The organism is Pseudomonas sp. Sample_14 (assembly GCF_004307515.1).
Lineage (GTDB): Bacteria > Pseudomonadota > Gammaproteobacteria > Pseudomonadales > Pseudomonadaceae > Aquipseudomonas > Aquipseudomonas atacamensis.
In genome coordinates, this window is the sequence record NZ_RCOC01000095.1 from 16,067 (window position 1) to 72,454 (window position 56,388).

General features: G+C 60.5%; 52 protein-coding genes and 1 tRNA gene (1 of these 53 running past the window's edge). 21 read left to right on the plus strand and 32 right to left on the minus strand.

The features are described from left to right. The 5 genes from D8U61_RS27950 to D8U61_RS23645 all read left to right on the plus strand — a co-directional run. Positions 1–249: hypothetical protein (locus D8U61_RS27950; protein ID WP_206663097.1), on the plus strand; the 249-nt coding region annotated here is incomplete at its 5' end. 205 nt (positions 250–454) lie between these two features. After that, on the plus strand, positions 455–1,861 hold the full coding sequence (gene gspE / locus D8U61_RS23630) for a type II secretion system ATPase GspE (RefSeq protein ID WP_130927751.1): 1,407 nt from the start codon (positions 455–457) through the stop codon (positions 1,859–1,861). After that, positions 1,861–3,072, plus strand: a complete 1,212-nt coding sequence (gene gspF, locus D8U61_RS23635) for a type II secretion system inner membrane protein GspF (protein ID WP_041480124.1) — start codon at positions 1,861–1,863, stop codon at positions 3,070–3,072. Before gspE ends, gspF begins: the two co-directional genes overlap by 1 nt. A 437-nt stretch (positions 3,073–3,509) precedes the next feature. Beyond that, a complete protein-coding gene (locus tag D8U61_RS23640) occupies positions 3,510–4,613 on the plus strand; it encodes a substrate-binding domain-containing protein (RefSeq protein WP_125927549.1) in 1,104 nt (367 codons plus the stop codon). A gap of 174 nt (positions 4,614–4,787) precedes the next feature. Beyond that, positions 4,788–17,273 (plus strand): filamentous haemagglutinin family protein, encoded by a 12,486-nt coding sequence (locus D8U61_RS23645; RefSeq protein WP_130927752.1) that lies wholly within the window; start codon positions 4,788–4,790, stop codon positions 17,271–17,273. Positions 17,274–17,319: 46 nt separating this feature from the next. On the opposite strand, the gene D8U61_RS23650 is transcribed toward D8U61_RS23645, so the two are convergent. The 9 genes from D8U61_RS23650 to D8U61_RS23690 all read right to left on the minus strand — a co-directional run bounded on the left by D8U61_RS23650 (position 17,320) and on the right by D8U61_RS23690 (position 24,001). Beyond that, positions 17,320–17,631, minus strand: a complete 312-nt coding sequence (locus D8U61_RS23650) for a type II toxin-antitoxin system RelE/ParE family toxin (RefSeq protein ID WP_130886950.1) — start codon at positions 17,629–17,631, stop codon at positions 17,320–17,322. Next, positions 17,594–17,788 (minus strand): hypothetical protein, encoded by a 195-nt coding sequence (locus D8U61_RS23655; protein ID WP_016774959.1) that lies wholly within the window; start codon positions 17,786–17,788, stop codon positions 17,594–17,596. The genes D8U61_RS23650 and D8U61_RS23655 overlap by 38 nt, the downstream gene beginning before the upstream one ends. Before the next feature lie 230 nt (positions 17,789–18,018). Beyond that, positions 18,019–18,237 (minus strand): hypothetical protein, encoded by a 219-nt coding sequence (locus D8U61_RS23660; protein ID WP_056789562.1) that lies wholly within the window; start codon positions 18,235–18,237, stop codon positions 18,019–18,021. 107 nt (positions 18,238–18,344) lie between these two features. Continuing rightward, a complete protein-coding gene (locus D8U61_RS23665; protein ID WP_130886949.1) occupies positions 18,345–20,024 on the minus strand; it encodes an MFS transporter in 1,680 nt (559 codons plus the stop codon). A 178-nt stretch (positions 20,025–20,202) separates the two neighbouring features. Then, entirely contained in the window at positions 20,203–20,970 is a 768-nt protein-coding gene (phnE, locus tag D8U61_RS23670; RefSeq protein ID WP_130927753.1) for a phosphonate ABC transporter, permease protein PhnE, read from the minus strand. After that, the gene (locus D8U61_RS23675) at positions 20,967–21,794 is read right to left on the minus strand and encodes an ABC transporter permease subunit (protein WP_130927754.1); all 828 of its coding nucleotides are present in this window, start codon (positions 21,792–21,794) and stop codon (positions 20,967–20,969) included. Before D8U61_RS23675 ends, phnE begins: the two co-directional genes overlap by 4 nt. After that, positions 21,788–22,585, minus strand: a complete 798-nt coding sequence (locus D8U61_RS23680) for an ATP-binding cassette domain-containing protein (protein WP_130927755.1) — start codon at positions 22,583–22,585, stop codon at positions 21,788–21,790. The genes D8U61_RS23675 and D8U61_RS23680 overlap by 7 nt, the downstream gene beginning before the upstream one ends. Then, on the minus strand, positions 22,582–23,445 hold the full coding sequence (locus D8U61_RS23685; RefSeq protein ID WP_130927756.1) for a putative selenate ABC transporter substrate-binding protein: 864 nt from the start codon (positions 23,443–23,445) through the stop codon (positions 22,582–22,584). The genes D8U61_RS23680 and D8U61_RS23685 overlap by 4 nt, the downstream gene beginning before the upstream one ends. Positions 23,446–23,602: 157 nt before the next feature. Then, positions 23,603–24,001, minus strand: coding sequence for a RidA family protein (locus D8U61_RS23690; protein ID WP_130927757.1), 399 nt, complete (start codon positions 23,999–24,001; stop codon positions 23,603–23,605). Positions 24,002–24,116: 115 nt separating this feature from the next. On the opposite strand from D8U61_RS23690, the gene D8U61_RS23695 reads away from it, so the two are divergent. From D8U61_RS23695 to D8U61_RS23705, 3 genes are all read left to right on the plus strand, one after another. Next, positions 24,117–25,010 carry a LysR family transcriptional regulator gene (locus D8U61_RS23695; RefSeq protein WP_130927758.1) on the plus strand — a complete coding sequence of 298 codons (894 nt, stop codon included), beginning with the start codon at positions 24,117–24,119 and terminating at the stop codon, positions 25,008–25,010. 118 nt (positions 25,011–25,128) lie between these two features. Further along, a complete protein-coding gene (locus D8U61_RS23700; RefSeq protein WP_130927759.1) occupies positions 25,129–26,289 on the plus strand; it encodes a radical SAM protein in 1,161 nt (386 codons plus the stop codon). Between the two features lie 115 nt (positions 26,290–26,404). Next, the gene (locus D8U61_RS23705; protein ID WP_177421646.1) at positions 26,405–27,415 is read left to right on the plus strand and encodes a GlxA family transcriptional regulator; all 1,011 of its coding nucleotides are present in this window, start codon (positions 26,405–26,407) and stop codon (positions 27,413–27,415) included. A 219-nt stretch (positions 27,416–27,634) separates the two neighbouring features. On the opposite strand, the gene D8U61_RS23710 is transcribed toward D8U61_RS23705, so the two are convergent. Then, a complete protein-coding gene (locus tag D8U61_RS23710; protein ID WP_130927760.1) occupies positions 27,635–28,669 on the minus strand; it encodes an alpha/beta hydrolase in 1,035 nt (344 codons plus the stop codon). A 307-nt stretch (positions 28,670–28,976) separates the two neighbouring features. On the opposite strand from D8U61_RS23710, the gene D8U61_RS23715 reads away from it, so the two are divergent. Next, positions 28,977–29,051 (plus strand) — tRNA-Gln (locus tag D8U61_RS23715). A gap of 113 nt (positions 29,052–29,164) precedes the next feature. Here the strand turns inward: D8U61_RS23715 and D8U61_RS23720 are convergent. Further along, positions 29,165–31,153 carry a U32 family peptidase gene (locus D8U61_RS23720; RefSeq protein ID WP_024013138.1) on the minus strand — a complete coding sequence of 663 codons (1,989 nt, stop codon included), beginning with the start codon at positions 31,151–31,153 and terminating at the stop codon, positions 29,165–29,167. 224 nt (positions 31,154–31,377) lie between these two features. Here D8U61_RS23720 and D8U61_RS23725 point away from each other — a divergent pair, with 224 nt between their 5' ends. Continuing rightward, the gene (locus D8U61_RS23725) at positions 31,378–31,854 is read left to right on the plus strand and encodes a hypothetical protein (RefSeq protein WP_130901575.1); all 477 of its coding nucleotides are present in this window, start codon (positions 31,378–31,380) and stop codon (positions 31,852–31,854) included. A 165-nt stretch (positions 31,855–32,019) separates the two neighbouring features. Here the strand turns inward: D8U61_RS23725 and D8U61_RS23730 are convergent, their stop codons facing one another. Next, on the minus strand, positions 32,020–32,400 hold the full coding sequence (locus D8U61_RS23730) for a RidA family protein (protein ID WP_130927761.1): 381 nt from the start codon (positions 32,398–32,400) through the stop codon (positions 32,020–32,022). Positions 32,401–32,472: 72 nt separating this feature from the next. Further along, positions 32,473–33,084: a glutathione transferase GstA gene (gstA, locus tag D8U61_RS23735; protein ID WP_130927762.1), complete on the minus strand. Its 612-nt coding sequence runs from the start codon at positions 33,082–33,084 to the stop codon at positions 32,473–32,475. A 108-nt stretch (positions 33,085–33,192) separates the two neighbouring features. Here gstA and D8U61_RS23740 point away from each other — a divergent pair, with 108 nt between their 5' ends. Together D8U61_RS23740 and D8U61_RS23745 are read left to right on the plus strand one after the other, a co-directional pair. Continuing rightward, positions 33,193–34,086 (plus strand): transcriptional regulator GcvA, encoded by an 894-nt coding sequence (locus D8U61_RS23740; protein WP_130927763.1) that lies wholly within the window; start codon positions 33,193–33,195, stop codon positions 34,084–34,086. 123 nt (positions 34,087–34,209) lie between these two features. Then, positions 34,210–34,623 (plus strand): cupin domain-containing protein, encoded by a 414-nt coding sequence (locus D8U61_RS23745; RefSeq protein ID WP_130927764.1) that lies wholly within the window; start codon positions 34,210–34,212, stop codon positions 34,621–34,623. Positions 34,624–34,635: 12 nt separating this feature from the next. Here the strand turns inward: D8U61_RS23745 and D8U61_RS23750 are convergent, their stop codons facing one another. The 5 genes from D8U61_RS23750 to D8U61_RS23770 form a co-directional block, all read right to left on the minus strand. Then, positions 34,636–34,887, minus strand: coding sequence for a hypothetical protein (locus D8U61_RS23750; RefSeq protein ID WP_024013135.1), 252 nt, complete (start codon positions 34,885–34,887; stop codon positions 34,636–34,638). Then, the gene (locus tag D8U61_RS23755; protein ID WP_016774941.1) at positions 34,884–35,141 is read right to left on the minus strand and encodes a DUF6555 family protein; all 258 of its coding nucleotides are present in this window, start codon (positions 35,139–35,141) and stop codon (positions 34,884–34,886) included. Before D8U61_RS23755 ends, D8U61_RS23750 begins: the two co-directional genes overlap by 4 nt. Before the next feature lie 208 nt (positions 35,142–35,349). Next, on the minus strand, positions 35,350–35,901 hold the full coding sequence (locus D8U61_RS23760) for an ATP-dependent Clp protease proteolytic subunit (RefSeq protein WP_016774940.1): 552 nt from the start codon (positions 35,899–35,901) through the stop codon (positions 35,350–35,352). Between the two features lie 97 nt (positions 35,902–35,998). Continuing rightward, positions 35,999–36,349, minus strand: coding sequence for a general stress protein (locus D8U61_RS23765; protein ID WP_123442331.1), 351 nt, complete (start codon positions 36,347–36,349; stop codon positions 35,999–36,001). 469 nt (positions 36,350–36,818) lie between these two features. Further along, the gene (locus tag D8U61_RS23770) at positions 36,819–36,995 is read right to left on the minus strand and encodes a general stress protein (RefSeq protein WP_016774938.1); all 177 of its coding nucleotides are present in this window, start codon (positions 36,993–36,995) and stop codon (positions 36,819–36,821) included. Positions 36,996–37,321: 326 nt separating this feature from the next. Here D8U61_RS23770 and D8U61_RS23775 point away from each other — a divergent pair, with 326 nt between their 5' ends. Then, positions 37,322–37,489: a general stress protein gene (locus tag D8U61_RS23775; RefSeq protein ID WP_110645428.1), complete on the plus strand. Its 168-nt coding sequence runs from the start codon at positions 37,322–37,324 to the stop codon at positions 37,487–37,489. Positions 37,490–37,556: 67 nt separating this feature from the next. On the opposite strand, the gene D8U61_RS23780 is transcribed toward D8U61_RS23775, so the two are convergent. The 7 genes from D8U61_RS23780 to D8U61_RS23810 all read right to left on the minus strand — a co-directional run bounded on the left by D8U61_RS23780 (position 37,557) and on the right by D8U61_RS23810 (position 45,331). Further along, positions 37,557–37,787 carry a hypothetical protein gene (locus D8U61_RS23780; RefSeq protein ID WP_016774936.1) on the minus strand — a complete coding sequence of 77 codons (231 nt, stop codon included), beginning with the start codon at positions 37,785–37,787 and terminating at the stop codon, positions 37,557–37,559. Positions 37,788–37,942: 155 nt separating this feature from the next. After that, on the minus strand, positions 37,943–38,980 hold the full coding sequence (locus D8U61_RS23785; RefSeq protein WP_073476691.1) for a DNA topoisomerase IB: 1,038 nt from the start codon (positions 38,978–38,980) through the stop codon (positions 37,943–37,945). A 71-nt stretch (positions 38,981–39,051) separates the two neighbouring features. Beyond that, a complete protein-coding gene (modC, locus tag D8U61_RS23790; protein ID WP_130927765.1) occupies positions 39,052–40,131 on the minus strand; it encodes a molybdenum ABC transporter ATP-binding protein in 1,080 nt (359 codons plus the stop codon). A gap of 3 nt (positions 40,132–40,134) precedes the next feature. Then, positions 40,135–40,815, minus strand: coding sequence for a molybdate ABC transporter permease subunit (gene modB, locus D8U61_RS23795; protein ID WP_130927766.1), 681 nt, complete (start codon positions 40,813–40,815; stop codon positions 40,135–40,137). Further along, positions 40,816–41,529, minus strand: a complete 714-nt coding sequence (gene modA / locus D8U61_RS23800; protein ID WP_241663653.1) for a molybdate ABC transporter substrate-binding protein — start codon at positions 41,527–41,529, stop codon at positions 40,816–40,818. Between the two features lie 187 nt (positions 41,530–41,716). Then, positions 41,717–42,781 (minus strand): nitronate monooxygenase family protein, encoded by a 1,065-nt coding sequence (locus tag D8U61_RS23805; protein ID WP_130901582.1) that lies wholly within the window; start codon positions 42,779–42,781, stop codon positions 41,717–41,719. Positions 42,782–42,886: 105 nt separating this feature from the next. Beyond that, positions 42,887–45,331, minus strand: a complete 2,445-nt coding sequence (locus D8U61_RS23810; protein ID WP_130927768.1) for an autotransporter — start codon at positions 45,329–45,331, stop codon at positions 42,887–42,889. 186 nt (positions 45,332–45,517) lie between these two features. Here D8U61_RS23810 and D8U61_RS23815 point away from each other — a divergent pair, with 186 nt between their 5' ends. Continuing rightward, positions 45,518–46,501: an MDR family oxidoreductase gene (locus D8U61_RS23815; RefSeq protein ID WP_122746107.1), complete on the plus strand. Its 984-nt coding sequence runs from the start codon at positions 45,518–45,520 to the stop codon at positions 46,499–46,501. Here D8U61_RS23815 and ada read toward each other — a convergent pair. The 4 genes from ada to D8U61_RS23830 all read right to left on the minus strand — a co-directional run bounded on the left by ada (position 46,491) and on the right by D8U61_RS23830 (position 48,813). Continuing rightward, positions 46,491–47,552 (minus strand): bifunctional DNA-binding transcriptional regulator/O6-methylguanine-DNA methyltransferase Ada, encoded by a 1,062-nt coding sequence (gene ada, locus D8U61_RS23820; protein WP_130886936.1) that lies wholly within the window; start codon positions 47,550–47,552, stop codon positions 46,491–46,493. The genes D8U61_RS23815 and ada overlap by 11 nt on opposite strands. Before the next feature lie 80 nt (positions 47,553–47,632). Next, on the minus strand, positions 47,633–48,304 hold the full coding sequence (gene alkB, locus D8U61_RS23825) for a DNA oxidative demethylase AlkB (RefSeq protein ID WP_122704144.1): 672 nt from the start codon (positions 48,302–48,304) through the stop codon (positions 47,633–47,635). Between the two features lie 7 nt (positions 48,305–48,311). After that, a complete protein-coding gene (locus D8U61_RS27855; protein WP_016774926.1) occupies positions 48,312–48,482 on the minus strand; it encodes a hypothetical protein in 171 nt (56 codons plus the stop codon). A gap of 28 nt (positions 48,483–48,510) precedes the next feature. Further along, positions 48,511–48,813, minus strand: a complete 303-nt coding sequence (locus D8U61_RS23830; RefSeq protein WP_007912251.1) for a DUF1883 domain-containing protein — start codon at positions 48,811–48,813, stop codon at positions 48,511–48,513. 210 nt (positions 48,814–49,023) lie between these two features. On the opposite strand from D8U61_RS23830, the gene D8U61_RS23835 reads away from it, so the two are divergent. Together D8U61_RS23835 and D8U61_RS23840 are read left to right on the plus strand one after the other, a co-directional pair. Then, positions 49,024–49,380, plus strand: coding sequence for a hypothetical protein (locus tag D8U61_RS23835; RefSeq protein WP_016774925.1), 357 nt, complete (start codon positions 49,024–49,026; stop codon positions 49,378–49,380). Between the two features lie 72 nt (positions 49,381–49,452). Continuing rightward, positions 49,453–49,683, plus strand: a complete 231-nt coding sequence (locus D8U61_RS23840; protein WP_016774924.1) for a hypothetical protein — start codon at positions 49,453–49,455, stop codon at positions 49,681–49,683. A gap of 3 nt (positions 49,684–49,686) precedes the next feature. On the opposite strand, the gene D8U61_RS23845 is transcribed toward D8U61_RS23840, so the two are convergent. Together D8U61_RS23845 and D8U61_RS23850 are read right to left on the minus strand one after the other, a co-directional pair. Next, the gene (locus tag D8U61_RS23845) at positions 49,687–49,974 is read right to left on the minus strand and encodes a hypothetical protein (protein ID WP_016774923.1); all 288 of its coding nucleotides are present in this window, start codon (positions 49,972–49,974) and stop codon (positions 49,687–49,689) included. 141 nt (positions 49,975–50,115) lie between these two features. Then, the gene (locus D8U61_RS23850; protein ID WP_016774922.1) at positions 50,116–50,301 is read right to left on the minus strand and encodes a hypothetical protein; all 186 of its coding nucleotides are present in this window, start codon (positions 50,299–50,301) and stop codon (positions 50,116–50,118) included. 258 nt (positions 50,302–50,559) lie between these two features. Between D8U61_RS23850 and galU the strand changes: the two genes are divergently transcribed. Continuing rightward, a complete protein-coding gene (galU, locus tag D8U61_RS23855) occupies positions 50,560–51,399 on the plus strand; it encodes a UTP--glucose-1-phosphate uridylyltransferase GalU (RefSeq protein WP_024013124.1) in 840 nt (279 codons plus the stop codon). A gap of 129 nt (positions 51,400–51,528) precedes the next feature. Next, entirely contained in the window at positions 51,529–52,887 is a 1,359-nt protein-coding gene (gorA, locus tag D8U61_RS23860) for a glutathione-disulfide reductase (protein WP_130927769.1), read from the plus strand. Here gorA and D8U61_RS23865 read toward each other — a convergent pair. After that, positions 52,884–53,900: a DNA-binding protein gene (locus D8U61_RS23865; RefSeq protein ID WP_130901587.1), complete on the minus strand. Its 1,017-nt coding sequence runs from the start codon at positions 53,898–53,900 to the stop codon at positions 52,884–52,886. The genes gorA and D8U61_RS23865 overlap by 4 nt on opposite strands. A 177-nt stretch (positions 53,901–54,077) precedes the next feature. On the opposite strand from D8U61_RS23865, the gene D8U61_RS23870 reads away from it, so the two are divergent. From D8U61_RS23870 to ahpF, 3 genes are all read left to right on the plus strand, one after another. After that, positions 54,078–55,016 (plus strand): site-specific integrase, encoded by a 939-nt coding sequence (locus tag D8U61_RS23870; protein WP_130927770.1) that lies wholly within the window; start codon positions 54,078–54,080, stop codon positions 55,014–55,016. Between the two features lie 137 nt (positions 55,017–55,153). Next, positions 55,154–55,717, plus strand: a complete 564-nt coding sequence (ahpC, locus tag D8U61_RS23875) for an alkyl hydroperoxide reductase subunit C (RefSeq protein WP_016774916.1) — start codon at positions 55,154–55,156, stop codon at positions 55,715–55,717. 124 nt (positions 55,718–55,841) lie between these two features. Next, a protein-coding gene (gene ahpF / locus D8U61_RS23880; protein ID WP_130927771.1) for an alkyl hydroperoxide reductase subunit F crosses the window boundary here: on the plus strand, positions 55,842–56,388 show its start. 1,016 nt of this gene lie beyond the right edge of the window; 547 of the gene's 1,563 nt are visible here — the first part of the coding sequence; its start codon is at positions 55,842–55,844; its stop codon lies off the right edge, out of view.

The following is a 56,388-nucleotide window of genomic DNA, read 5'->3' on the forward strand; positions in this document are numbered from 1 at the left end:
TGCCACGGCATCGATCGAAGGGAGCACCCGGTTTTGACTGAGATGATGACTGTGGTGAGGGGATTTATCCCCGCTCGGCTGCACAGCAGTCGTAAAACCGGTACACGCGATTTGCCTGTAGAAACCGGTTCTCAAGGTTTGGGTCTGCTTCGCAGCCCAACGGGGATAAATCCCCTCGCCACTGAGGATCGCATTGCCACAGGGCATCCCATTGCCACGGCATCGATCGAAGGGAGCACCCGGTTTTGACTGAGATGATGACTGTGGCGAGGGGATTCATCCCCGCTCGGCTGCGTAGCAGTCGTAAACCGGGCACACGCGACTTGCCTGGAGAAACCGGTTCTAAGGTTTTGGGTCTGCTTCGCAGCCCAACGGGGATAAATCCCCTCGCCACAGGGGATCGCATTGCCACAGAGGATCTCATTGCCACGGTCGATTGCGGGGAGGATGGGCGATGAGTGCATTGCCTTACGCCTGGGCCAAGGCGCAGCGCATTCTTTTGCGCGATGGCGTGCTGACGGTGTGCCCGTCAACGCCCGGCTGGTCGATCAGCGAAGTGCGTCGGCAGTTCGGCGCGACGCAGGTCGAGCGGGTGCGCGATGACGAGCTCGACGGTTTGCTCGCCAGCGCTTACGCCGACACCGGCAGTGCGGCGGCGGTGGTGGGGGCTGCGGAAAACGAGGTCGATCTCGATCGGCTGATGCAGGACATGCCGGAAATCACCGACCTGCTCGACACGCAGGACGGCGCGCCGGTGATTCGCATGATCAACGCTTTGCTCACCCAGGCCGCGCGCGATGAGGCCAGCGACATTCACATCGAGCCGTTCGAAACCCATTCGGTGGTGCGCTACCGCGTCGACGGCACCCTGCGGGATGTGGTCTCGCCGCGCAAGGCGTTGCACGGTGCGCTGGTGTCGCGGATCAAGATCATGGCCCAGCTCGACATCGCTGAAAAACGCTTGCCGCAGGACGGTCGTATCGCCTTGCGCGTAGCGGGGCGGCCGATCGATATTCGGGTGTCGACGGTGCCCACCGGCCATGGCGAACGCGTGGTGATGCGCCTGCTCGACAAACAGGCCGGGCGCCTGCATCTGGAAACCTTGGGCATGGATGCACAGGTGCTGGCCAAACTCGACCATTTGATCCGCCAGCCCCACGGCATCGTCCTGGTCACCGGGCCGACCGGCAGCGGCAAGACCACCAGCCTCTACGCGGCGCTGGCGCGGCTGGATGCGAGCACCAGCAACATCCTCACCGTGGAAGATCCGGTGGAATACGATTTGCCGGGGATCAGCCAGATTCAGGTCAACGCCAAGATCGACATGACCTTTGCCCTCGCGCTGCGGGCGATTCTGCGCCAGGACCCGGACATCATCATGATCGGCGAAATCCGCGATCTCGAGACCGCGCAAATCGCCGTGCAGGCCTCGCTCACCGGGCACTTGGTGCTGGCGACGCTGCACACCAACGACGCGGTGTCGGCGGTCAATCGCCTGATCGACATGGGCGTTGAGCCGTTCTTGCTCGCGTCATCCATGCTCGGCGTCCTCGCACAACGTCTGGTGCGGCGCCTGTGCAATCAGTGCAAACAGGAAGATCCGGCCACGCCCGGCACCTGGCGCCCGGTGGGCTGCGCAGCGTGCAATCACACCGGTTACAGCGGCCGCACCGGCATCCACGAATTGTTCTGCATCGACGACAACATCCGCACGCTGATCCACCAAGGGGCAGGGGAGCAGGCCTTGCGCGCGGCGGCGTCGAAAGCGGGGATGTTCAGCCTGCGCGAGGACGGTGAGCGCTGGATTCGCAGCGGTGCCACCGCGCCGGAAGAAATCCTTCGTGTGACACGGGACGCCTGATGAATCGCTATCGCTTTGAAGCGGCGGATGCCACCGGGAAAATCGAGTCCGGGCACCTTGAGGCGGACAGCCAGAGCGCGGCGTTCAGTGCCTTGCGCGGGCGTGGTCTGACGGCGCTGTCGGTGCACGAGGAAAGCAACGTCGCCCGACACGGTGGCGGCGGTTTGTTCAGCGCCAGACTCTCCGACAACGACCTCGCCTGGGCCACGCGGCAACTGGCGAGCCTGCTCGGCGCCAGCCTGCCATTGGAAGCAGCACTGAGCGCGACGGTCGAGCAGGCCGAGAAAAAGCACATCGCCCAGACCCTCAGCGCCGTGCGCGCCGATGTGCGCAGCGGCATGCGTCTGGCGGAATCGCTGGCGTCGCGGCCACGGGATTTTCCCGAGATTTACCGCGCGCTGATTGCCGCTGGCGAAGAGTCCGGCGATCTCGCCCAAGTGATGGAACGGCTGGCCGATTACATCGAGGAACGCAACAACCTGCGCGGCAAGATTCTCACCGCGTTCATCTATCCCGGCGTGGTCGGGCTGGTGTCGATCGGCATTGTGATTTTCCTGCTCAGCTACGTGGTGCCGCAGGTGGTCAGCGCGTTCTCTCAAGCGCGGCAGGATTTGCCGGGGTTGACCCTGGCGATGCTCACGGCCAGTGATTTCATTCGCGCGTGGGGCTGGTTGTGCGCGGCGCTCATGGCCGGGGCGTTCTGGAGTTGGCGTCTGTATTTGCGCAATCCGGCGGCGCGATTGAGCTGGCATCACCGGGTCCTGAAGTTGCCGCTGTTCGGGCGTTTCATTCTCGGCCTGAACACCGCGCGCTTCGCCTCCACGCTGGCAATTCTCGGCGGCGCCGGCGTGCCGTTGTTGCGTGCACTGGAAGCAGCGCGGCAGACCTTGTCCAACGACCGCTTGAGCCTGAGCGTCAGCGAGGCCACGGCAAAGGTGCGAGAAGGCGTCAACCTCGCCGCCGCGCTGCGCGTGGAGAATGTGTTCCCGCCGGTGCTGATTCACCTGATCGCCAGCGGCGAGAAAACCGGCTCGCTGCCGCCGATGCTTGAGCGTGCGGCGCAGACGCTATCGCGGGATATCGAACGGCGGGCGATGGGCATGACCGCCTTGCTCGAGCCGCTGATGATTGTGGTGATGGGCGGGGTGGTGCTGGTGATTGTGATGGCGGTGTTGTTGCCGATTATTGAGATCAACCAGTTGGTGCAGTAGCCCGGTTTGATGTTGGCCGGGCCGGCCTCTTCGCGAGCAGGCTCGCTCCCACAGAAGAACGCATTTCAACTGTGGGAGCGAGCCTGCTCGCGAAAGCGCCAGTCCCGACAACACAAAACTCAAATATTTTGCATCGGCCTGACCCTCACCCGAGTCCCGATCCCATCATCCTCGGGTTCTCCATTCTGTCATCTGCAACCACCCGCCAACGGCTCCAGCCCGATTCAGCCAAACCCCCGATCCAGACGCGCCGCAACCCACCGCAAACACCCGAGAAATCCGCACCAAAATCCCCGCGCAGCTCCCGAGGTTTTTTCCTTTATCTGTCACCGGAAGCTGCGAATTTCTCCCTGCGGCTCCACTGCGGTGGACCCTCCCGGTGTCATGCAAGCCTTCCGAAACCTGTGTTCCCAACCAAGTTGAAAAGGAGATTCTTCATGTTCAAGCGCACTCTGATCGCCGCCTCACTGACCGTCGCCGCTCTGGCTTCCGCCCAGGCCATGGCCGTAACCGGTGGTGGCGCCTCGCTGCCTGCCGCGCTGTACAAAGGTTCTGCCAACAGCATCCTGCCAGCCAACTTCAGCTACGCCGTGACCGGTAGCGGCGTCGGCAAAAGCGCTTTCCTGACCAACAATGCCGCCCAGTTCAGCACCACCGGCACCGTGCATTTCGCCGCCAGCGACTCGATCCTCAGCGCTTCGGAACTCAGCACCTACACCACCAACTTCGGTGCTTCGTACGGCCCGCTGATCCAGCTGCCATCGGTGGCCACTTCGGTTGCCATTCCGTACAAAAAATCCGGTCAGACCGCGCTTAACCTGACCAGCGCTCAACTGTGCGATGCGCTGTCGGGCACCGCCACCACTTGGGGCGCTCTGCTGGGTAACGCCGACAGCACGCCGATCCGTGTGGTTTACCGCAGCGTGTCCAGTGGCACCACCGAAATCCTCAGCCGTCACCTGAACTCGATCTGCCCGACCAAATTCGCCGTCAACTCCACCTTCACCAACGCTCGTCTGCCGGCCGGTTCCGCGCTGCCATCGACTTGGGTCGGCGTAGCCAACACCGCTGATGTGGCCACTGCGGTGAACGCCGTGGACGGTTCGATCGGCTATGTGGGTCCGGACGGCGTGAACGCCACCAGCAACGCTGTGGTTGCCCGCGTCAATGGCGTCCAGCCAACCAACGCTAACGTGACGCTGGCGCTGAGCACTGCACCGGTGCCAAGCGCACCTGCCAACCCGGCTGGCTGGGCCCCGGTCGTGCCTAACCCGGCAAGCGGTTACCCGATTGTGGCTTACACCAATTTCATCTTCGGCCAGTGCTACAAAGATGCAGCCGTGGCCACCGCCGTGCGCAACTTCCTGACCACCCACTACAGCAACCCGGGCAACAACGTCGCCACCGTCGCCCACAGCTTCACGCCGGTTCCCAACAACTGGAAAACCGCTGTGACCGCCAACTTCATCACCAACACCTCGGGCAATAACCTGGACATCAACAACGCCAACGCCTGCAACGGCATTGGTCGTCCTTTGTAAGCCTTGTCTCAACTGCAATGAAACGGCAGCAGCCTTCGGGCTGCTGTTTTTTTTTGCCGATTTACTCCTCGAACATGAAGTTTGTGTGACATCCGTTCGGTCGTGAGGCTCGCCAACTGCCTATGTCGTAACAGCAGGGCTGATCCGACCTGCCACCCAAAAGGACCTGTAGTGATGCTTGCTCGCACCTCCCGTCACAGTAACCGTATCCGGCCGATCAAACGTGGCGCGGGCGATCCCGCACAGTGGCTGCTCAAGCCATTGGCGCAAGCCGTCGCCTTGTGTCTGGTGGCGGGCAGTGCCGAGGCGGCAACAGCGTTCAGTTCCACCTGGTTTGCCGCGAAGGGCGCAGCGCAGCAGGCTTCGGCGTCGCGTCCGGGTGGGAGCGGTCTGCCGGGGATGACCCCACCGCTGGCACAGCAGCAACGGGCCAGCCAGCAGTTGCAGCGCTCTTTGCAGACGCTCAATAACACCGTGGCAGCGATTGCCGCTCAGCAGGCCGCACAAGCCGCTGGACGTGCCGCCGCATTGGGCAGTGTGCAAGTGGTTCCGGACGGATTGGGCGAGGGCGGCCTGAAGGTCGATAACAGCCTGAGCCAGGGCTGGATGAACGCCAAAGGCCCGCAACAGACCCAGGCCGACGGCAAGACCACGGTGAAGATCGAGCAGACCGCCGACAAGGCGATTCTCAATTGGGAAACGTTCAACGTCGGCCGCAATACCACAGTGGAATTTGCCCAGCAGGCCAACTGGGCGGTGCTCAATCGCGTCAACGATCCGAGCGCACGGGCCAGCCAGATTCAGGGGCAGATCAAAGCGGACGGCACGGTGATGCTGATCAACCGCAACGGCATCGTCTTCAGCGGTGGCAGCCAGGTCAATGTGCGAAATCTGGTAGCGGCAGCCGCGAACATGACCGATGCACAATTTCGCGATCGGGGTCTGTATTTCGACAGCACCGGCAGTCAGCCAACCTTCACCGACGCTGCTGGCAAAGTCCTAGTGGAGCGTGGCGCAGCCATACAAACGCATCAACCTGCGCTCTCCACCGACGCCGGCGGCTATACCTTGCTGCTTGGCCAGGACGTGCAGAACGACGGCTCGATCAGTACGGCCAAAGGTCAGACGGTGCTGGGTGCGGGGGACCGTTTCCATATCCGCAAGGGCTCGGGCACCGACGGTAATGGTTATTCAACCACCTTCGGCAGTGAGGTCATTCCCGGTTTCAAGGCTGACAGCTCGGGCAAGGTCAGCAACACCGGCCTGATCCAGGCATCCACCGGCGACATCACCTTGACCGGCCGCGACGTCGTGCAAAACGGTGTGCTGCTGGCGAGCACTTCGGTGGCGACGCGCGGCACCGTGCATCTGCTCAATCCGGCCAGCGATGCCCAAGGCCGTGTGACCCTGGGCGAAAATGGCGTCAGTGCGATTCTGCTCGACAGCAGTGATCTCACGGCCCTGGACAGCCAGCGCGAGGCGGCGCTGACCGGCGTCAATGCCAACAACCGGATCCGCAGCGATCAGTCACGCATCGACATCGGCAGCGGCGGCACCGTCGAATTCAAAAGCGGCTCGATCACTCTTGCCACCGGTGGGCAGGTGGCAGTTGTCGCCGGACAGCGCAGTCTGTTGCGCGAGGGGGCGGTGATCGACGTGTCCGGCGCCCTCGGCGTCAAAGTGGCGATGGCAAACAACAACATCAAGATCAACGTCCAGGGCAACGAGCAGCGTGATGCGCCGGTCAATCGCGAGAACGGCGCGCTCAACAGTAACGACATCTGGGTCGATGTCCGTGAGCTGGTATTCGTGCCGGCGGGCACCAACGGTTACGCCACCGACCGCTGGTACACCGCCGGTGGGTTGTTGGAGGTCGGCGGATACCTCGGCACTCAGGGCCATGGCGTTGGTGAATGGATGGCGCAGGGCGGTGAGGTGCGGTTTTCCGGAAAGGACGTGATCAGCGAAAAAGGTTCGCTGATCAATGTGTCCGGCGGCACGCTTGATGTGCAGGGCGGCGAGATTCGCCAGAGCTGGCTGCGCGGTGCGGACGGGCGGTTATACGAAGTGTCGCGTGCGCCGGGCGATATTCTCTACAACGGTCTTTACAAAGGTTACGAAAGTCACAGCGAGCGCTGGGGCCAGACGGATTATTTCTATAGCCCGTTGATCGCGCCGACGCGTCGTCAGGAAGCGGGTTACACCGTTGGCCGGGATGCCGGCCAGTTGGTGATCGCAACGGGCAACGCCGTGCTGGAAGGCCAGCTGTTGGGTGAGGTGTTTCAGGGCGAACGGCAAATCCAGGCACCGCGGGCAGGTCTGGACGGCTATGCCCAGACCCAGACCGCCCGGGCGCGGCGAGGGCAGTTGGTGGTTGGCAGTTACGATGCTGCTTATGTCGCTGCCAGTGCCGGCCTGCTCTATCAACTCGACCCGTTGCTCGATCAGGTGCAAGTGGGGGGCGCGCATGCCAGCGTAGCGAACGCAGGGCTGACCGACGCGGTCGCGGCAGAACGCGCAGGCAAACTGTTCCTCGATGCCGGGCTGCTCAATGGTTTCGCGCTGGGCGCGCTGAAGATCTCGGCGAAAAACACGATTGAAGTCAATGAAGGCGTGACCGTGGATCACGGTGGCAACATCACCCTGTTCAGCCCTGACGTGCAGGTCAATGCCGATCTGATTGCGCAAGGCGGCAGCCTGCAATTGGGCAACGTTTTGAACCAGCTCGCCACCGATCGGCGTGATGACACCAGTCTCCAGGTTTCAGCAGGCAAGCAAGCGCGAGTGACGGTTGCGCAGGGTGTGCAGCTGCAGACGCGCGGTCTGTGGCGCAACCTGTCGAGTAACCCGGACGACGCGGGCGGCCTGGCGTACCTCAATGGCGGGACAGTGTCGATCCGCAGTACCGGCGACATTCTGCTGGCCAGTGGCAGTCTGGTCGATGTTTCGTCGGGCGGTGCGGTATTGGCCAACGGCAAGACGCGTGGCGGCAAGGGTGGCGACGTGACGCTTGAATCCAGCGCCAACAGTGCGCCAGGCCTGTCGCGCATGGTGCTCGATGGCGAGGTGCAGGGCTATGGCGTGAACGGCGGCGGCACCTTGACCGTGCAGGCCAGCAAGGTGCGGATCGGCGCTTCCGGCGAAGTGGCCGAAGAACAGACCTTGCGCCTGACGCCGGAGCTGTTCCGCACGGGGTTCAGCGCCTACAACATCATCGGTCTGAAGGGGCTGGAGGTCGCCGCGCAAAGCGCGATCGATGTGCAGATGCCGGTCTATCGATTTGGCGAATCCGCCTCGACCATTGTGTCCGGTATGTCGCCGCGCGCTGCGCTGGAGCTATGGACGCCCGCGTTATTTCAGGAAGACCCGCTCAAGGGCGTCTTGACGCAAAGGGCCGGCGCTTCTGTCGCATTGCAGGCCGGCGCGACGCTTGCTGGCTTGATTGATCCCGCCAGCAGTCCGTTGTCGATTGGCGAAGGCTCACGGATCAGTGTCGATCCCGGCCAGCGCATCGGTTTGCGCGGGGCAGGCCAGATCACGCTTGATGGTGAACTCAACGCCTGGGGCGGTATTGTCGATATCCGTCAACAGCAGTTCGGCGCGATTGATGTGGCGACGTCCTTGCAAGAGGCCGATCCGACCCCGCACAACCGTTCGATCTGGATCGGTGAACATGCCTTGATCGATGTCGCCGGTCGGGCAGCGACCGCTGTCGATGCGCTGGGCCGCGTCTACGGCCAGGTCGGCAAGGGCGGCTCGATCATTGTCGGTGGCGAGATTGATGTGAAGAAAGTCACGGCGACCGCTGCCGATGCTTTCGTCATCATCCGCAACGGTGCGCGACTGGAAGCGTCCGGTGCGCAAGCCGTGCTCGATAGCGGTGGGCAAGGCCCCGCTCGTGTGGCCACCGATGGCGGACGGATCACCCTGAGTTCCTACAATGGTCTGTTCATCGAGGGCAGTCTGCAGGCCAATGCTGGCGGTGCAGGTGCGGCGGGCGGGCGTCTGGAGATCGCTCTGGATACACCGGCGTACGGTTCCGCGAACTTGAGCAATGCGGTGCGCGTGCCACGTGAACTGATCATTGCCCAAGGGCCTGCGCCGGCACTGCCGCAGCCGCTGCGAGCGGGAGAGGCTTCGCCACTTTTACGCTACGGGCGTACACGCTTGAGTGCCGATCAGCTTATGAGCGGTGGCTTCGACAGCGTGAGCCTGCTGAGCAACGGTCTGATGACGTTCGACGGCGATGTCGACCTGCACATGGGACAGGGCCTGAGCCTGTTCGCCGGTTCCCTTTCATTGGCCGAGTCGGCGAGTGACAGCGCCCGGGTCAACCTCAGCGCACCTTACCTGCGCCTGTCAGGGCTGGGCACCTATTTCAGCTCGGAAGTCAAAGTGCGTCCGCGGGTGATGAGCAATCCGACAGCGCAGTTGTCCGGCGCGCAATTCACCGCCAGCGCGAACCTGCTGGACGTGGGCAACTCGCTTTCATTCGGCACCGAAGGGACTCTCGTGCAATCGGCCGCACCGGCGCTGGCGGTCAGCCGCCGTGGCTTTGGTCTGGTCACGCTCGACAGCCAGGGCGACTTGCGCTTCCTCGCGCCAACCGATGAACAGCAGCGCAGCCGTCTGTGGACTGCGGGTGACATGCACATGCGGGCTGCGCAGATCTACCCGGCCAGTGGCGTCTCGGCTGAGGTGCGAGTGGGCTATCAAAGTATGGCCGGATCGGTGCCGGAGCATACGTTGCGTATCGGCAATCACGGGGCGGCGCCGACCGCTTTGCCTTACTCGGTGTTCGGCAGCCTGACACTCAGTGCGGGACAGATCGAGCAGGGCGGCGTCATTCGTGCGCCTTTGGGGCTGATATCCCTGGGTGATGACATCATCGTCAAAACCCGTGAACTTCACCTTCTGCCGGGCAGCGTGACTTCAGTCAGCGCCGCCGGACTGGTCATGCCCTATGGAGGAACCACCGACGGTATCGACTATCGTTACAACGGTAAGTCGGTGATGTTGAATGGCATTGCCGGAGCGACCTCCGGGGTCATCCTTGATGCGCAATACACCAATGTGCAGGCCGGGGCGGTCATCGACCTTTCGGGCGGCGGCGATTTGCGCGGTGCCGGTTTTGTCTCCGGACGAGGTGGCTCCACCGACGCGCGTTTCAATCCGCTGGTACGCAATGCCACCGATGGCACCTTCAGTTTGCCGGGGCTGGCCAGCAACCCCGTGTATGCAATCGTGGCCGGTGACAAGAGCCGCTATGCGCCGATGCTGGCCGAGGCCGGCGCGGTCGACCCGCGTATCGGCCAGCAGATCACCCTCGGGACCGGCGTTGCCGGACTGGCACCCGGCACCTACACCTTGTTGCCATCGACCTTTGCCTTGTTACCGGGCGCCTTCCGGGTCGAAATCAATGGTCAAGCGTTTGCGGGGCCGATGGACAGTGCGTTGAAGTTGCGCAATGGCTCGTGGACCACGGCCGGACAGCTGTCGATTGCCAACACCGGGATTCGCGACAGTTTGCCCAGCCAGGTCATCGTGACGTCTGCCGATGTGCTGCGGCGCTATTCACAGTACAACGAAACCGGGTTCAGCCAATTTGTGCTCAACGATGCTGCCCGCCGCGGTCTGCCGCGCGCCCGCACACCGCTGGACGGCAACACGCTGCACCTGCGCATGGTCAGTGGCGGCGAGCACGACTCAGCCCTGGATTTCAACGGGCAGGTGCTGTTCAAACCTGCCAGCGGCGGGGTCATTGGTACGGCGGTCGTTCAGGGCGGTTATACCGGCGCAGAGTTTGAAATTCTCGGTGCCGGGCATACGCGAACGCCAGGGTTCGACGGTGTATCGCTGTACGCCGACACCCTCAACCGCTTGAATGCCGGACGTTTGACCATCGGTGGCACCCCAACCGTGTATTACGGTTCGGAGGGCGGCTCGATCAAGGTGATCGGCAATACCTCGGCGATTCGTCTGCGCGAGGGCGCGATCCTCTCGGCGCCAGAGGTTGTGCTGAGCAGTAACAGCGCCAATGGCGGCATCACCATCGATGCGGGAGCGGGCGTCAATACCTTGGGGCGAGGTAACGTTCCGTATGATGCCGCAGCCGGTTTCGTCTACGAACCGGGGCGCTCCAGCCTGCTGGTGGTGTCCAACGGCTGGACGCCGGTGCTTGCGCCCACCGATGGCGGGGGCGGAAGCATTCGTATCGGCAACTGTCCGACGGCCGATTGCACCGCTGCGGCGTTGCTGTACTCCAACGGCAGCATCATCGCCGCCACTGACAAAGACTTCGAACTGGGCGAAAGCGTGCGCTTTGGCACTCGCCAACTCGGGCTTTCGGTCGGTGTGGTCAATGCCGGCAGTTCGCAAGCACTGGCCGCAGCCAGCGGCCGCACACCCGCGGGCCTGACGCTTAACCAGAACGTGCTGGATCGCCTGTTGCAGGGCGACACGCAATCTGGCGCCCCCGCCCTGGAAACCCTGAGTCTGGTGGCCCGCGATGCGTTCAACTTTTTCGGCAGCGTGACCCTCGACACCATTGATCCGCAGACCGGCCAGAGCCGTTTGCAGAATCTGGTGTTGGGTAGCCCGGCCATCTACGGCTCGGGCGCTGCCACCGATGTCGCGACGATCCGCACCCGCAATCTGATCTGGAACGGGGCGACTCAGGCCCCGGGTACGGTGGTCAAGGACGGCGCCGGCAACGGGCACGGCACGCTGGATATTCAGGCACAGCGGATCGAATTGGGTTATGGCCCGAACCCGCAGCCCAATGGCCTGGATCGCAATAACCGACTGGCCCTGGGGTTTGCCAACGTCAACTTCAACGCCAGCGAGCGCATCACCGCCAACCACAAGGGCAGTCTGGCGGTGTACGAATCCCAAGGAGCTTATGACGCGGTCAAGGGGTTCAGCTACAGCGGCGGCAATCTCAATCTGCGCACGCCATTGCTGACCGGCGAGGCCGCCTCGGTCAGTGAACTCAAGGCGGGCAACAACCTGACGCTGAGTGGTAGCGCCACAACGGCTGCCGCGGATGCCCTCGGTGCGCAACTGAGCCTGACGGCACGCAGTGTTGTGCTCGACAGTCGCATCGTCCTCGCCAGCGGCAAGCTGCTGGTCAATGCCGAGGATGATCTGCTGCTTGGCAGCGGCGCGCAGGTGGACATGGCGGGCCGGGTTCTGCCGTTCAATGATGTGCAGAAATACAGCTGGGGTGGCGACGTGTCGTTGCAGAGCAACAACGGCAATATTCGTCAGTTGGCGGGCTCGCGAATCGATCTGTCCGCCGTCAACAATCAGGCCGGCCAATTGAACGTTGTGGCCCTGGCCACTGACGCTGGACAGGTTGATCTGCAAGGGCAGATTGTCGGCAGCAGCAGTGGCTATTACGACGCGGGCGGTACGTGGGTGCCGTACAAGGCCGGTGGCGTGGACATTCGCGCCCAGCGCCTGGCGGGTGATTTGAGCCAGGCGTTTGCCAGCCTTAACCTGCGCTTGAATGCCGGCGGGGTAGTGGGCAGTCGAAGCTTCCAGTTCAAGCAGGGCGATCTGCGTATCGGTAACGAACTCAAGGCGGGCGAAGTCAATGTCTCGGTGGACAACGGCAACCTGACCGTGGACGGGGTGATCGATGCCAGTGGTGAACGGGTCGGCAGCATTCGCCTTGCCGGCAAAAACGGTTTGAACCTGACGGGCAACGCGCTGCTCGATGCCCATGGCCGCGTACTGCGCGTCGACAGCTACGGCAAAATCATCGACGCACCGAACCGCGCCATGGTTGAACTCAATTCAGGTGACGGCGTGCTGACGCTGGCCGCTGGTGCACGGATTGACCTGCGTCACGGCACCGATGCAGTGCCTGGAAACCAGGCGGGACAACGCGATGACGTGTTGCGTGGGACGCTGGAGCTGAATGCACCGCGCCTGGGCGGCGGTGACATTGCGGTGGATGCCAGCGGTATGTTGAGTATTCAAGGTGCCCGCTCCATCGGACTGAATGCCGTGCGAAGTTACAGTGATGCTGCCGATGGCACCGATCCGGCGGCCAGCGGTCGCCCGTATCAAGTGATCGATCAAGCCTACCTGGATCGCATTCACTCAGACAGCAGCGGCTTTATCGATGCGGCGCTGGGTAACAGTGATCTGCTACGACGCAAACTGGCCGGCCTCAACAATGCGACCTATGCCGATGCGTTTCATCTGCGCCCGGGGGTGGAAATCGTCAGCAAAACCGCTGACGGCGATCTGGTGGTGCAGGGCGATCTCGACTTGTCCGGCTACCGTTACGCCAGCCTCAACCCGCACACTCGCCGGACCTCGGTGTATGGCAGCGGGGAAGCGGGCAGCCTGTTGATCCGTGCCGGTGGCAACCTCGATATCTACGGCAGCATCAACGACGGTTTCGCACCGCCGCCGGAAACCGTGGACGACGCCGGCTGGAAACTGTTGCCGGGGATACAGCCTTTCGGCGGTGACCTGATCGTACCGGGCAGTGGTGTCAGCCTTGCCGAAGGGACGCTCTTCCCGGTCGGCGCCACCTTGAATTACGACCTGCCGATTCAAGCCGCCACACTGGCTGCGGGCACGGTGTTGCCGGTTCAGAGCACTTTGGCCGCACCTTATGTGTTACAGGGTGGAACGGTGCTGGCCGGCGATGTGCATGACGCGGCGGGTAACCTGATGTATGCCGCCGGTACGTTGCTCGACAACGCTGTGACCCTGCCGACCGGCAGTCGTTTGGGTGCAGGTATTCGCTTGAACAACGCCACCGCACTGCAGGCCCTGCTCTGGCCCAAAGGCGTGCCGCTGCCGGGTGCGGTTGATGCCGACAATAAAACGGTGGGTGTTGTGTTGAACGGAACGTTGGCGCTGTTGCGGGGTTCGCTGATCCCCTCCATGACCAACGTGAAGCTCGCCGATGGCACGGTATTGCTCGACCTGCGTCCTGCCAATGGCAACCAGCAAGGTCGAAACTGGGCGATTGCCAGCATGCTGCCGGCGGGCAGTGCGTCGTGGTCGATGCGCATGGTGGCAGGGGCCGATCTGACCGCGGCCGACAGCCGTAGCGTGAAACCTCAGGCCAGCGTTGGCAACTTGCAGATGGCCGACACTCACTATGGTGTGAGCATGATCGAGGTGGCCGGCAAACTGGTCTGGGCGGTGGATAACGAGTATGGCTTTACACCGTACGAACCGGTTCCCGAGGAATACCTTGTGCTCTGTGATATCGCTCCCGGTTCTTGCGCGCCCATGGCGCGCAGTGTGTGGGCGCCTGGCAACTGGATGGGCATGCCGGATTACACACCGATGAACGATGACGAATTGTTCTGGTGCTCCATCGACCCGGCACTGTGCATTGAAAACAATCCGAGCAAGAGCGCCCAGGCCCACACGCAGATGTTCAGCGTTTTGCGTACTGGCACCGGCGACCTGGATTTGATGGCGGCCGGTAACCTCAGCATGGCCTCACCTTTCGGCGTCTACACCGCCGGCACCCAATCGGCAGACGTCGACGCGCGTTATAACCAGCCCCGCGGAAGGCTGTCGGCTGATGGCTCGGTATTGGGCAGCGCTGGCAGCGATTACGAAAAATGGGTCGATGGCGGCAGTGCCAGCCTCTATCAGGCCTGGTATCCGCAGATGGGCGGTGACCTGACGATCAATGCCGGCGGGTCTGTGTCGGGTGACGTGCTTGGCCGTCGCTCGGTCGCCACGGGCGACGGTACGCGGGAGCAGGTGCCGAGTGTGGCGGTGGGCAATTGGCTCTGGCGCCAGGGCACCGGCAACAACGATGTACCGACTGCCTGGTGGATCAATTTCGGCAGCTACGCTGCGCAGCCATTGCCAGCGCTGGGCGAGGAAACCAGACCTTATCTGGTGGGCTTTACCGGGTTCGGTACGCTGGGCGGCGGCAACATCAGTCTGAGCGCCGGGGGGGATGCCGGCATGCTCAAGGCCATGGGCGACGACAGGTATGCGTCGTACCCTCGCAGTCAGGGGTTGATCGTGGCTGTGGGCAGTACGGGCCGCGTGGACAGTGACGGGAACCTGCAACTGACCGGTGGCGGAGACCTGGATATTCGTCTGGGCGGTGTCCTTAATCCGTCTCTGCAGGCACGTGCCGGCCTGGCGGGTACCGGCACGCCGACGCACGACTTGCAGGGCGCGCTCATCAACCTGCGCGGTGCGGCGCAACTGACGGGCGCCGCGTTGGGCGGTATCAATCTGCAGTACGGCGCCTCGGCGCTGTTTCATGACCCACGGGAAACGCGCGCTTTCGACCCGTTCAACTCGACGGCCAGTAATGCCAGTGGTGGGCTGGTGCTGATTCCCGGTGACTCCGGCATGCGCCTCAACACCCGCGGCGATCTGGTGTTGGGTGGCGCCGCCGATCCGGGCCGCGTGAGGTTGCAGAATTCCACACCGTTTACCACGGCGGATGGCATTTACCATGCCGGTGGCGGTTTGAGTGGTTTCTCGCTGTGGACCGATCACACAGCCATCGATTTGTTCTCGGCCGGCGGCAACCTGACGCCCAGCACCCAGTTGATGGAAACCACCGGGCAGGACCCCGTCGCCGGGCTTAACGGGTCACCGACCGATGACCGCTTCGTCTTTCCTTCGATATTGCGTGCCGTGGCCGGCCAGGGCTCGATTTATGCGGGACCATCAGCGGCCTACGGCATAGGCAACCCGGCGCCGGCTCTGGCCTGGTCATTGCTGTTGGCACCTTCCAGCGCGGGGCAGCTTGAACTGATCGCTGGGGATTCGATCTATGCCGGCGGCTACGCCATCAACCAGTCAGGGGCCAGCCCGGCGGCGCTCGCCACACCGTTTGCACCCGCGTTCAATGGCTACGGCAACAACCAGTCCGCTCGGCCGATCACGACCAACGCCGGCAGCGATGGTGTGCTGGCGCAAACCAATTCGCGCTATCCACTGTTTGCCTTTGGTCCCGATAGCTACTCGGGGTTGAGCAGTGTTCAGGGGCCGGCGCGCTTCTATGCACTGACCGGTGACCTGGTAGGAATTCGCACGGGCGAAACGCTGGCGTTCGCGACCACGAAGCGCACCTGGTATGAATCGGCAGGCCCGGTGTGGATGGTGGCGGGGCGTGACATCGTGGCGTCCGGTACCAATTTGGGGCAACCCACGTTTGCGCCCGTTGGGGGCATGAGTCGCAATAACGAACAGATCGCGTCTACCGGCAATCTGTTCGTGCATAACGATGCGCGCGACATTTCGCGGATTTCGGCCGGGCGAGACATTCTCTACAGCAGCTTCGACATTGCCGGTCCGGGTGTTCTGGACGTCAATGCCGGGCGCAATATCCTGATGGAAGATCGCGCCAGCATCACCAGCCTCGGTCCTGTCGTGGCAGGTGATCAGCGCCCCGGTGCGAGCATCGTGATGCAAGCGGGTGCGGGCGCGCAGGGGCCGGATTACTCACGGTTCATTGCGCGTTATCTGAACCCGCAAAACGTCGCGGATTCAGCGGTGGCCCTCAGCGCGCAGCCGGGCAAAGTGGTCAAGACCTACGTCGAAGAACTGCAGAGTTGGCTGAGCCTGGGTTATGGCTTCAAGGGTGGCGACGAACAGGCGCAAGCGTTCTTCGCCGCACTGCCGAGTACCGAACAGGCGATCTTCGCCCGCCAGGTGTACTTCGCCGAACTGCGTGCCGGCGGCCTGGAATACACCGATGCCGACGGCCCGCGCACTGGCAGTTACCTGCGCGGTCGCAACGCCATTGCGGCACTGTTCCCGACCACTGATGTCGCCGGCAATACGATTCGCTACGACGGCGATATCACTATGTACGGCGGCGCCGGGGTCAAGACGCTGTTTGGCGGCGATATCCAGATGCTCACACCGGGCGGTGGCCAGGTTTTCGGCATCGAAGGCGCGGCGCCGCCGTCGACGGCAGGGATCATCACTCAGGGTTCGGGCGACATTCAGCTGTACTCGCAAGGCAGCATCCTGCTCGGTCAGAGCCGGATCATGACCACCTTCGGCGGCTCGATTCTCGGCTGGTCCGCCGAGGGCGATATCAACGCCGGTCGCGGCTCGAAAACCACCGTGGTCTACACCCCGCCAAAACGTGTCTACGACATTTGGGGCAACGTCACGCTGTCGCCGTCGGTGCCGAGTACCGGGGCCGGTATCGCCACGCTCAACCCGATCGCCGAAGTGGCACCGGGCAACATCGACCTGATCGCGCCACTGGGCACCATCGATGCCGGCGAGGCGGGGATTCGCGTGTCGGGTAACGTCAACATCGCCGCGCTGACGGTGGTAAACGCCGCGAACATTTCGGTGCAGGGCAAAGCGACCGGCGTGCCGGTGGTGTCGGCGGTGAATACCGGCGCGATCACCTCGGCCAGTTCGGCAGCATCCTCCGCGACCCAAGCGGCGGAAGACGTCGCCCGGCAGCAACAGGCAGCGGCGCGGCAGAACCAGGCCTCGGTGTTCACCGTGCAGGTGCTCAGTTTCGGCAACGAGCAACTGGCGCCGTCGCGTGATGGTGCCAGTCGCACGCCGGCGACCGGTTATAACCCGGACAGCCCGGTGCAGGTGCTAGGCGCCGGGGCATTGGATGAACAGGCGAAGCAGCAGCTGACCGAAGAGGAGCGTGGGCAGCTGACGTTGTAAAAGACTCTCGTGCAGTACGTTTGGGCGGCCGGTTGGCCGCCTTTGTTTAGAGTGAAGGGGTTAGGGGATATTTTTGTCGAGCGTGAAGCACCCTGAGTATGTCGATCTCCCCATTCACCCGATAAACCAGCAGATAGTTCGGATGAATCACCATTTCGCGAGTGCCAGACACCCGACCGGATCGGTAGCCATGGGGTATGGAAGAAAGTTTCTGCGCTGCGGCAACGGCTTTACGTTGAAAGGAAACCGAAGCAACGGAGTTGTGCTGATCGATGTAATCAATGATGTCAGCCAGTTGACGAATAGCCTTGTAGCTCCATTTAACCCGCAGCGCGGCGCTTCCTGCGGTTTTCTTCATTCATCTGATCGAGCAACACCATTGCTTCGGCATGGGGAATGCCAGGGTGCGGATCATCAAGTGCTTCCTGGACCTGCGCACGAAACCAAAGGTCGTATTCCGCAGCCTCTTCTTCGGTTTCGAAGTCTGAAACGATAAGTGAAAGTTCAGCGCTCATCATGACCTCCATGATCAATGTGAAGCAGTCTAAGGGGGATGTGGCTCGTTGTCGTCACTGGCGGGACGAGGAAGACATCATCCGAAAACAGACGATGCAAATCTGTCAGACGCTTCGCTTGTGATGCACGTGAAGTCGATCAGCTGTGTAGTTCAATTCTGTAGGAAATCAGCTTTTGGTCATCGGGCTGACAGCCGCCGCTCAAAGCCGCGGCCACAGCCACGCTGCACTCAGTTACCGTCTGCAACCTTACGCTCGATCTCATCGACTTTGCGCTGTAGCTCTTCAGCTTCCTGCTCTTTGACCCGAGTGGAAGACGGCGTGATGATTTTGTCCACGCCTTCGGTTTTGCCGTCGCGGTCCTGCAGATCGCGCTCGACCACATTCACCGGTTTGCCGCTGGCATCGGTGGGTGGGGCGTTGGGGGTTTTGTCGTCGTTGGGGTTCATGGCGCTGGCCTCCTGTGGGTGTACACATTGGAGACAGCGCGGCGGCAGACGTTCGAAATTTTTCAGCGGCTGTGCCCTCTCCCGCAGGAGAGGGCGCTGCGGCTTTTTCAGTCTTTCAGAATGTCGCGATCCTTGGTTTCCGGCAGGAAGAACGTGCCGAGTATCGCCGTCGCCACTGCAATCACGATCGGGTACCACAGCCCGTAGTAGATGTCACCGGTGGCGGCGACCATGGCGAACGCCACGGTCGGCAGGAAGCCGCCGAACCAACCGTTACCGATGTGGTAGGGCAGCGACATCGAGGTGTAGCGGATCCGCGTCGGGAACAATTCGACCAGCCACGCGGCGATCGGGCCATACACCATGGTCACGTAGATCACCAGCACGGTGAGCAGGAGCAGCATCATTGGGTAATTGATTTTCGCCGGGTCGGCTTTTTCCGGGTAACCGGCGTCTTTCAACGCCGCGCCGAGGTTGGCGGTGAAGGCGTCGTTGCGGGCCTTGAAGTCGGCGGCGGGGAGGGCGCTGCCTTCGAAACTTTCGATGACGCGATCACCGATGCGCACCTGCGCCACCGTGTTCGGTTCGGCGGCGACGTTCTCGTACGGGATCGCGCGTTTCGCCAGCAACGTTTTCGCCAGGTCACAGGAGCTGGTGAATCTGGCCTTGCCCACCGGATCGAACTGGAACGAGCACTGCTCGGGACTGGCGATGACCTTGACCGGATTTTTTTCCTGGGCGACGAACACGTCCGGATTGCCGTACTGGGTTAGCGCAGTAAAGATCGGGAAGTAGGTCAGCGCGGCGAGGATGCACCCGGCCATGATGATCGGCTTGCGCCCGATGCGATCGGACAGGCTGCCGAAAATCACGAAGAACGGTGTGCCGATCAGTAGCGATCCGGCGATCAGCAGGTTGGCGGTCTGCGCGTCAATCTTCAATGTTTGCAACAGGAAGAACAGCGCATAGAACTGCCCGGTGTACCAGACCACCGCTTGCCCGGCGGTGCCGCCCAGCAGCGACATGATCACCACTTTGAGGTTGTCCCAGCGTGCAAAGGATTCGGTCAGCGGCGCTTTCGAGGCCTTGCCTTCGTCCTTCATTTTCTGGAATACCGGCGACTCGCTCAGTTGCAGGCGAATGTACACCGACACGGCCAGCAGAATGATCGACAGCAGAAACGGAATCCGCCAGCCCCAAGCTTCGAACGCCTCGTTACCCAGCGCCGTGCGGCAGGCGAGAATCACCAGCAGCGACATGAACAGACCGAGGGTAGCGGTGGTTTGAATCCACGAAGTGAAAAAGCCACGCCGGTTGCGTGGCGCGTGCTCGGCGACGTAGGTTGCCGCGCCGCCGTATTCACCACCCAGAGCCAGACCTTGGAGCAGACGCAGGGTGATCAGAATCACCGGGGCGGCGACGCCGATGGTCGCGTAGCCGGGCAGCAAACCGACGATTGCCGTGGACACGCCCATGATCACGATGGTGATCAGAAACGTGTGTTTGCGCCCGATCATGTCACCCAGGCGCCCGAAGACGATGGCGCCGAACGGCCGCACCGCAAACCCGGCGGCAAACGCCAGCAGGGCAAAGATGAACGCGGTGGTTTCGTTGACGCCGGCGAAGAAGTGCTTGGCGATGATCGCCGCCAGTGAGCCGTAGAGGTAAAAGTCGTACCACTCGAAAACCGTGCCCAGCGAGGACGCGAAGATGACCTTGCGCTCCTCCTTGGTGATGCCGCCGCTGCGCGGTGGCGTGCCGGTGGATGCTGTGTCGATTGTGGCCATGGGTGTTCTCCGTCGTGCTTATTGTTGTAGGCCGGAGTCCCCCGTTACTGCCTGTCGCACTCTGGCCCGTTGGCATCTGCCGCCGTTGCTCTAGCGTGAAGCTTGCACAGTCTGACCGCCTCGCAGGGCTGCAAGGTTTCCTGAAGCATAATCAGCTTTTGCCAGATATCCACTCGGCCTACGCTTTGACCCAACGCTGCCGGCTCCAGGCGCTCAGCCAGTCAACCAGAAACACCAGCAACAGCATCGCCAGAATCACCGTACTGGCCTGGGCTTCCTGGAACAGGCTGAGGCTGACATACAGCATCTGCCCCAGGCCGCCGGCGCCGACGAAACCGAGCACGCTGGCCATGCGGATGTTGTTTTCCCAGCGATACAGGCAGTAGGCGAGCAGTTGTGGGGCGAGGTTCGGCAGGGTGCCGTAGCAAAAAGCGAGGATCGGATTGCCGCCCTGCAAGCGAATCGCTTCGGCGGGTTGCGCCGGGGTGTTTTCCAGCGCTTCGGCGAACAGCCGACCGAGTACGCCGGTGGTGTGCAGGGCGAGGGCGAGGGTGCCGGCGTTCGGTCCGAGACCGGCGGCAAGCACCATCAGCGCGGCCCAGACCAGCTCCGGAATCGCCCGCAAGCCGTTGAGCAGCAGACGCGCCGCACTTTGCAGCGGCCAGCCGAAACGCCCGGCAGCGGGCAGCGCGAGAACGATGCCGAACAGTGCCGCAAGCAGGGTGCCGAGGGCCGACATAGCGAGAGTTTCCAGCGAACCGTGGGCGATGGCTTTCAGATACCCGGCGCTCAAATCGGGACTGAGAAAACGCTGAACATAACTGCCCATCTGCTTGAGGCTGTTGGCGCTGCCGAGTTCGGCAAGATCCAGTTCCAGATAGGCAAAAGAGGCGGCCACCGCGACCGCAATGGCGGCGAGCAGCACCAGGTTGATCAGGCGCCTCATGTCAGCCTCCAGCGTAGCAAGCGGCTGAGTTGATCGGCGCACAGCACCAGCAGCAGGAATGTCAGCAACATGCTGGCGACTTCACCGCCGGCGAACATGCGGATCGACAGGTCGATCTGTTGCCCCAGGCCACCCGCACCAACAAAGCCCATCACCACCGAGGCACGGATCGCGCACTCCCAGCGGTAGACGGTGTAGGAGAGCAATTCGGCGGCGACATTCGGCAGCGTGCCGTAGGCAAACGCCGCCAGTCGACCGCTGCCGGCCTGCAACAATGCGTGCGCCGGGCGCTGGTCGGTGGATTCGAAAATTTCTGCGTAGACTTTGCCGAGCATGCCGCTGTAGGTGATGGCGATGGCCAGCACGCCCGCCGCCGGCCCGAGGCCGACCGCGCGCACGAACAACAGCGCCCAGACGATTTCCGGCACGCTGCGCAAAAAGATCAGCAATCCGCGTACCGGCCAGCGCAGCAAGCGCCCGGGCAGGCTCGGCACGCCGCCCCGCGAAGCGGCAGTAAGCGACAGTGCGCGGCTCGCGATCAGGCTCGCCGGCACCGCCAACAGCAGGGCCAGGGCCATGCCCGCTGTGGCAATCGCCAGGGTTTGCAGGGTGGCTTTGAGCAGCAGTTGCAGGAACGCTTGATCATGCGCCGGTGGCCAGAACGCCGAAACGAAACGGCCCATTTCGTTCTGGCTATCGGCCTGAAACAACACGCCCAGGTCCAGCTCGCTGAGCTTAATGCCCGGCCACAGCAGGGCCAGCGCCAGCAGCGTCAGCAACAATCGCGGCCACGCCGCCGGGTCCCGTGAATCGGCCTTCAGCATCGCGGAATCTGCACAATCAAAGGTGCGACCGCTGGCGCTGGCGATTGCAGTTGTTCATTGGCGTACAGCGCATCGAGCTTGTCGCGACTGACTTGATCGGATGGGCAATCAAAAAGAATCTGCCCGTCGCGCAAGCCGATGATCCGTGGAAAGTGCGCCAGCGCCAGGTCCACCGCGTGCAGGCTCGCCACCAGCGTGACGTTGTGCTCGCGGGCATGGCGCGACAGGATCGACAGCGTGTGGCCGGCAAGCACCGGGTCCATGGCCGATACAGGTTCGTCGGCAAGCAATATTTGCGGCGCCTGATACAGCACCCGTGCAATGCCGACGCGCTGCAATTGCCCTCCGGACAATTGCTGGCAATGGGCGAACAGTTTGTCGCCCAGATCCAGTCGCGCCAACGCCGCGCGAGCGCCTGCCACATCCAGTGGATGCAGCAGGTTCAGCAGACTTTTGCCCAGACTCCACTGGCCAAGCTTGCCGGCCAGCACCGCCGTAATCACCCGCTGACGCGGCGGAATCGGCGGCGCTTGATGCACCAGGCCGATGCGTGCACGCAGGCGCTGACGCTGGTGAGCCGACAAGTGCCAGGCGCGTTCGCCGAGCACTTCGATGTCGCCACTGCTGAGCTTGAGCGCGGTGGCCAGCAGATTGAGCAGGCTCGACTTGCCCGCGCCGGACGGGCCGATGATTGCGACCTGTTCGCCGGCACCAATCTGCACGTCGATGTTACGAAGGGCATCGACGCCATTGGCATGGCGCAGGCTGCCCTGGGTGAGGCGTAGGGTCATTTCAGCAGTTCGGCGGCGCGGGCGGCTTCCTCGATGCCCTTGTAGTTCTCGGGCTTGGTCTCGATGAAGCGACTGGCGGCCTGCAGATCGAGGATCTTCTTCTGCTCAGGATTGGCCGGGTCGAGGTCGAGGAAGGCTTGCTTGATTTTCGCGGCCAGCTTCGGATCAAGGGTGCCGCGCACGGTCCAGTTGTAATCGAAGTAGGTCGGGGTAGTGGCGAAGACTTTGACTTTGCTGGTGTCGACCTTGCCGGCGTCGACCAGTTTCTGCCAGACGCTGGCGTTCAATACACCAGCGTCGACCTTGCCGGCCTGCACCCAGGCAACGGTGGCGTCATGCGCGCCGGAGTAGGCGACGCGGCTGAAGAAGCCCTCAGGCTTGATGCCGTCGTTTTTCAGCATGAAGTAACGCGGCATCAGGCTGCCCGAGGTGGACGACACCGAACCGAAGGCGAAGGTCTTGCCCTTGAGGTCGGCGAGGCTTTTCACGTTCGGGTCGGCGGTGATGAATTTGCTGGTGAACTGCGCGTCCTGCTCGCGCTGCACCAGCGGGATCACTGGCGTGGTGGCGTCGGTCTTCAAACGTGCCTGCACAAAAGTGAAACCGCCGAGCCAGGCCATGTCGAGGCGATCGGTGGCCAGGGCTTCAACCACCGCCGGGTAGTCGGCGACAGGCACAAACTGCACCTTCATGCCCAACTGCTGCTCAAGATAGGCACCCAGCGGTTCGAACTTGCGCAGCAGCTCGGTCGGGGCTTCGTCGGGAATCGCGCTGACGCGCAGGATATCAGCGGCTTGCGTCATCAGGGCAGAAAAGGACAGCGCCAGACCGGCGGTGAGGGCGAGGGTACGCTTGAACATAGAATTCTCCGTTTCGTAAGCGTCAACATTCGAAGGGCCACCGGTAGTCAACGGCGCGCCACGTCAGGGTAGACGAAACGGCGAGGTTATACGCATTCGCGAGGAGATTGGCCAGCCTCCGTGCCGGCGCGTTGTGTCTGTTTGTGTGCCGTTCCGGTCAAGCCGCTTCGGGCAGTCTGGCAATCACCTTGATTTCAAAATCGAAACCCGCCAGCCAGGTCACGCCGACAGCGGTGATGGTCGGAAACGGCGCTTCGCCCCAGAACTCCGGTACCACGCTCCAGATCGTTTCGAATGTCGAGTGCGGATCGACCATGAACACGGTGACATCCACCGCATCATCGAAGCTGCAACCGGCCGCAGCGAGGATCGCGTTGAGGTTGTGGAAGGCGGTGCGCACCTGATCGCGCAGATCGGCCTCGGGCGAGCCATCCTCACGGCTGCCGACTTGTCCGGAGACAAACAGGAAACCGTTGGAGCGAATCGCCGGAGAGTAACGGTGACGCTCATACAAGGCATGGCGGGCGGGTGGGAACACTACATCGCGCTTGGACATGGGGCTGACTCCATCAGTGGGTTGATGGAAACGACTTTAGGTATTTGCAGTGCGCGGATAAACGCGCAAGCTTGGCGTTCACTGTTTGCAAATCCCAAACAATCGAGGGGCGCGGATGGACCGGTTCGATGCGATGCAGGCCTTTGCCCGGGTGGTCGAGGCGGGCAGTTTCACCAAGGCTGCCGAAACCCTGCACATGAGCAAGACCACGGTGACGCAACTGGTGCAGCAACTGGAGGCGCGGCTGCGGGTCAAGCTGCTCAACCGCACCACACGCAAGGTCAACGTCACCGCTGATGGCGCGGCGTATTACGAGCGGGTGATCAAGCTGTTGGCCGACATGGACGACGCCGAAACCAGCCTGCCCGGTGCCGCCGCACGGCCGCGCGGGCGTTTGCGCATCGACGTGCCGAGCCCGTTCGCGCGGCATATTCTGGTGCCAGCCTTGCCGGATTTTCACGCGCGCTACCCGGACATCCAGATCGACATGGGCGTCAGCGACCGCATCGTCGACATCATCGATGAGAACGTCGATTGCGTGGTGCGCGGCGGCGAGCTGCTCGATCAATCGCTAATGGCGCGCAAGCTCGCCGATCTGCCCTTGGGTGTTTTCGCCGCGCCGGCTTATCTGGCCCGCGAAGGGACGCCTGAGCACCCACTGGAACTGCAAGACTCCCATCACCGCGTCGTCGCTTTCCTCTGGGCTCGCACTGGTAAACCTCTTCCGTACACCTTGCACAATGGCACCGAGCGCCTGCAGATCAAGGGCCGGCATGTGCTTGCGGTGGATGACGGCAATGCTTATCTGGCGGCGGGGCTGGCGGGCATGGGGGTGCTGTGGTTGCCGACGTATATGGCCGATGCGCATGTCGCGCGCGGAGAGCTCGTGCCGTTGTTTGAGGGCTGGCGCCTGGAAAGCATGCCGCTTTACGTCGCGTATCCGCCGAACCGGCATGTCAGCTTGAAATTGCGGGTGTTTATCGACTGGATTGTGGCGTTAATGGCGTAGGGCTCTGGTGCGCTTATTGCTTTACGTGAAGGCGGGTCGTCAGAAAAACAACCAACCCGGCGACCCGAACGTGCTCGTGATGAGAGGTGCACGTTCGACCCAAGGAGCTATGCGCGTAATGAATATGTACATCGATATCGTCGGCGCCTGCAATCTGAGCTGCCCGTCATGCCCGATGGGTAATTCGGAAAATGCCAATTTCAAGAAAGCCATGCAGCTCGAGATGTTCACGCAGATTGTCGATAAGGCACGGCGTGAAGGGGTCAAGGCGATATTTTTGTACAACTGGACCGAGCCGTTGATTCACCCGCGCATCGGTGAGTTCGTCGAAATCATTAACGCTGCAGGTCTGCAAAGCGGCATCAGCTCCAACTTGAACTTGGCCAAGAACATTGAAAGCGCGATGCTCGCCAATCCCTGGTTCTTCCGTGTCTCCCTGTCCGGGTTCCACCAGGACACCTACCGCCAAGGGCATGTCGGCGGCGACATCGAAGTGGTCAAGCAGAACATGATCAAGCTGCATGACCTCAAGCAGCGTCACGGCCTGAATACCCTTATCGAGGTCTATTACCACCGCTATCTGGATAACCTCGAAGAAGAGGGGCTGATGCGCGAGTTCAGCGAGCGCCTGGGTTTCAATTTCTCCACCGGCTACTCGGTGATGATGCCGCTGGAAAAAACCTTCGCCATCGTCGAAGACGATGCCTCGGTCACCGACACGGACCGGGAAACCCTCAAGCGCCTGGCGTTGCCACCGTATGCAGACCTGGTCAATCTGGTCAAGCAATACCCCAAACAGGCGTGCACTCTGAAAGATGATTGGCTGGTACTCGATTGCAATGGCAATACCGTGCTGTGCTGCACGATTTTCAATCAGTCTGAATACAGCGTCGGCAAGTATCTGGACATGCCGGTGCAGGAATTGATGAGTCGCAAATCCACGCAAAAGAACTGCGTGGACTTGTGCAACCGCTGCGCGAAGAACGGTCTCCACATCTACTCCGCATCGCCCAACAAGGGGCCGCTGGAAAGTCATGCCGTCAATCGCATCATCGACTTTCAACGACGCACGATTCTCGAGCAGCCGATTGATAGCGAACGTCTGGGCCGTACAGGTGAAGTCAGCGCCGAGCATTTCGATGAGGCTCAATATCTGCAACTCAACGCCGACGTAAAGACTGCAATCGCCACAGGCGCTTTCTCCAGTGGCTATCAACACTACGTACTGTTTGGGCGTCTCGAAGGGCGTCTCGGGGCGGGGTTGAGCACGGTCGTTTGACAGATCCGGGGCGACGGCCATGGGTTGTTTGAAGGTGCGGCCCGATGACGTGATTGACTCTTTGCCGGTTCCGGCCAACTATCGGCGCACAACAATGTGACCGATGGATTGAAACTTGACCGAACGACGCCAATTCAGCGGAGGCATGAAGGGGAAAAACCTCCGCTATCTGAATGAGCAAAGCGATAACGCGCAGTTGACGCGCACCGGTTTTCTGCTGCTCGAACACTTTTCGCTACCGGCCTTTACGCAGACGCTGGACGCCGTGGTGACCACTAATCTGTTGCGCCCGGGGCTGTTTACCTCGCGCACCTTCGGTCTGGGTGAGGGCGAGGTCATCAGCGACCTGGGGTTGGTGATCCGCCCCGATGCGCGCCTGGACTCAGCAGCGCTCGAGGAATTGGATCTGCTGGTGGTCTGTGGCGGTTATCGCACCGAGTTGCGAGCGAGCGATGGGTTTGTGCATTTGCTCAAACTGGCGGCGGAGCGGGGCGTCAGTCTGGCCGGGTTGTGGAACGGTTCGTGGTTTCTCGGCCGCGCCGGGTTGCTCGACGGCTACCGTTGCGCGATTCACCCGGAACATCGCCCGGCACTGACCGAAATCGCCAAGAGCACCCACGTCAGTAGCGAACCCTTTGTGATCGACCGCGACCGGCTCACCGCGTCGAGCCCGTCGGGGGCTTTCCACATGGCGCTGGACTGGATCAAAAGCCTGCACGGCAAGGCGCTGGTCGAGGGTGTCGAGGACATTCTGGCGTTCGAGGAATCGCGCTACAGGCGGATCAAACCGGATGAAAACATCTGCGTCAGCGCGCCGTTGCGGGAAGTGATCAAGCTGATGGATGCCAACCTCGAAGAGCCGCTTGAGCTGGAACAACTGGCGGTCTACGCCGGCCGCTCACGGCGCCAGCTCGAGCGCTTGTTCAAGGAACAACTGGGCACCACGCCGCAGCGCTACTATCTGGAGCTGCGCATCACCGAAGCCCGCCGCCTGCTGCAACATACCGAGCTGTCGCAGGTGGAAGTATTGGTGGCTTGCGGTTTTGTCTCACCGAGCCATTTCAGCAAGTGCTACAGCTCGTACTTCGGTTATCGGCCTTCGAAGGAAAAACGGCTGGTTAAATAGATCGACCGGTGCAATCCCCAAAAACCCTCACCCCAGCCCTCTCCCAGAGGGAGAGGGAGCCGACCGAGGTATCTTGCGCTGTACATCGACCTGAAAGATGGACGTCGACTTTGGATTCAATACAGCGCTTTCAGGTCGGCGTAAATCTCGAATATCCCCCAATCAGTTCCCTCTCCCTCCGGGAGAGGGCTAGGGTGAGGGGTATTGAGGGCGGGTCTGTCAGAGACGATCAGCATCGATTACAGCTTGCGCAAACGCCGCCGGGCTTTCCTGGGGCAAATTGTGCCCAACCCCACCCTCAATCAATCTGAATTGATATTTCCCGGTAAAACGCTTGGCATAGTCCTCAGGCTTGGGATGTGGCGCTCCATTGGCATCGCCTTCCAGGGTAATCGTCGGCACGCTGATCGAAGGCGCAGTAGCCAATTTTTCTTCCAGCGCGGCATATTTCGCCTCGCCCTGCACCAGGCCCAGCCGCCAGCGGTAGTTGAACACGGTGATCTCGACGTGATCGGGGTTCTGCAACGCTTGGGCGCTGCGGTCGAAAGTGGCGTCGTCGAATTTCCATTGCGGTGATGCCAGTTGCCAGATCAGTTTGGCGAAGTCGTGGGTGTTCTTTTCATAGCCGGCGCGGCCGCGTTCGGTGGCGAAGTAGAACTGGTACCACCACTGCAATTCGGCTTTCGGCGGCAGCGGGTTTTGCCCGGCGGCCTGATTGCCGATCAGATAGCCGCTGACCGCCACCAGCGCCTTGACGCGCTCAGGCCACAGCGCTGCGACGATGCCCGCTGAACGCGCGCCCCAGTCGTAGCCGCCAAGCACTGCTTGTTTGATTTTCAGCGCGTCCATGAAGTCGATCACGTCGCTGGCCAGCGCTGCCGGTTGGCCGTTGCGCAGGGTGTTTTTGGACAGGAACTGCGTGTCGCCATAACCCCGTGCATATGGCATCAGCACGCGGTAACCCTTGGCCGCGAGCAGTGGTGCGACTTCGTCATAGCTGTGAATGTCGTAGGGCCAGCCGTGCAGCAGGATCACCACCGGGCCATCGGCAGGACCGGTTTCGGCGTAGGCCACATCGAGCACGCCTGCCTTGATGTGCTTCAGCGGGCCGAAAGGAGAGGGCGCTGAATAGCTGACGGCGGCCGGTTCAGTGGTTTGCGCCTGAGCGCTGCCGACGGCGCCGAGCAGTGACAGCGCCAGGACTGACAAGCCGAGCGCGGCGGTGATTTTAGAAGTGTGCAGAGCCTGTTTCATGCTGACGTCTCCTTTGCGAGCCTGTGGCCAAGGGGCTGGATGAACCCTTGAAACCCTGGGTGCATTGAAGCGTGGCGAGGTATCTGCTCTGTGTCGCCAGAGAGCGTTTTTGCATTGGGTTGTGTAGCAGCGGGGCGCGTACACAGTGTGATACATGGCGATGAAACGGTGAGTTTTCGCGCGAAAATAATAAGTGGCTGTTTTAAAACAAAAAATATTTCATCTCGGGCTTCCCAAACGAAATGAATGTTGTTAAATTGCGCCCCGTTCTCACAGCGATCCTAACGGAGCCGCTGACCAGAGCTACAGGGGCGTCGCCAAGCGGTAAGGCAGCAGGTTTTGATCCTGCCATGCGTTGGTTCGAATCCAGCCGCCCCTGCCATCTACGAAAAAACGCCAACTTCGCAAGAAGTTGGCGTTTTTTTATGCCTGCGATTTACCGCGCTTGAGCCAAGCAGGCGTGCGCGTTGCCGAAGCACCGCGCACGCCGGTCACTCAGTGCGGTGCGCGCGGGATGGTTTTCATCAGGTCTTCAGGGCTGATGTGGCCGACCACGCTGCCCGGCTGCGGCAGATTGAGGATGTGGCCTTTCATCTTGCCGATGATGTGCATCTCGCACGGCTTGCAATCGAACTTCAGCGTCAGCACTTCATCGCCGTGGATCAACTGCATCGGCGCGACCTTGGTGCGCACGCCGGTCACGCCTTTGGCCTGTTTCGGGCACAGGTTGAAGGAGAAACGCAGGCAGTGCTTGGTGATCATCACCGGCACTTCGCCTGGCTCTTCGTGAGCTTCGTACGCCGCGTCGATCAGCTTGACGCCGTGACGGTGGTAGAAGTCGCGGGCCTTCTGGTTGTAGACGTTGGCGAGGAAGGTCAGGTGCGAATCCGGGTACACCGGCGGCGGCGTGGTTTCGGCCTTGCGGCTGCCACGCGGATGCGCGGCGACACGTGCCGCAGTCAGCGCTTCGATGACTTCGCGGCGCAGAGACTTGAGCTGCGAGTTGGGAATGAAGAACGCTTGCGGCGCATCCAGCTTGATGTCGGTGGCGTGATACTGCGTGGTGCCGAGCTGACCAAGCAGGTCGCGCAATTGCTCCAGCGCTTGCTCAGGCTTGTTGGCGACACCAAACGGCCCGTTGAGGGTGACGCTGGCGCTGATGCCTTCTTCGCTGGTCGCGGTCACTTCCAGCTGTTCTTCGCGCAGACGAGCGAACCAGCTCAGGGCCACACGACGTTCCGAAGAAGTTTTCTGCAACGCCTGTTGCCAGTTGTGATCAAGGTTGCGATTGAGCGGGTGGCTCGGACGCAGCTTGAACAGGCCCTCGGGCATTTCGTTCGGCTCGACGCGGTAGCGGTAGCGCTTCTCGCCGTCTTCTTCGAACTCGCCTTTGGCCTCGGCGATGTTGGCGCGGAAACCGACCACTTCGCGTTTGACCAGTACGTTCAGACCGTCACCGTTGGACAGCGGCTCATGGGTGACGACCTGCATGTCACGCTTGCCGACTTTTTCCACCGTACCGACCGGCAGGCCGGTGAAGGTTGGCGAATCGAAGGCGCCGATGTCGATCTTGCGATCGGTGACGAAATAATCGGTGCTGCCACGGTGGAAGGTCTTTTCCGGATCGGGCAGGAAGAAATGCACGGTACGGCCGCTGGAAGCGCGGGCCAGGTCCGGGCGGTCTTCAAGCACGTCGTCGAGGCGCTGGCGGTAATAGGCGGTGATGTTCTTCACATAGCCCATGTCCTTGTAGCGACCTTCGATCTTGAACGAACGCACGCCGGCCTCGACCAGAGCGCGGATGTTGGCGCTCTGGTTATTGTCTTTCATCGACAGCAGGTGTTTTTCGTAGGCGATCACGCCACCCTTTTCATCCTTGAGGGTGTAGGGCAAGCGGCAGGCCTGGGAGCAGTCGCCACGGTTGGCGCTGCGGCCGGTTTGCGCATGAGAGATGTTGCACTGGCCGGAGAAGGCCACGCACAGCGCGCCGTGGATGAAGAACTCGATGGCGGCATCGGTTTCATCGGCAATGGCGCGGATTTCTTTCAGGTTCAGCTCACGGGCCAACACCAACTGAGAGAAACCGGCCTGATCGAGGAACTTCGCTCGCTCGAGGGTGCGGATGTCGGTCTGGGTCGAGGCGTGCAGCTCGATCGGCGGAATGTCCAGCTCCATCACGCCCAGATCCTGGACGATCAGCGCATCGACGCCAGCGTCATACAACTGATGGATCAGCTTGCGCGCCGGCTCCAGTTCGTTGTCGTGCAGGATGGTATTGATGGTGGTGAAAATACGCGCGTGGTAACGGCGGGCGAACTCGACCAGTTCGGCGATTTCGCTGACTTCGTTGCAGGCGTTGTGGCGTGCGCCGAAGCTCGGGCCGCCGATGTACACGGCGTCAGCGCCATGCAGGATGGCCTCGCGGGCAATGGCGACATCGCGGGCAGGGCTGAGCAATTCCAGGTGATGCTTGGGCAAGGACATAGTTTTTTTAGTCAGGCGGTCACGGGCAAGGGGCGCATTGTACCTGTGAAACACCAAGGCGGCACCAGCGTGCCGATATCAGGTACGAAGGACCTAGCACAATACGAGGCAATGCATAACTGTAAAGTCTGTCAGTTGTCCGCCCGCGTCCAAAGCGTGAACATCAGGTGGGAGCGGGAAAGTCGCTCTGGCCTATATCACGCAAGACATTGGAGATTAATATCATGAAAGGTAATAACGCCTTCGCGACGATTGGTATCTCGGATTTCGCGTCGTTTAAATCTCGTCCTCGGAAGACGGCCGAGGTGTATTACAAAGCGGTCGTTTCACCCAATCATCCGGGCATTGGCAAGCCAATATTCTCCGCTACTCGGCATCTTTATTTCGGCACAAAGGAAACGTTCAGCGTTATTGGCCAATATTTTACGGACGAGGTGGGTGAGATCATTTCATTTGTGATAGATCGCTCCCTTACCGACGGTACGCATGAAGTTGGCGGGTTCGGAAGTCCCGTGGCGGGAGTGATTACTATGTCGCATGAAATTTTATATGCGAAAACAGGAACGATAGAGTTTGCGCGCAAACACGAAGAAGGTACCGATTCGATTACGGCAACATTCAATTTTGAAGTCGAGCACCGCGGGCAAACATACCGGGTATCAGAAGGTAAACTGTTTGTTGTAGCTAGCGGTCCACTTTGAGTTTTGTGAATAGACCGTTGACGCCAATTCGCTCAACGGGCGAGCCAGCGCTTGCCAAACGGCCCCATCCTGGTGGCTGCTGTGTTTGGCGCGCGCCCTTGAGTATTTCACTGCGTATGTCACACCTCTGAATCGTGGAGGCAGCCTACGCAGTATTTCCGTAAATCAGCCTTTCGCCGCCATCGCCGTCACTTCCACGCGCATCCCCTCAACCGCCAGCGAGGCCACGCCTACCGCCGCCCGCACCGGCCAAGGCTTGGCGAAATAGCGTTTGTACACTTCATTGAAAGCCCCGCGATCGCCCATGTCGGTCAGGTAAATGGTCAGGTGCAGCACCCGGTCCATCGAACTGCCGGCACGTTCCAGTGCGACTTTCAGTGCTTGCAGGGTGCACTCGCTTTGCTCGGTGATGCTGCCGAGTTCCAGGCTGCCATCGGCGCGGGTTGGAATCTGCGTGGAAACCATGATGCCGCCGAAGGTGGCAACGTCGGAAGAAATCGAATCAGTGTCGGGATCCGGCGTGAAGATGATGTCTTGATTGGCCATGGGCATCTCTTGTTCGAGTGAATGAAGATTGCGGCAGTTTACAGATTCCCTCCGGCCATGGCCCGCGCGTGTTCAGACTGGCCGCGTTGCTGCTTCCGCGGCAATGGCGGCAAGCACACTGGGTCGCGCGCCGATACGTTGCGTGTACGACGCCAGAGCTGGCCATTCGCTGATGTCGATGCTGAACGTCGGTAGCCAGTTCAGGACCGTGAACAGGTAGGCATCGGCAACGCCGAAGCCGCCCATCAGATAGTCCCGATCCGTCAGGGTGCCCTCAAGGTAATCCAGCCGTTTGAACAGTTTTTGCCGAAAAATCGCTTTGACCGGTTCGGGGATTTCCACGCTGAACAATGGCGCGCTGGCGGCATGAATCTCAGAGCTGATGAAGTTCAGGTGTTCCTGCAAACGTGCGCGCTGCCACGTACCTGCGGCAGGTGCCAAGTCGCTCCCGGGGACTTGATCGGCGAGAAACTGCAGGATCGCCGGGCCTTCAGTGAGCACTTCGCCGTTATCCAGTTGCAGCGCGGCCACGTAGCCTTTCGGATTGATCTCGCGGAAGTCACGGCCGTCAGCCGTGCGCTTGGTCTGGTTGTTGACGCGGATCATTTCGAACGGCAAGCCGAGTTCGCGCAGGACGATATGCGGGGCGAGCGAACAGGTCTTCGGTGCAAAGTAAAGTTTCATGGCATATCCCTTGAAGGTGGAGGCGCCACGATCCACTGCGGGCAAAACTTCCGCAAAGGTCATTTGCAGTGCTAGCGTATGACAAATTCTCATGCGCTCCTTAGCCTTATGACTGCCAGACTTCCCTCCCTCAACGGCCTGCGCGCGTTCGAAGCGGCGGCTCGGCATATGAGCTTTACCACCGCTGCGACCGAGTTGAACGTCACGCAGACAGCAATCAGTCACCAGATCAGGCGCCTCGAAGCCGAGTTGGGCGTGGCATTGTTCCTGCGCCTCAAGGATGGCCTGGCGCTTAGCGAAGACGGGCAGGCCTACCTGCCGGGGGTGCGTTCTGCATTTCAAGCGTTGCGCCATTCGACGCAACAATTACTCGAGTCGCGCGGGTCCAGCGTATTGACCATCAGCACGCTGGTCTCGGTTGCTTCGAAATGGCTTTTGCCGCGTCTTCCGGCATTTCAGCAGGCGTTCCCGGACATCGATGTGCGCATCAGTGCGACCACCGATCTGGTGGATTTTCGCCGAGGAGGCATCGACGCGGCGATTCGCTACGGGCGGGGCGACTGGAAAGGCTTGCGCGCGGACTTTCTCATGGCCGACGAGGTATTTCCCGTGTGCAATCCAGCAGTGGCGACGACATTGCACACTCCGGAAAATCTGGCCAGTCACACCCTTGTACAAGTTAGCGGCCTCACCGCCAGCGACTGGCAGGCCTGGCTCAGCGCCGCCGACCAGCCTGCGCAGTTGGCCGACGGCGGGAAGCTGACCTTCGATCTGGCGATGATGGCGGTGCAGGCGGCAATTGACGGGCAGGGCGTGTGCATCGGTCGTTCGACTTATGTAAACGACGATCTGCGTGCGGGCCGATTGGTCGCACCGTTCGACCTGCGCCTGCAGGATGATCTCGGTTTCTATCTGGTTACACCCCATGAAACCGCTGAATCGCCAAAGATCAGCGCTTTCAGAGAATGGCTTGTGGCGGTGGCCAGCAACACGTTTGTATAAGCATGTATCAACCCTCAGCGCATACACACGGCAACACCAAACTGCGCCTTCGAGACACATCCGCCCTACATGCCGAGCCCAAAGTAGCCCTCACACCAACACTACGCTCAAGAGGGCATCACCATGTACCGTCAAATGTTTCTGGCTTCTGCCGTTGTCTTCGCCTCCCTGACCGGCTTCGCCCATGCGGCGGATGCACCGGCAACGAGCTGGCAGAAAGGTCTGAGCCGCACCGATCTGGTTCGTCAGGATCTCGGCGCTGACAATCGCGAAGTGATTCAGGCGCGTATCGATTTCGACGCTGGCGTCACCTCGCCTCGGCATGCTCATCCCGGCGTGGAAGTCGCCTATGTCATCAGCGGCACGTTCGAGTATCAGCTCGAAGGGCGGGCGCCGGTGATACTCAAGGCCGGCGATTCGTTGTTCATTCCGGCGGGCGTCGCGCATGTGGCCAAAAACGTTGGCAACGAGAAAGGCGTCGAACTGGCCACTTACGTCGTCCCGAAAGGCGAGCCCCTGCTGATCCTCAAGCCATGAGGCGCCAGTCCGCTATTTCGAGCGCGGCTTGCTCATCGCGCGCTTGATGCGCATCCAGTCCTGATAGGCCGCCGTTCGTTTGGCGTCGGCCATAGCCTTGGCTTCGCTGAAACGGGCCCAGGCTTCAGGATTGTCCGTGTCGTTCTCGATGATTCTGTAAGCCGCTTCTTCGAGCAGATCGGCCTCGCGGAACATCGAGGCATTCTCCGCCATCTCGTCATCCCACGAGCGGCCGAAACCGAATTTCAATGTGCGTTCTGTCATTTCACGTGATCCTCCTCCCAGACCAGAGGTACTGATTCTCGCCATTGCACCTCGGTCACGCCAAAGCGTTCCGCCATCGGCTTGGAAAAACGTTTCAACGGAGGTCGGCCGGGGCGGGGGATGGGCGCGATACCCGCGTCACAACTTGCCCATTGCCACGCTTCGGCATTGTTCATGGTTTTTGTGCGAATGACGAATGACCTGGGCTTCCCGTGAAGCAGGTAATCAATCACGTACAAATCCTCTCCGCTCATACATTTCCTCCGGCTGTTAAGAAGAGGGATATCTGGCGAAATGAATAATTCAGAGAAATTGAAACGGGCGTGATGACCGGCTGGTTGGGCGCTTTGCAGGCCTGTACGGCAGATCGATTCTGTACAAGTTCGTCTGGAATTTATGGCTGAATTGACGGCTGTTAAGACAGGAACGCGCCCGCTACGACGCGTTATCAAGTGGGACGATTCAGGAGTAGATGCAGGAGCAGACAAAGTCCGCGTGAACCTCGGTGTTTTCAATCGCCGTGATAAGGCCTGAATGCATGGCTTCTTCAGGATTGATGATGCGCGGCGCTGCTGTCAGATATTTCTCTGTCTCCAGCGCATTTTTTCCGTTGCTCGTACGCTCGGCGACAATCTGGGCGTAGAGGTGCAAGTCGTAATCCAGGCTCATGGCGTATTCCGACATGCGCGAGTGATCGACCGAACCTTGCAGGTGCCAATGAAATGGGTGAAACAGAAACTTGCTGTGGGTACAGGCGGTGCGGCGCTGGCCGGCCAGAAAGACAATGTTGCCCATCGATTCAACCGTTCCCAAATTGTGGGTGTGTACCGGAATAGGCAGGGCCAACAGGAAGTTGTACATCGTGAAACCGTAACTGCATTCGCCGCCCATGGTGGCGATGTTGACGATCAGTCGCGGTGCATCTTCCTTTACGGCGAGCGAGGCTTTATCGATCAATTGGCCGCACGTCGAGGCATTGATCGGGCCGGTGAAGTTGATGACATGAACAGGCATGGCGATTCCCTCGGCTGGTCAGGACTCCTAAGCAATAGCTGTAATTTCGCTTGAATGAAAGTGGGCAGGGGAGCCGCGCTCCCCTGCACCCGACGCATCAACTGTTGCGCCCGCCACCATGGCTGTTTTGACCACCTTTCTGTCCAGCTTCAGAGGCTTTTTCCCGATCGTTGGCAAAGTTGCCGCCGCTGCTCTGGCCGCCCTTGCTGCCAGCTTCAGAGGCTTTTTCCCGATCGTTGGCAAAATTGCCACCGCTGTTCTGGCCACCTTTGCTCCCGGCTTCGGAGGCGCGCTCAGGATCATTCTTGAAGTTGCCGCCACTGTTCTGGCCGCCTTTACTGCCGATTTCCTGATAGAACTCTTTATCGTGCGAAGCCGAAGTGGCATCACCACCTTTCTTGCCTGCTTCGTTAACCGACATGCTGCCTTGTTGTTTATCTTGTGCCATTTCAAACTTCCTCATTTTCTCTATATAGGCACTCGGCGAATCAAGGATGCACAAACTACGTGCCGTCGTTGTTCGCGAATGCTCATAAAGTTTACTGATGTCGTTTGCTTTGGTTGGTCTGGCTTGTCTTGTGACTACAAGTTAGACCTTTGTGCTAAGAGGAGCGCTCATAAGTCGGCGTTGTATCCGGTGTCCGGTAGTTTTCCGAATTTACTGCAAGTTCCCGGCGTTCATAACATTCCTGCTGAACACTTTCCCGGTGCCTTGGACTGATTTGCTGTCGTTCGACACAAGGTGACACCGACGGACTGTCCGACCTGGTCACGTGCGAACTGCGCGCTGCTTCGGGATACACTTCCGCTCCCTTGTTTCGTTGCACTTCGCCTCGTGCAAAAGCCGGTACCGTTCTCATGATTACGCTCCATCAGCTGATTTCAAAGGGCAGCGAGGCTGCCCTTGTACCGCTTGCTCAGGACTTGCGACCGCCGCCGTGGCTGTTCTGCCCGCCTTTGCGGCCAGCCTCGGATGCTTTTTCACGATCATTGGCAAAGTTGCCGCCCGACGACTGACCGCCTTTCTTGCCGGCTTCAGATGCCTTTTCACGATCGTTTGCGAAGTTACCTGGATTTTTATTTCCTGTGGTCATGATAGCTCTCCGATATCAATTAACGTTTCGCTAGTTATGTCCGTTGTCGCACCGGACATCTACTCCGATTACGAGCCGGCGAAAAATGTTTTGAAAATCTTTCCTCAGGCCGATGAACGGTAAGTTTGTGATGAAACTTATACAGCTTGCTGTTTTCTGCGCCGCTTCGTATAACTTTTCGAGTTGCTGGTTGATGTGCAAAAGAGATTGGATTTGTTACCGCTTCGCTTCGGAATTCTGACCATTTGTCGGTGCGAAGTTGAACTGTGATCGGCTGAAACTAGAGTCTGTTAAGTGTATGTATTAACTAGTCTGAGGACATTGAGATGACCAATCATCACAAGGATCAACCGTTCGCTGAAGACCCACAGAAAATCAAGGAAGCCGGCAAGAAAGGCGAGAGTCCAGTCAACGTGAAAGTTGATCGGGCCGAGAAGGCACGCGTCGGCGGGCAGCACAGCCATGGAGGCGGCCGTACCGGCAAGGGCGACTGAGTCGGTCGGAAAAGTACCAATCGGCGTCCTCTCTGCGCCGATGCAGAGAGGACTGCTACGCTGAGGCCTATCTGAACCGTGGCAACGGCCGGTCGATCGGTTTGAGCGTCGAGAGCGTATCGCGAATCAGCGGCGCATCTTTTTCGATGTCGTGCAGCCGGTCGCGAATGCGCAACGCTGTCGGATGCCCGCCCTGATGATCAACCCAGTCGGCAATTTCTTTACAGGCGGCTGCGAGGCGCGCCTGGCGGGCGTCGAGCAGGGTGAGGAGGGTGGTGATGGACTCTTTTTCGGACATGAAACACCTCCGTTCGCTGAAACGGCTGAGTTGCAACAAAAAGTCCGCGTGGCGCGAACCTTCAAATCAACTATAGAAGACCTGTGTGATCGTGCAAAAAATACCCAGTTCAACTCGTCGGCAAACCTTTGTAGGAGCGAGCGTTACGCTGGAGATCAAGACGCCTCGCTTACCTCACACATCCGCTCGAGAAACATCGCCAAGGCTACTTCCTCGGCGCGCAGGCCTTTGCGCACGCGCGGACGGGGCAGTTCGGCGAGGGCGCCGAGCATGAAATGTTCGACCACTGCGGGGTGGATGTAGCACTTGCGGCACACCGCCGGCGTGTTGCCCAGCTGTTTGGCGACGTTCTTCACCGCTTCTACCACATGGCGCTTGGCTTCGGTTTCCGACTCATGCTGCAACTCGCGCAGCACCGACAACGCCAGGGCGCTGCCCGCCCAGGTGCGATAGTCCTTGGCGGTGAACGCCGCGCCGGTGAGCTTTTGCAGATAGGCATTGACGTCGGAGGAGGTGACGGTGTGCCGTTCGCCATTTTCATCAAGATACTGAAACAGGTTTTGCCCGGGAATTTCCAGGCAGCGCTTGATGATTCGCGCCAAGCGACGGTCCTTGACGGTGATCTGGTGCTCAATGCCGCTCTTGCCACGGAACTGGAACAGGATCGCGCTGCCGTTGACCTCGACGTGGCGGCTACGCAACGTGGTCAGGCCATAGGAGCGGTTGTCCCGCGCATATTGAGTATTGCCGACGCGGATCAGCGTGGCGTCGAGCAAGGTAATCACCGTGGCCATGACCTTGTCGCGGCTGAAGCCCGGCTCATCGAGCAGCGCCTCGAGCTTGCGCCGCAGTTTGGGCAGGGCCATGCCGAAGTCGCGCAGGCGCGAGTATTTGTCGGCGTCGCGCACTTCGCGCCAGCGCGCGTGGTAACGGTATTGCTTGCGCCCGCGCGCATCGCGGCCGGTGGCTTGCAGATGGCCGCACGGATCAGCGCAGATCCACACATCGGTGTAGGCCGGTGGTACCGCGAGGGCATTGATGCGTTTGATTTCGTCCGGGTCGGTGATGCGCTGGCCCGACGGTTCGAAATAGACGAACTTGCCGCGCAGTTTTTTCCGGGTGATACCAGGCTGAGTGTCATCGACGTAATGCAGATCGGCGGGCAGAGCATCTGTCAGCACGGTATCGGGCATGGCGGTTTCCTTCGGTCATACGGCAGTCTGTAACTGATTGACCGCAGGCGCTGGCCGTCGTGCCGAATGATTTACGCGAGCACCGCCACCGCCTTGATCTGCGCCCACAGCCGCTGGCCCGGATGCACGCTCAGTTGATCACGCGAGAAGCGGGTGATCCGCGCCAGCAGCGGCGTGCCCCCGGCATCAAGGCGGATCAGCACGTGGGCACTGTTGTCAGCGGCCTGTTCGCTGACGACCGTAACGGGCAGACGATTGAGAATGCTGCTGGCTGCATCGTTGTTCAGCGCCAGACTGATGTCGCGCGCGTGCACTTTGCAGCGCAGGGCCTGGCCCACGGCCATCGGCGCATGGGTGACGCGAATGTTCATTTCAGTGGCCGGCAGTTGCAGGCTGAGCAATTGATAGGTGGCGTCGTAGGCGCTGACCTGGCCTTCGATGATTACCCCGGCGTCATCGCCCATTGCCAAGGGCAGATCCAGGCGTGCGAGGGTCTCGCCGATCGGGCCGCTGGCGAGGGCTTTGCCATCACGGAGCAATACCAAATGATCGGCCAGACGCGCGACTTCATCCTGCGCATGACTGACGTACAGCAGCGGAATATCCAGTTCGTCTTGCAGGCGTTGCAGGTATGGGAGGATTTCGCTTTTGCGCCGGCTGTCGAGAGCCGCCAGCGGTTCGTCCATCAGCAACAGTTTCGGGCTGGTCAGCAGGGCGCGGGCGATGCCGACGCGCTGTCGTTCGCCGCCGGACAGATGCTGTGGATGACGCTCGAGCAAATGGCTGATACCGAGCAGTTCTGTGGCCTGGTTCATATCGACCCGGCGTTGCGACCTGGCGATGCGTTTGAGACCAAACTCCAGATTGGCCAGCACCGAAAGATGCGGGAACAGGCTGGCTTCCTGAAACACATAGCCAAGCGCACGCTTGTGCGGCGGGACGAAAATGCCCTTGGCACTGTCCTGCCAGATCTCGTCGTTGATCTGCACAAAACCCTGCTCGGCGCGCTCCAGTCCGGCGATGCAGCGCAGGCAAGTGGTTTTGCCCGAGCCGGAATCGCCAAACAGCGCGGTGACGCCGCGGCCCGGCACTTGCAGATCGATATCCAGTTCGAACCCCGGATAAGTGCGTTTCAGGCGTACATCAATCATCGATCAGCTCCAGCCTGCGCGGGTCTTGCGGCTGGAGTACAGCGCCAGCAACACCAGAAACGAAAACACCAGCATCGCCGCGGACAGCCAGTGCGCCTGGGCATATTCCAGGGCTTCGACATGGTCGTAAATCTGCACCGAGACCACGCGGGTCTTGTCGGGAATGTTGCCGCCGATCATCAGCACCACGCCGAATTCACCCACGGTGTGGGCGAAGCCGAGGATCGCTGCGGTGATGAAGCCGGGGCGCGCCAGCGGCAGGATCACGCTGAAGAACGTGTCCCAGGGATTGGCGCGCAAGGTCGCCGCGATTTCGAGCGGGCGGGTGCCAATCGCCGAGAAAGCGTTTTGCAGCGGTTGCACCACGAACGGCATGGAGTAGATCACCGAACCGATGACCAGCCCGGTGAAACTGAACGTCAACGTGCCCAGCCCCAGCCATTGAGTGAACTGACCGAGAAAACCGTGCGGTCCCAGCGCTAGTAGCAGGTAAAAACCGATCACCGTCGGCGGCAGCACCAGCGGCAGCGCAACGATGGCGCCGATCGGCCCGCGCAACCACGACGAGGTGCGCGATAGCCACAGCGCGATCGGCGTGCCGATCACCAGCAGGATCGCAGTGGTCAGTGACGCCAGTTTCAGGGTCAGCCAGATCGCGGCGAAGTCGGCACTGGTCAGCGACATTTACAGTTCATATCCGAAGGATTTGATCACCGCAGCGGCTTTCGGCCCCTTGAGGTAATCGATCAAGGCCTTGGCAGCGGCGCTGTCCCGGCCCTTGTTCAAGATCACCGCGTCCTGTTTGATCGGATCATGCAGGGTGGCCGGGACAATCCACGCCGAACCGCTGCTGACTTTGCCGTCCTTGTAGATTTGCGACAGGGCGACGAAGCCCAGTTCGGCGTTGCCGGTGGAGACAAACTGGTAGGCCTGCGTGATGTTCTGGCCTTCGACGATTTTGCTTTTCGTGGCTTCGCTCAACTGGAGTTTTTCCAGCACCTGGGTGGCGGAGAGACCGTATGGCGCAGCTTTTGGATTGGCGATCGCAACGTGTTGGTATTGGTTGGTTTTCAACACTTCGCCCTGCGCATCTACGTAGCCTTCTTTCGCTGACCACAGCGCTAGCGTGCCGATGGCGTAGGTGAAGCGCGAACCTTTGACGGTTTCGCCTTCCTGCTCAAGCTTTGCCGGGGTCGCGTCGTCAGCAGCGAGAAACACTTGGAACGGTGCGCCATTCTTGATCTGGGTGTAGAACTGGCCGGTGGCGCCGTAAGCGGCGACCAATTTGTGGCCGGTGTCTTTTTCGAAGTCGGCAGCGATGGCCTGGATTGGCGCGGTGAAATTGGCGGCGACCGCCACTTGCACTTCATCAGCCTGCGCGGCGCCGATGCTGAACATTGCGAGGAGTGAAGCGAAGCAGGCAGGGGCGAGGCGTGTGGCAGCAAGTGTCATGTAAAGGCTCCGTGATCGGCGGTAAATGCTTTGCTTTGGATAACGCCGATACACGGGCGCAATCGCTGTATACGGAAATATATAGCGATACGCCGCCTAGTGGCGAGGGAATAAATCCGCTCGCCGCATAAATTCAGTGGCGGTTGAGTTTGGCCAGTGCTCCCTCGGCCAGTTGCCGGGTCAGCTCAGCGCTGCCGATATCCTTGCCCAGCGTCAACGCCTGACCGGCCCAGAGGTTGGCGAAGTCGGCGTCATCCTTGGCCCGCAGCGGCATCAGCGCACCGCCAGCCAAGGGGAAGGCCGGCGCCTGCGCTGACATCGGGCCGAGTTCACGCATCGCCCGATTGACAATGCCTCGTGCCGGACGTCCGGTAAAAATGTTGGTGATGGCGGTCTGGCTTTCCTTGGCGATGCGCAGGGCCTTGTGGTGTGAGGCGCTGACTTTGGCTTCCGGCGTGAACAGGTACGCCGTGCCGACTTGCACCGCCGAGGCGCCGAGCATCAACGCCGCTGCAACACCCCGCGCATCGCTGATCGCGCCCGCCGCGATCACCGGCACTTTCACCGCGTCGACCACCTGCGGCACCAGGGCGAAGGTGCCGACCTGGGTGCTCAGATCATCGCTGAGAAACATCCCGCGATGGCCACCGGCCTCATAACCCATGGCGATGATCGCATCGCAGCCGTGTTGCTCCAGCCAGATCGCTTCTTCGACTGTGGTGGCAGACGAAAGGATTTTCGCCCCGGTTGCCTTGACCCGATCAAGCAGATTTTTCTCCGGCAGCCCGAAATGAAAACTCACCACTTCGGGACGGAATTCTTCGAGCACGGCACACGCGGCCTCGTCGAACGGAGCACGGTTGGAAACCGGCGTCGGCGCGTCGAAATCGGCACCCAGTTCGCGGAAGTAAGGTTCGAGCAGATTTTTCCAGTCACGGGCCCGCTGTTCATCAGGCGCCGGTGGCTGGTGGCAGAAGAAATTGACGTTGAACGGCTTGGTGGTGTGCTGGCGAATCGTCTTCAGTTCTTCGCGCAGTTGCTCGCTGCTCAGCATCGCTGCCGGCATTGAACCGAGGCCGCCAGCATTGCACACGGCAATCACCATCGAAGAGTTGGTCGCCCCGGCCATCGGGCCCTGGATGATCGGCAGTTCGATCCCGAGAAGATCAAGGATGCGGGTGTCTAGCCACTGGCTCATAAAGCAATTCTCCGAACGATGAAACGGGCAGGGACGGCACGCGGTTTTTAACAGCAAAACCGGATGCGGGGCCAGTCTGAAATTCTGAACATTACGTGCAGTTTTTCAGCGTCGGTGCAATCCGCCGCCACCGCCAAACGAACGGTTCATCATTTGTGAAGAATGGTTGAAGTTGTGCGTGCGCTGATTGCCGAGACTGCGTGCGGCGGATTCGCGGTTGAGATTCTGCAATTGCGCATTGTTGTTCGCGGGTCTGGTCCGGTTGGCACCGCTGCCGGCCACGGACTGCCAGCCGTTGTCGGTTTTCTTGTAAACGTTGCCGTCGCGCCCGGCATAAACGTTGTCGCCGACCCGCGCAGCGCCGCCGTCGCGGCCATGAATGCCACCGTATTGCGTGGTGTTGCCGGTATTGGGGTTGTAAACGGCGCCGCGATTGGCACTGACGTGAGTGCCGCTGCGGACGTTGCCAGCGCTAACCCGTTCTCCGGCGATGGCGCCGCCGTTCGGGCCGACTGCCACGCCGCTGCGCCCGGCAGCGTAGTTGCCGGTGTAGGCGTTGTGCACCGCGCCACGTTGCCCGGCGGCGGCAATGCCGGTACGCGAGTTGTACGAGGCGCCAACCTGGCCGGCCCAGCGATTGCCGGTCCAGGCGTTGTAACCGGCGCCATAACGGCTGACCGTCGCGCGATCACCCCACTGATGATAAAGATTGCCGGTGGTTCCGGCCCAGCCACCCGGACCCCAGGCCACCGCGCCGCCGCGATAACCGTAGGCTGCGCCACCCCAGGCCAGCGGCGCCGGGTACAGACGCGGACCCCACGCATAGCCCCAGCCGTAATTTCCCCACCACGGATAGGCGCCCCAGCCCCAGCCCATGGCGACGGTGTTGCCGCCCCAGCTCCAGCCGAATCCGAAGCCGAAGGTCCAGCCAGTCCACGGCGTGTAACGAATCGCGACGCCGAAACCATAGGTCACCGGCGGCCCGTACCAGACGCTACCGACCCACGGCGTATACGGATAACCGGTGCCGTACACCACAACGCCAGTCGCCGGATCCAGCGTCGAGCCTTGATAGCCCGGCGTGTAGCCGACCACCACGGTATCGCCGCTGGATTCGTAAACCTTCACGTACGTGAGGTAGTGCATCGGCGAGCTGGGCGGAATCGAATAAATCACCGCTGGCACTGAAGTTGCCGCGCTCCACGGCCCGTTCAGCGAGGTGGCGCTGAACCAGATGCCGTTCTCCACCGCCCACCAACTGTCGTTGCCGACTCGAATAATCGGTGTAGCGCTGTTGATCACGTATTGCAGCGGCGTATTGCTGATCGCTTTGAGCTGCGGCTCACCGTCAAATTGCGGTGTCGTCATCTTCACCGCGCTCTTGTTGATCGCCGACGTCTGCGGGATGGTCGCCGCAATGGCCGCCTCCTGCGCCTGTGGCGTGCCGGCTACCGAGGCCTTGACGTTCTCTTTGGCGCTGTCGTCAGGAATATTGGCAAAGTCGGCCGGCAGTTTGTCTGCCGGGACAAAGGTCCATGGCCCGCTCATGTCGCTGGCGCGGAACCAGCGCCCGGAGATCAGCACGTAACTGTTCTGGTCGCCGATTTCCTTGAAAATGTGCCCGGTGGTGTTGCTCACGTACAACAGGCTGGTGCCCTGAATCGGTTGCCATTGCGCGGCGCCGTCGGTCACCAACAGTTCCGTTGGCGTGGTGGCGAGGAAGATTTTCGGCTGCGGCGGCTTGGCCAGGCTGGGAATCTTGTCCTTCGGATCGCTTTGCCCGGTGAGCAGGTCCACCTGGCGGCTCTTGATCGCCGCCTGTTTGGCTTTTTCCAGACTGGCCGGCGATGCGGCGAGGCGCGTGTAATCGCCGGCCAATTGATCGGCAACCATCCAGCCGTCGAATACGTGCAGGTAATGTCTGCCTTGGGCATCCTTGAGCAGCAGTGGGCGCGTGTTGATCACCCGTTGCAGCTCCGTTCCTTCAACCGGCCGATAAGCCGCCTCGCCGTCGATGTATACGAGAATTGCCGGGCTGTCCGAGCTGATAATGGTCGGCGGCGTGTTTTCCAGCGGTGCACCGTCGGCTTTCTGTTCGGCGTTGAGCACGCCAACCGCCGCTTCCAGTTGATCGAGGGAGATGGTTTTCTTGCGGCTCTCGGCATCTTTTTTCAGGATGGCGAGCCACGTGTCGGCCTGTTTCGCGTCGGCGGGGAAATCCGCCTTGATGATCTGGTACTGATCGAGCGCGACCCAGCGAGTGGCCTTGTCGACGAGGGTGTGAGCGCTGAACTGGACGATGCCGTAGGTGGACTTGCCATCGGCAGCCGTGGCTTCGACCGCCGCGCGGGCACTGAGCGTATAGCCGTCCCAGCTGTCGAGCTGCGGCTGATACACCGTCAGCTTGCTCTTGGCGCTGCTGATCACCTGCGGCCATGTCGGCTCGCTTGGCGCCGCGTTCGGCTTTGCCGCCGGTGCGGCTGCCCAGGCATTGCCAAGTGTCAGCAGACATAACATCAGCAGCGAGGGTAAAGCGCTCAGGAAAGGCATCGTCAGCTCCATCGACACACCGGTTTGCAAGGCGCAACCGGGAAAACACAACCGTCGAAAAAGCATAGCCGCCTGCCGGGGATTTACCCGGCTGATCGAGCCGTTAGCGCAAAGTCGAGTGTGGCAATGTGTTGCGATGTGCTATTTCAAGGCATGCTTGTTTCAAATCATTTTCGAGAGGCCGTCATGTTCAATGCCATTCTGATCGACAAAGACGACAGCGGTTATCGCGCCAATCTGCAGCAAATCGATGAGCAGCAACTGCCCGAAGGCAACGTCAGCGTGAACGTGGCTTACAGCACCCTGAATTTCAAGGACGGCCTGGCGATTACCGGCAGCAGTCCGGTGGTACGCAAGTTTCCCATGGTGCCGGGGATCGATCTGGCGGGGACTGTCGAGTCCAGTTCCCATGCGGATTTCAAGGCGGGCGATCGGGTGCTGCTCAACGGTTGGGGCGTCGGTGAAAGCCACTGGGGCGGACTGGCGCAAAAGGCCCGGCTCAACGGTGACTGGCTGATTCCACTGCCCGAAGCTTTCACCCCGGCGCAAGCCATGGCCATCGGCACCGCCGGCTACACGGCGATGCTGTGCATTCTGGCGCTGGAGCGCCATGGCGTGACGCCGGATCACGGTGAAGTGTTGGTCACCGGCGCCAACGGCGGGGTCGGCAGCTTTGCCATTGCCTTGCTCAGCAAGTTGGGATACCGCGTGGTGGCATCCACCGGCCGCGTGTCCGAGCATGAATATCTGGAGCAATTGGGCGCTGCCGAAATCATCGATCGCGCCACCTTGTCCGAACCGGGCAAGCCATTGGCGAAGGAGCGTTGGGCGGCGGTGGTCGATTCGGTCGGCAGCCATACATTGGCCAACGCTTGCGCCAGCACGCGTTCGGAAGGCGTGGTTGCGGCATGCGGGTTGGCGCAAGGCATGGATTTCCCGGCCTCGGTAGCGCCGTTCATTCTGCGCGGCGTGACGCTGGCTGGAATCAACAGCGTGACCCAGCCCAAAGCACGCCGTATCGAGGCCTGGGACCGGCTGGCCAAGGATCTGGATATCTCATTGCTGCAATTGATCAGTCACGAAATCAGTTTGAGCGAAGCCCTTGAGGCTGCGCCCAAACTGCTCGCCGGGAAACTGCGGGGCAGGGTGGTGGTCGACGTCAATCGTTGAGTTCGCGCTCAAGCAGTTGGCGTTTGCGCTCGACGCCCCAGCGGTAGCCGGAAAGGTTGCCATCGCTGCGTACCACGCGGTGGCAGGGAATCGCCACCGCCAGGCGGTTGGCCCCGCAAGCCTGGGCCACCGCACGCATCGAAGTCGGCGCGCCGATACGTTGCGCGATTTCGGCATAACTGGCGGTGCGGCCTGCGGGAATCTCCCGCAGCGCCTGCCAGACGCGCTCCTGAAACGCGGTGCCGCGTATATCCAGCGGCAAGTTCAGGCCTTTCGCCGGTGCTTCGACAAAGCCGACGACGCTGGCAATCAACTGTTCAAATTCGCGGTCGGCGCCGATCAGGTTGGCCTTGCGAAACTGATCCTGCAGGTTGCAGACCAGTTGATGCGGATCGTCGCCGAGCAGAATCGCGCAGATCCCACGTTCGCTTTGCGCCACCAGAATCGCCCCAAGCGAGCATTGGCCAACGGCAAAGCGAATGTCGTTGTTCTGCCCGGCGGCGCGGTAATCGGTGGGCTTCATGCCCAGCAGTTGATCGGCTGATTCGTAAAAACGGCTGTTGGAGTTAAATCCGGCGTCATACAGCGCGTCGGTCACCGAGCCGCCGTCCGCCAGGCGCGCACGCAGCTTGCGTGAACGATTCGCCATGGCGTAAGCCTTGGGCGTCAGGCCTGTCGCAGCTTTGAATACTCGATGGAAATGAAAAGGGCTGAGGCCGGCGCTCGCCGCGAGGCTGTCGAGCGCGGGCAATGTCTCGCACGCTTCGATTTGCCGGCAGGCCGCTGCGATGATCGCCGCGTGCTGCGCGTCATTCTGGTCCTTGCTGGCGCGTTTGCTTGCCCGGTATCCCGCTGCTTCGGCCATTTCGGCGGTGTCGAAAAACTCGACATTCTGCGGTTTGGGCAGGCGCGCAAGGCTGCTCGGTCGGCAATAAACGCCGGTGGTTTTTACTGCGTAGACAAACTGCCCGTCCGCACGCGGATCGCGCGCAACCACGGCAGCCCAGCGTGGATCGTCTTCAGTTCTGATCGTCTTCGAAAGCGTGTCCATGAGAGGGAATCCGTTGACCTGTTTGAGTCAGGTTAACCAGCATCGTAACCCGCGACACTCCGCGCCTTGCGGTCAAACTTTTACTGATCGCCAGCAACGCGGAAGGTGATGTTGATGCGCCGTTCGCCCAAGAGCGGGTGCTGGCCGGGTTTGATTGGCAGCACGCCGTGATAGCGCAGACGGTCCACGCCGCCCCAGACCACCATGTCGCCATGCAGCAGCGGGATGCGCCGGGTTTTATCGCTGCGTTCGAAACCGCCGAACAGAAACATTGCCGGCAACCCCAGCGACAACGAAACGATGGGCGCGGCATAGCCCTTTTCGTCCTTGTCCTGATGCAGCGACATCTTGGCGCCGGGGACGTATTGGTTGATCAGGCAGGAGTCGGCCTGAAAACCCGGGAAGCCGGCGCGTTTCGCCGCCTCGTGGGCCAAATCGGCAAACACCGCCGGCATCGATGGCCACGGCAAGCCGCTGAGAGGATCGACGCTGGAATAGCGGTAACCGCTGCGATCAGTGATCCAGCCCAACTGCCCGCAGCTGCTGGTGCCAACCGACATGCTGAAACCGCCGGGCGTGACCATGTGGCGTAGCGGGGCGGCGGCAAGAATGGCTTCGAGCTCGGTCAGCAGTTGCTCGACCTGCGGCAAGGCGAATCCGCGCAGCACCCACGATTGTTCGCCGATCTGCTCGGCGCGGGCTTGCTGTACGGGTTCGTTGTCGGCGAACAGGTCAAACGTGGTCGGTTGCATGATTCGGTTACAGCGCTTTGCTGACCTTGATGTCACTGAGTTCTTCGTCAGCGTGCATTTTCTTCAGCGCCGCTTTCGCTTCCTCGTCAGTGCCGGTTTCCAGTTCGGCGAACTCGAAACGCTGTTCACCGTCCAGTTTGTACTTGATCACGTATTTGGTTTTTTGCGCCACGGTCATGTTTCCCTTTCAGAATAGGCTGTGCGTCTCAGCTCAGTTTGGTGCTGGAGCGACGGATGATCTTGATCGAGTGGGTCAGCGTCGGCTTGCGAGTCACGCTGATTGCGCGGCGGTTGACGGTGTCGATGGTGATGTTCCAGAAGCCGGTGCTCGGTGCGGTGATGCGTGCCGGAAACGTGTCGAACGCGCCGCCGTGGTAAGTGTGACGGCCGCCGTTTTTGAAGCTGCGGAAGTTGGCGTCGTTCATCAAACGGATGTTGCACATCTGCGAGCATTGAATGACGACGATGTCGTCTTCGTTGAGGTGCTCGCGCTGGTGAATGAATTTCATGGCGCCTCCAGAAGGGCTTTTTCTACTAAATCAAAACGATAGCTTGTCGATGGGCGCAGTTTATCAGCCCGCACGGGTTATTATCTGGCCGTCGGGCGTTGCTTTGACAAATTTTGAACAGAACTTCGCCATGGCAGGCGGGTTAAATGCACAAGGCCCCGGAGAAAAGCGGCATTTGTGCTGTCGGACGGTCTTTGACGGAGGATTGATATGAAGTGGGGTGTGGTGTGTGTGCCGTTGATTCTGGCGATGGCCGGTTGTGCAAATGTTTCCGAAATCAATGAAACACTGCCAACCATGAGCGTGATCTCCGGCAAAAAGCCCCAGGAGTATGCGCAATGCCTGACCGACAAGCTCGCTGACAGTCGCGGCGCGTTGCAGGTGCAGCCGCAGAAGGACGGAGTACGAGTCATCGTCCCGGGCAAGCTTTCCTCAGGCCCGGCAGCCGTGTTTGATATCGAAGATCGCGCCGGCGGCAGCAGCATCAAGCTGCATGAGCGCATGTCCAACGTGCCGGTTCGCCCTCGCGATGTACAGAAAGCCGCGAACGCCTGTATTTCCGGCTGATAGACTAGCGAACATCAGCACCCGATGCCGTCACAGTCCTGCTGTGGCGGCATTGTCATTTATGGAGTCGCGATGAAGCGAGAGCATGTGCGGGAGCGCCACGCAGAGGGCCTTATCTCTGCCACCCATGTCATCCAGAACCCGGCGAATCCGGGTGAATGGATCGTGTTTTTCAAGAAAAGTGCAGGGCGCAGCTACTTTTTGGTGGATGACAATGACGAAGTCGAGTCCTTCAATCGGCTCGATGATCTGATCGAGGTCGTCCGTGGCCTCGGGATCAAGTTTGCCGAAATCCACATGTAAGGCTTACTTGCAGACGACCACGACGTTGCGCGTCTTGTAATTGCCAACGTCAACGCCGAGGGTTTTGTCATCTTCCTTGGGCGCCGGCGTGCCATCGGTGCCGACGATGCGATAACCGGTGCCAGCGCAGGAGGCATCGGCCTTTTCGTAGCACATGGCCCAGGAGTTGGCTTCGCCGGAACAGTCGATGCTCAGACCCTGTTCGCCATTGTTCAGATAGGTGGGCTGCGAAGTGGCACAGCCGCTCAATACCAATACCGCGAAAAGCGGCTGCAGTTTGTTCAGGTTCATGGTTGCGTGGTCTTCAAGTGGGGGGACTGCATGCTCTGACAGCGCCGCGATGAAAAGGTTATAGCGATTGGCCACTTGTTTGCCAACAAGGCACAAAAAAGCCCTGCGTTCTGGCAGGGCTTGGCGCAAGTGCTGGCAGGATCAGTCTTGATCTTTACCACGGCGCTTGGAAGAAGCAGGTGTATCGGTGAACACCGAGGCTACATCCGTCGCCATCTGCTCGCTGTCGAAAGGCCCGGCGATATGTTCGCCGTTGGTGGTGGTCAGCGTCCACTTGCCGTCTTTCTTGTCGATCACATACCCGTTGATGATTTTTACCGCAGCCATCTGGTCATTCTCGTTCGCTGGTTCAAAGACGCCATGATAGCGGCAAATGCTCGCATTGGGGGCTGATAAGCGTATGGTGATCCTGTTTGCCCGAATCTTGAGCTACGCTGATTCCGCCGCTGAAATACCCGGATGGAACTATCCGCGCGAATATTTCTCTATGTTGGCATCGGTTAGCCAGCGCGGGGCATTGTAAGGCGCACGCCGCCTGATTAGACTGCCTCGAAACTCGTACACACAGCCTTTTCAAGGACTTATATGATCAAGAAATGCTTGTTTCCAGCAGCCGGTTACGGCACTCGCTTCCTCCCAGCGACCAAAGCCATGCCTAAAGAAATGCTGCCGGTGGTAAACAAGCCACTGATCCAGTACGGCGTTGAAGAAGCACTGGACGCGGGCCTGACTGAGATTTCCATCGTCACTGGCCGTGGCAAGCGTGCTCTGGAAGACCACTTCGACATCAGTTACGAGCTGGAAAACCAGATCAAGGGCACCGACAAGGAAAAGTACCTGGTCGGCATCCGCAAGCTGTTGGACGAGTGCTCGTTCTCCTACACCCGTCAGACCGAAATGAAAGGTCTGGGCCACGCGATCCTGACTGGCCGCCCGCTGATCGGTGACGAACCGTTCGCCGTGGTCCTGGCGGACGACCTGTGCGTCAACATCGATGGCGACGGCGTGCTGACCCAGATGGTCAAGCTGTACAAGCAGTTCCGCTGCTCGATCGTCGCTATCCAGGAAGTCGATCCGCAGGAAACCAACAAGTACGGCGTAATCGCTGGCGAAATGATCCGCGATGACATCTACCGCGTACACAGCATGGTCGAGAAGCCTAAGCCGGAAGACGCGCCGTCGAACCTGGCGATCATCGGTCGCTACATCCTGACCCCGGACATCTTCGACCTGATCGAACAGACCGAGCCAGGCAAGGGCGGCGAAATCCAGATCACCGACGCCCTGATGAAGCAGGCCCAGAACGGCTGCGTGATGGCCTACAAGTTCAAGGGCAAGCGTTTCGACTGCGGTGGCGCTGAAGGCTACATCGACGCGACCAACTTCTGCTTCGAAAACTTCTACAAGACTGGCAAAGCTTACTGATAGCGTTTGCCTCGTCTGCAAAAGAAAGCCACCTCCGGGTGGCTTTTTCATTTTCCGCCCTTATATGGATGGCAGTGCTTGCCCAATGGATGACTGCGGGTATGCTGATGGCCTGCCGAGGAGATAGAAATGGCCTACGATTTTGACCTTTATGTGATTGGTGCCGGTTCCGGCGGTGTGCGAGCTGCGCGGTTTGCCGCAGGCTTCGGGGCGAAAGTGGCGGTGGCCGAGAGCCGTTACCTGGGTGGCACCTGTGTCAACGTCGGTTGCGTGCCGAAAAAGCTGCTGGTCTACGGCGCGCACTTTGCCGAGGACTTCGAGCAGGCGTCCGGTTTCGGCTGGAACCTGGGCGAGGCCAACTTCGACTGGGCCACGCTGATCGCCAACAAGGATCGCGAGATCAATCGCCTTAACGGCATTTATCGCAATCTGCTGGTCAACAGCGGCGTGACCCTGCACGAGGCGCACGCGAAAATCGTCGGGCCGCACGAGGTTGAGGTCAACGGCGAACGCTACACCGCCAAGAATATCCTGATCGCGACTGGCGGCTGGCCGCAGATTCCCGAAATTCCGGGGCACGAGCACGCGATCGGTTCGAACGAGGCGTTCTTCCTGAAAGAGTTGCCCAAGCGTGTGCTGGTGGTTGGCGGCGGTTATATCGCGGTCGAGTTCGCCGGGATTTTCCATGGTCTCGGCGCCAACACCACGCTGCTGTATCGCGGCGATTTGTTCCTGCGTGGTTTCGATGTGTCCGTGCGCAAGCACCTGCAAGAAGAATTGACCAAGCGCGGCCTCGACCTGCAATTCAATGCCGACATCGCGCGCATCGACAAACAGGCCGACGGCAGCTTGAAGGCGACGCTCAAGGATGGTCGCGTGCTCGAAGCCGATTGCGTGTTCTACGCCACTGGTCGGCGTCCGATGCTGGACAATCTGGGTCTGGAAAACACCGATGTTCAGCTCGATGACAAGGGCTTCATCAAAGTCGACGACGAGTATCAAACCACCGAGCCGTCGATTCTGGCGCTGGGCGACGTCATTGGTCGCGTGCAACTGACACCGGTCGCGCTAGCCGAAGGCATGGCCGTGGCGCGGCGTCTGTTCAAGCCGGAGCAATACCGCCCGGTGGACTACAAGATGATTCCGACCGCCGTGTTCAGCCTGCCGAACATCGGCACAGTCGGTTTGAGCGAAGAAGAAGCGCGCGATTGTGGCCACGAAGTGGTCATTTTCGAAAGTCGCTTCCGGCCGATGAAGCTGACCCTGACTGACTGTCAGGAGAAAACCCTGATGAAGCTGGTAGTCGATGCCAAGACCGACAAGGTGCTTGGCTGCCACATGGTCGGCCCGGACGCTGGCGAGATTGTGCAAGGTCTGGCGATCGCCTTGAAAGCCGGCGCGACCAAGCGCGACTTCGACGACACCATCGGGGTGCACCCGACGGCTGCCGAAGAGTTTGTGACCATGCGCACGCCGGTCAGCGCTTAAGCGTCCTCCGCTTTGGCTGAGTCTGGCGCTGCCGCAACGGTAGCCGCCAGACGCTGGCTCTCTTCCAGGCTCGCCTGAGCCTTGAGCAACTCCTTTTCCAATGACTGATTGAGCTGCGTCTGTTCGTCGACGCTCTGCTTGAGCGCCTGGCTTTCCAGCGTCGCGACGCGCAGACGTTCCTGGAGGAGGGTGCGCTCGCTATCCGTGCGCGTCGCCTGCTCGAGCAATTGATCCTGCCGCTGATTGCTCTGCTTGAGCTGATCCTGCAACAAGTTCAGCTCGCGCTGGGTGCCACGGTTCTCGGTGAGCAGGCGTTCGTTGTCGCGGTGCAACTGTGTGATCTCATCCTGACGCACCAGCGCGCTCTGCTGGGCTTGGCGTAGCTCGGCCTGGATCTGCTGGATTTGCCCTTCGTGGCGGGCCTGTTCCTGCTCGCGCTGTTCCTTGGTGGCGTTACGGTAATGCTCCAGCGCATCGCGGGCGTGCAGGTGTTTTTCTTCCAGTGAGCGGATCTGCTCGTCCTTGTCCTGCAAGCGCAATTCAAAATCGGCCAGTGCCTGGTTGAGACCGGCGTTGCGCGTCTGTTCGGTTTGCAGCATCGAGCGGGTGTTACTCAGCGCCTCGGATTCGCGTTGCAGTGCGGCGCCTTGAATGTCGTGATCGTGCTCGAGTTTTTCCAGCGCCTGGCGAACCTGTTTCAGCTCGGTCTCCAGTGCTTCGCGTTGCTCTTCGAACTGTTCGCGGGCTTGCTCGATAGGCTCCTGCGCCTGTTCTTTCAGGCGCTGGGCGAGGCGAGAGACGAGGGCGGTCAGCTCATCATCGATCGGTTCTGCTGACGTTTCTGCTGGTTGTGCGCCGTCATCCAGTTCTTTCAGATAGCGATGGATCGTGGTTTTCGAGCCGGTGTTGCCCATTTCGATGCGTACTGCATCGATGCTTGGGTGTTCGCCGCGAGCCAGGATCGCTGTGCGCGCGATTTGCACCAGTGCTTTGGTAATGCCGCCACGGGCCATGTGAACTCCTACGGTTACGTACTGTGGTACATGCCACTAAAGTACGCAGTGTACCATGCTGAAAATATAGGTAAACATTTGAAATAAAACAGGCGGGATATACTGGTATTACCCAATGTCAGGCGGCAAAATGCGCACCTGCATGAGTCAACCCGTACACAAGCGAGAAAACTGCCCATGAGTGACATCGATCGATATCTGCAAGCCGCCACCCGGGACAACACTCGCCGCAGCTATCGCATGGCTATCGAGCATTTCGAGGTGACGTGGGGCGGATTTCTCCCGGCTACTGCCGACAGCGTTGCGCGCTATCTGGTGGAGCACGCCGGAGTTCTGTCGATCAATACGCTGAAGTTGCGTCTGTCCGCGCTGGCGCAGTGGCATAACAGTCAGGGCTTTGCCGATCCGACCAAGGCGCCAGTGGTGCGCAAGGTGTTCAAGGGCATTCGCGCCTTGCACCCGGCGCAGGAAAAACAGGCTGAGCCGTTGCAACTGCAGGATTTGCAACGAGTGATCGATTGCTTGGAGCAGGAGGCGCAAACCGCCCGCCAGGATCAGGACCGCCCGACCTTGCTCAAGGCTCATCGGGATCGCGCGCTGATTCTGCTGGGCTTCTGGCGCGGCTTTCGCAGCGATGAGTTGTGCCGCCTGCAGATCGAGCATGTGCAGGCGAGCGCTGGCAAGGGCATCACTTTGTATCTGCCGCGCAGCAAGGGCGACCGGGAAAACCTCGGGCAGACCTACCAGGCCCCGGCGCTGCTCAAGCTGTGCCCAGTGCAGGCCTATATCGATTGGATTACAGAGGCTGCGCTGGTACGCGGCGCGGTGTTCCGCAGCATTGATCGCTGGGGCAATCTGAGCGAGGAGGGCCTGCACGCCAACAGCATCATTCCGCTGCTGCGCCAGGCGTTGCAGCGCGCCGGGATTGCCGCCGCCAACTACACCAGCCATTCACTGCGGCGTGGCTTTGCCACATGGGCGCATCAAAGCGGCTGGGATCTAAAATCACTGATGAGTTACGTTGGCTGGAAGGACATGAAATCCGCCATGCGCTATGTTGAGGTAAGCCCATTCCAGGGAATGGCTCGGATTATGGATAAGCCGGATCAAGCGTAGAGATCGTTTTCTTCTATTAATACAGTCAGCTAATAGCGAAAACAAATCAGCAGCATCAGGTTTGCCAATGAGCCTTCCGTCGAGTGAGTGGGTAGGATTCACCCATCAACTTCATAACCCCTGACGGAGAGTCATCGATGCCTATCATCAACAGCCAAGTAAAACCGTTCAAAGCTACCGCGTTCAAAAACGGCGACTTCGTTCAAGTCTCGGATGCTGACTTGAAAGGCAAGTGGTCCGTAGTGTTCTTCTACCCAGCCGACTTCACTTTCGTTTGCCCAACCGAGCTGGAAGACCTGGCCGACAACTACGCTGAGTTCAAGAAGCTGGGCGTGGAAATCTACAGCGTTTCGACCGACACCCACTTTGCTCACGCTGCCTGGCACAACACTTCGCCAGCCATCGGCAAAATCGAATACACCATGATCGGCGACCCGACCCACGTCATCTCGCGCAACTTCGACGTGCTGATCGAAGAAGCTGGTCTGGCTGACCGTGGTACCTTCGTGATCAACCCTGAAGGCCAGATCAAAATCGTTGAACTGAACGATGGCGGCGTTGGCCGTGACGCTTCCGAGCTGCTGCGCAAGATCAAGGCTGCTCAGTACGTCGCTGCACACCCAGGCGAAGTTTGCCCGGCCAAGTGGAAAGAAGGCGAGGCCACTCTGGCTCCGTCGCTGGACCTGGTCGGCAAGATCTAAGTCTGTGACATGCAACGCAGGGCGGCACGCCGCACCTTCTTAAGTTAGCTGCACCGCCCAATAAAAATGCCCGGGCGAGATTCGCTCGGGCTTTTTTTCGCCTCAAATAAAGGAAATCGCCCGTATGTTGGACGCCAATCTTAAAGCCCAGTTGAAATCGTACCTGGAACGGGTCACCCAACCGATCGAGATCGTTGCATCCCTCGACGACGGTGCGAAATCCCGTGAAATGCTGGACCTGCTGAAAGACGTTGCCAGTCTTTCGAGCCTAATTACCCTGATCGACAGCGGTGACGATGCCCGCAAGCCATCGTTCTCGATCAATCGCCCTGGAGCCGACATCAGCCTGCGTTTCGCCGGCATTCCAATGGGCCATGAATTCACCTCGCTGGTGCTGGCGCTGCTGCAAGTCGGCGGCCACCCGTCGAAGGCCAGCGTTGAAGTCATCGAGCAGATTCGCTCGCTCAAAGGCGAGTTCAGCTTCGAGACTTACTTCTCGCTGTCTTGCCAGAACTGCCCGGACGTCGTCCAGGCGCTGAACCTGATGGCCGTGCTCAACCCGAACATCCGCCACGTCGCCATCGACGGCGCGCTGTTCCAGGACGAAGTCAACGATCGCAAGATCATGGCCGTGCCGAGCATCTACCTCAACGGCGAGAACTTCGGCCAGG

Excerpts from the sequence above, each read along its gene's own strand:
- ada (WP_130886936.1), bottom strand. The coding sequence starts at position 47,552 with ATGGACACGCTTTCGAAGACGATCAGAACTGAAGACGATCCACGCTGG.
- D8U61_RS23690 (WP_130927757.1), bottom strand. The coding sequence starts at position 24,001 with ATGTCCAAGCGCGATGTAGTGTTCCCACCCGCCCGCCATGCCTTGTAT.
- ahpC (WP_016774916.1), top strand. The coding sequence starts at position 55,154 with ATGCCTATCATCAACAGCCAAGTAAAACCGTTCAAAGCTACCGCGTTC.
- galU (WP_024013124.1), top strand. The coding sequence starts at position 50,560 with ATGATCAAGAAATGCTTGTTTCCAGCAGCCGGTTACGGCACTCGCTTC.
- alkB (WP_122704144.1), bottom strand. The coding sequence starts at position 48,304 with ATGCAACCGACCACGTTTGACCTGTTCGCCGACAACGAACCCGTACAG.
- D8U61_RS23835 (WP_016774925.1), top strand. The coding sequence starts at position 49,024 with ATGAAGTGGGGTGTGGTGTGTGTGCCGTTGATTCTGGCGATGGCCGGT.
- D8U61_RS23770 (WP_016774938.1), bottom strand. The coding sequence starts at position 36,995 with ATGACCACAGGAAATAAAAATCCAGGTAACTTCGCAAACGATCGTGAA.
- D8U61_RS23665 (WP_130886949.1), bottom strand. The coding sequence starts at position 20,024 with ATGGCCACAATCGACACAGCATCCACCGGCACGCCACCGCGCAGCGGC.
- D8U61_RS23785 (WP_073476691.1), bottom strand. The coding sequence starts at position 38,980 with ATGCCCGATACCGTGCTGACAGATGCTCTGCCCGCCGATCTGCATTAC.
- D8U61_RS23675 (WP_130927754.1), bottom strand. The coding sequence starts at position 21,794 with ATGCTGAAGGCCGATTCACGGGACCCGGCGGCGTGGCCGCGATTGTTG.
- modB (WP_130927766.1), bottom strand. The coding sequence starts at position 40,815 with ATGTCGCTGACCAGTGCCGACTTCGCCGCGATCTGGCTGACCCTGAAA.
- D8U61_RS23725 (WP_130901575.1), top strand. The coding sequence starts at position 31,378 with ATGAAAGGTAATAACGCCTTCGCGACGATTGGTATCTCGGATTTCGCG.
- gstA (WP_130927762.1), bottom strand. The coding sequence starts at position 33,084 with ATGAAACTTTACTTTGCACCGAAGACCTGTTCGCTCGCCCCGCATATC.
- D8U61_RS23805 (WP_130901582.1), bottom strand. The coding sequence starts at position 42,781 with ATGAGCCAGTGGCTAGACACCCGCATCCTTGATCTTCTCGGGATCGAA.
- D8U61_RS23775 (WP_110645428.1), top strand. The coding sequence starts at position 37,322 with ATGACCAATCATCACAAGGATCAACCGTTCGCTGAAGACCCACAGAAA.
- modA (WP_241663653.1), bottom strand. The coding sequence starts at position 41,529 with ATGTTCAGCATCGGCGCCGCGCAGGCTGATGAAGTGCAAGTGGCGGTC.
- D8U61_RS23685 (WP_130927756.1), bottom strand. The coding sequence starts at position 23,445 with ATGTTCAAGCGTACCCTCGCCCTCACCGCCGGTCTGGCGCTGTCCTTT.
- D8U61_RS23720 (WP_024013138.1), bottom strand. The coding sequence starts at position 31,153 with ATGTCCTTGCCCAAGCATCACCTGGAATTGCTCAGCCCTGCCCGCGAT.
- D8U61_RS23740 (WP_130927763.1), top strand. The coding sequence starts at position 33,193 with ATGACTGCCAGACTTCCCTCCCTCAACGGCCTGCGCGCGTTCGAAGCG.
- D8U61_RS23765 (WP_123442331.1), bottom strand. The coding sequence starts at position 36,349 with ATGGCACAAGATAAACAACAAGGCAGCATGTCGGTTAACGAAGCAGGC.
- D8U61_RS23680 (WP_130927755.1), bottom strand. The coding sequence starts at position 22,585 with ATGACCCTACGCCTCACCCAGGGCAGCCTGCGCCATGCCAATGGCGTC.
- D8U61_RS23640 (WP_125927549.1), top strand. The coding sequence starts at position 3,510 with ATGTTCAAGCGCACTCTGATCGCCGCCTCACTGACCGTCGCCGCTCTG.
- D8U61_RS23710 (WP_130927760.1), bottom strand. The coding sequence starts at position 28,669 with ATGAAACAGGCTCTGCACACTTCTAAAATCACCGCCGCGCTCGGCTTG.
- D8U61_RS23850 (WP_016774922.1), bottom strand. The coding sequence starts at position 50,301 with ATGGCTGCGGTAAAAATCATCAACGGGTATGTGATCGACAAGAAAGAC.
- D8U61_RS23815 (WP_122746107.1), top strand. The coding sequence starts at position 45,518 with ATGTTCAATGCCATTCTGATCGACAAAGACGACAGCGGTTATCGCGCC.
- D8U61_RS23645 (WP_130927752.1), top strand. The coding sequence starts at position 4,788 with ATGCTTGCTCGCACCTCCCGTCACAGTAACCGTATCCGGCCGATCAAA.
- D8U61_RS23695 (WP_130927758.1), top strand. The coding sequence starts at position 24,117 with ATGGACCGGTTCGATGCGATGCAGGCCTTTGCCCGGGTGGTCGAGGCG.
- gorA (WP_130927769.1), top strand. The coding sequence starts at position 51,529 with ATGGCCTACGATTTTGACCTTTATGTGATTGGTGCCGGTTCCGGCGGT.
- D8U61_RS23870 (WP_130927770.1), top strand. The coding sequence starts at position 54,078 with ATGAGTGACATCGATCGATATCTGCAAGCCGCCACCCGGGACAACACT.
- D8U61_RS23730 (WP_130927761.1), bottom strand. The coding sequence starts at position 32,400 with ATGGCCAATCAAGACATCATCTTCACGCCGGATCCCGACACTGATTCG.
- D8U61_RS23830 (WP_007912251.1), bottom strand. The coding sequence starts at position 48,813 with ATGAAATTCATTCACCAGCGCGAGCACCTCAACGAAGACGACATCGTC.
- D8U61_RS23660 (WP_056789562.1), bottom strand. The coding sequence starts at position 18,237 with ATGAACCCCAACGACGACAAAACCCCCAACGCCCCACCCACCGATGCC.
- D8U61_RS23865 (WP_130901587.1), bottom strand. The coding sequence starts at position 53,900 with ATGGCCCGTGGCGGCATTACCAAAGCACTGGTGCAAATCGCGCGCACA.
- D8U61_RS23655 (WP_016774959.1), bottom strand. The coding sequence starts at position 17,788 with ATGAGCGCTGAACTTTCACTTATCGTTTCAGACTTCGAAACCGAAGAA.
- phnE (WP_130927753.1), bottom strand. The coding sequence starts at position 20,970 with ATGAGGCGCCTGATCAACCTGGTGCTGCTCGCCGCCATTGCGGTCGCG.
- D8U61_RS23845 (WP_016774923.1), bottom strand. The coding sequence starts at position 49,974 with ATGAACCTGAACAAACTGCAGCCGCTTTTCGCGGTATTGGTATTGAGC.
- D8U61_RS27855 (WP_016774926.1), bottom strand. The coding sequence starts at position 48,482 with ATGACCGTGGCGCAAAAAACCAAATACGTGATCAAGTACAAACTGGAC.
- D8U61_RS23840 (WP_016774924.1), top strand. The coding sequence starts at position 49,453 with ATGAAGCGAGAGCATGTGCGGGAGCGCCACGCAGAGGGCCTTATCTCT.
- D8U61_RS23750 (WP_024013135.1), bottom strand. The coding sequence starts at position 34,887 with ATGACAGAACGCACATTGAAATTCGGTTTCGGCCGCTCGTGGGATGAC.
- gspE (WP_130927751.1), top strand. The coding sequence starts at position 455 with ATGAGTGCATTGCCTTACGCCTGGGCCAAGGCGCAGCGCATTCTTTTG.
- D8U61_RS23755 (WP_016774941.1), bottom strand. The coding sequence starts at position 35,141 with ATGAGCGGAGAGGATTTGTACGTGATTGATTACCTGCTTCACGGGAAG.
- D8U61_RS23650 (WP_130886950.1), bottom strand. The coding sequence starts at position 17,631 with ATGAAGAAAACCGCAGGAAGCGCCGCGCTGCGGGTTAAATGGAGCTAC.
- modC (WP_130927765.1), bottom strand. The coding sequence starts at position 40,131 with ATGATTGATGTACGCCTGAAACGCACTTATCCGGGGTTCGAACTGGAT.
- D8U61_RS23760 (WP_016774940.1), bottom strand. The coding sequence starts at position 35,901 with ATGCCTGTTCATGTCATCAACTTCACCGGCCCGATCAATGCCTCGACG.
- D8U61_RS23780 (WP_016774936.1), bottom strand. The coding sequence starts at position 37,787 with ATGTCCGAAAAAGAGTCCATCACCACCCTCCTCACCCTGCTCGACGCC.
- D8U61_RS23745 (WP_130927764.1), top strand. The coding sequence starts at position 34,210 with ATGTACCGTCAAATGTTTCTGGCTTCTGCCGTTGTCTTCGCCTCCCTG.
- D8U61_RS23810 (WP_130927768.1), bottom strand. The coding sequence starts at position 45,331 with ATGCCTTTCCTGAGCGCTTTACCCTCGCTGCTGATGTTATGTCTGCTG.
- gspF (WP_041480124.1), top strand. The coding sequence starts at position 1,861 with ATGAATCGCTATCGCTTTGAAGCGGCGGATGCCACCGGGAAAATCGAG.
- D8U61_RS23700 (WP_130927759.1), top strand. The coding sequence starts at position 25,129 with ATGAATATGTACATCGATATCGTCGGCGCCTGCAATCTGAGCTGCCCG.